General features: G+C 67.9%; 56 protein-coding genes, 1 tRNA gene and 1 riboswitch (1 of these 58 running past the window's edge). Of the genes, 19 read left to right on the top strand and 38 right to left on the bottom strand.

All coding sequences use genetic code 11. The features are described from left to right. Window position 1 precedes the first annotated feature (1 nt). From VG502_RS15285 to VG502_RS15310, 6 genes are all read right to left on the bottom strand, one after another. On the bottom strand, window positions 2-1474 hold the full coding sequence (locus tag VG502_RS15285) for an MFS transporter (protein ID WP_325550930.1): 1473 nt from the start codon (window positions 1472-1474) through the stop codon (window positions 2-4). Window positions 1475-1578: 104 nt separating this feature from the next. Next, window positions 1579-1887 carry an Ada metal-binding domain-containing protein gene (locus VG502_RS15290; RefSeq protein WP_325550931.1) on the bottom strand — a complete coding sequence of 103 codons (309 nt, stop codon included), beginning with the start codon at window positions 1885-1887 and terminating at the stop codon, window positions 1579-1581. Next, window positions 1884-2504 (bottom strand): methylated-DNA--[protein]-cysteine S-methyltransferase, encoded by a 621-nt coding sequence (locus tag VG502_RS15295; protein ID WP_325550932.1) that lies wholly within the window; start codon window positions 2502-2504, stop codon window positions 1884-1886. Before VG502_RS15295 ends, VG502_RS15290 begins: the two co-directional genes overlap by 4 nt. Further along, window positions 2501-2998: an RNA polymerase sigma factor gene (locus tag VG502_RS15300; RefSeq protein ID WP_325551001.1), complete on the bottom strand. Its 498-nt coding sequence runs from the start codon at window positions 2996-2998 to the stop codon at window positions 2501-2503. The genes VG502_RS15295 and VG502_RS15300 overlap by 4 nt, the downstream gene beginning before the upstream one ends. Window positions 2999-3135: 137 nt before the next feature. Beyond that, complete coding sequence (gene cspE, locus VG502_RS15305) at window positions 3136-3339, bottom strand: transcription antiterminator/RNA stability regulator CspE (protein WP_325550933.1); 204 nt, start codon at window positions 3337-3339, stop codon at window positions 3136-3138. A 260-nt stretch (window positions 3340-3599) separates the two neighbouring features. Further along, complete coding sequence (locus tag VG502_RS15310) at window positions 3600-5021, bottom strand: DHA2 family efflux MFS transporter permease subunit (protein WP_325550934.1); 1422 nt, start codon at window positions 5019-5021, stop codon at window positions 3600-3602. Window positions 5022-5095: 74 nt separating this feature from the next. Between VG502_RS15310 and VG502_RS15315 the strand changes: the two genes are divergently transcribed. Further along, window positions 5096-5968 carry a DMT family transporter gene (locus tag VG502_RS15315; RefSeq protein ID WP_325550935.1) on the top strand — a complete coding sequence of 291 codons (873 nt, stop codon included), beginning with the start codon at window positions 5096-5098 and terminating at the stop codon, window positions 5966-5968. 55 nt (window positions 5969-6023) lie between these two features. On the opposite strand, the gene VG502_RS15320 is transcribed toward VG502_RS15315, so the two are convergent. Beyond that, window positions 6024-6107: transfer RNA gene (locus VG502_RS15320), tRNA-Tyr, on the bottom strand. Between the two features lie 230 nt (window positions 6108-6337). On the opposite strand from VG502_RS15320, the gene VG502_RS15325 reads away from it, so the two are divergent. Further along, on the top strand, window positions 6338-6835 hold the full coding sequence (locus tag VG502_RS15325; RefSeq protein ID WP_325550936.1) for a YajQ family cyclic di-GMP-binding protein: 498 nt from the start codon (window positions 6338-6340) through the stop codon (window positions 6833-6835). Window positions 6836-6844: 9 nt separating this feature from the next. Here the strand turns inward: VG502_RS15325 and VG502_RS15330 are convergent, their stop codons facing one another. Continuing rightward, complete coding sequence (locus tag VG502_RS15330; RefSeq protein ID WP_325550937.1) at window positions 6845-7444, bottom strand: TetR/AcrR family transcriptional regulator; 600 nt, start codon at window positions 7442-7444, stop codon at window positions 6845-6847. Window positions 7445-7580: 136 nt separating this feature from the next. Between VG502_RS15330 and VG502_RS15335 the strand changes: the two genes are divergently transcribed. The 5 genes from VG502_RS15335 (at window position 7581) to VG502_RS15355 (ending at window position 13424) form a co-directional block, all read left to right on the top strand. After that, the gene (locus VG502_RS15335; protein ID WP_325550938.1) at window positions 7581-8381 is read left to right on the top strand and encodes an SDR family oxidoreductase; all 801 of its coding nucleotides are present in this window, start codon (window positions 7581-7583) and stop codon (window positions 8379-8381) included. Then, on the top strand, window positions 8381-9367 hold the full coding sequence (locus tag VG502_RS15340; protein WP_325551002.1) for an NADPH:quinone oxidoreductase family protein: 987 nt from the start codon (window positions 8381-8383) through the stop codon (window positions 9365-9367). Before VG502_RS15335 ends, VG502_RS15340 begins: the two co-directional genes overlap by 1 nt. Window positions 9368-9392: 25 nt before the next feature. Further along, window positions 9393-10148 carry a 3-oxoacyl-ACP reductase FabG gene (gene fabG / locus VG502_RS15345; protein WP_325550939.1) on the top strand — a complete coding sequence of 252 codons (756 nt, stop codon included), beginning with the start codon at window positions 9393-9395 and terminating at the stop codon, window positions 10146-10148. 136 nt (window positions 10149-10284) lie between these two features. Then, window positions 10285-10491: a hypothetical protein gene (locus VG502_RS15350; RefSeq protein ID WP_325550940.1), complete on the top strand. Its 207-nt coding sequence runs from the start codon at window positions 10285-10287 to the stop codon at window positions 10489-10491. Window positions 10492-10550: 59 nt separating this feature from the next. Then, the gene (locus VG502_RS15355) at window positions 10551-13424 is read left to right on the top strand and encodes a helix-turn-helix transcriptional regulator (RefSeq protein ID WP_325550941.1); all 2874 of its coding nucleotides are present in this window, start codon (window positions 10551-10553) and stop codon (window positions 13422-13424) included. Here VG502_RS15355 and VG502_RS15360 read toward each other — a convergent pair. The 20 genes from VG502_RS15360 to VG502_RS15455 form a co-directional block, all read right to left on the bottom strand. Then, the gene (locus VG502_RS15360) at window positions 13413-14228 is read right to left on the bottom strand and encodes a serine hydrolase (RefSeq protein WP_325550942.1); all 816 of its coding nucleotides are present in this window, start codon (window positions 14226-14228) and stop codon (window positions 13413-13415) included. The two genes, VG502_RS15355 and VG502_RS15360, sit on opposite strands and share 12 nt — an antisense overlap. Beyond that, window positions 14225-16714: an aminopeptidase N gene (gene pepN, locus VG502_RS15365; protein ID WP_325550943.1), complete on the bottom strand. Its 2490-nt coding sequence runs from the start codon at window positions 16712-16714 to the stop codon at window positions 14225-14227. Before pepN (VG502_RS15365) ends, VG502_RS15360 begins: the two co-directional genes overlap by 4 nt. Window positions 16715-16728: 14 nt before the next feature. Then, a complete protein-coding gene (gene pepN, locus VG502_RS15370; RefSeq protein ID WP_325550944.1) occupies window positions 16729-19263 on the bottom strand; it encodes an aminopeptidase N in 2535 nt (844 codons plus the stop codon). A gap of 18 nt (window positions 19264-19281) precedes the next feature. Beyond that, complete coding sequence (gene htpX / locus VG502_RS15375) at window positions 19282-20163, bottom strand: zinc metalloprotease HtpX (RefSeq protein ID WP_325550945.1); 882 nt, start codon at window positions 20161-20163, stop codon at window positions 19282-19284. Window positions 20164-20202: 39 nt separating this feature from the next. Then, window positions 20203-21651 carry an NADH-quinone oxidoreductase subunit N gene (locus VG502_RS15380; protein WP_325550946.1) on the bottom strand — a complete coding sequence of 483 codons (1449 nt, stop codon included), beginning with the start codon at window positions 21649-21651 and terminating at the stop codon, window positions 20203-20205. Further along, entirely contained in the window at window positions 21648-23141 is a 1494-nt protein-coding gene (locus tag VG502_RS15385; protein ID WP_325550947.1) for a complex I subunit 4 family protein, read from the bottom strand. The genes VG502_RS15380 and VG502_RS15385 overlap by 4 nt, the downstream gene beginning before the upstream one ends. 2 nt (window positions 23142-23143) lie before the next feature. Then, complete coding sequence (locus VG502_RS15390) at window positions 23144-25195, bottom strand: NADH-quinone oxidoreductase subunit 5 family protein (protein ID WP_325550948.1); 2052 nt, start codon at window positions 25193-25195, stop codon at window positions 23144-23146. Beyond that, window positions 25192-25497: an NADH-quinone oxidoreductase subunit NuoK gene (gene nuoK / locus VG502_RS15395; RefSeq protein WP_325550949.1), complete on the bottom strand. Its 306-nt coding sequence runs from the start codon at window positions 25495-25497 to the stop codon at window positions 25192-25194. Before nuoK ends, VG502_RS15390 begins: the two co-directional genes overlap by 4 nt. Further along, window positions 25494-26069, bottom strand: a complete 576-nt coding sequence (locus VG502_RS15400; protein ID WP_325550950.1) for an NADH-quinone oxidoreductase subunit J family protein — start codon at window positions 26067-26069, stop codon at window positions 25494-25496. The genes nuoK and VG502_RS15400 overlap by 4 nt, the downstream gene beginning before the upstream one ends. Next, a complete protein-coding gene (locus tag VG502_RS15405) occupies window positions 26066-26557 on the bottom strand; it encodes a NuoI/complex I 23 kDa subunit family protein (RefSeq protein ID WP_325550951.1) in 492 nt (163 codons plus the stop codon). Before VG502_RS15405 ends, VG502_RS15400 begins: the two co-directional genes overlap by 4 nt. Then, window positions 26554-27519, bottom strand: coding sequence for an NADH-quinone oxidoreductase subunit NuoH (nuoH, locus tag VG502_RS15410; RefSeq protein ID WP_325550952.1), 966 nt, complete (start codon window positions 27517-27519; stop codon window positions 26554-26556). Before nuoH ends, VG502_RS15405 begins: the two co-directional genes overlap by 4 nt. Then, window positions 27520-28059, bottom strand: coding sequence for an NADH-quinone oxidoreductase subunit C (locus tag VG502_RS15415; RefSeq protein ID WP_325550953.1), 540 nt, complete (start codon window positions 28057-28059; stop codon window positions 27520-27522). It abuts the gene before it with no gap. Continuing rightward, complete coding sequence (locus VG502_RS15420; protein ID WP_325550954.1) at window positions 28056-28649, bottom strand: NADH-quinone oxidoreductase subunit B; 594 nt, start codon at window positions 28647-28649, stop codon at window positions 28056-28058. The genes VG502_RS15415 and VG502_RS15420 overlap by 4 nt, the downstream gene beginning before the upstream one ends. Next, complete coding sequence (locus tag VG502_RS15425; protein ID WP_473964773.1) at window positions 28646-29014, bottom strand: NADH-quinone oxidoreductase subunit A; 369 nt, start codon at window positions 29012-29014, stop codon at window positions 28646-28648. The genes VG502_RS15420 and VG502_RS15425 overlap by 4 nt, the downstream gene beginning before the upstream one ends. 121 nt (window positions 29015-29135) lie before the next feature. Further along, window positions 29136-30008, bottom strand: a complete 873-nt coding sequence (locus VG502_RS15430; RefSeq protein ID WP_325550956.1) for an SGNH/GDSL hydrolase family protein — start codon at window positions 30006-30008, stop codon at window positions 29136-29138. A gap of 170 nt (window positions 30009-30178) precedes the next feature. Further along, window positions 30179-30583 carry an NUDIX hydrolase gene (locus tag VG502_RS15435; RefSeq protein WP_325550957.1) on the bottom strand — a complete coding sequence of 135 codons (405 nt, stop codon included), beginning with the start codon at window positions 30581-30583 and terminating at the stop codon, window positions 30179-30181. A 54-nt stretch (window positions 30584-30637) separates the two neighbouring features. Further along, window positions 30638-31423 carry an amino acid ABC transporter ATP-binding protein gene (locus VG502_RS15440; protein WP_325550958.1) on the bottom strand — a complete coding sequence of 262 codons (786 nt, stop codon included), beginning with the start codon at window positions 31421-31423 and terminating at the stop codon, window positions 30638-30640. Next, entirely contained in the window at window positions 31420-32358 is a 939-nt protein-coding gene (locus tag VG502_RS15445) for an amino acid ABC transporter permease (RefSeq protein WP_325550959.1), read from the bottom strand. The genes VG502_RS15440 and VG502_RS15445 overlap by 4 nt, the downstream gene beginning before the upstream one ends. Then, window positions 32355-33323, bottom strand: a complete 969-nt coding sequence (locus VG502_RS15450) for an ABC transporter substrate-binding protein (RefSeq protein ID WP_325550960.1) — start codon at window positions 33321-33323, stop codon at window positions 32355-32357. Before VG502_RS15450 ends, VG502_RS15445 begins: the two co-directional genes overlap by 4 nt. Before the next feature lie 25 nt (window positions 33324-33348). Further along, a complete protein-coding gene (locus tag VG502_RS15455) occupies window positions 33349-34923 on the bottom strand; it encodes an amidohydrolase (RefSeq protein WP_325550961.1) in 1575 nt (524 codons plus the stop codon). A 176-nt stretch (window positions 34924-35099) separates the two neighbouring features. Between VG502_RS15455 and VG502_RS15460 the strand changes: the two genes are divergently transcribed. The 5 genes from VG502_RS15460 (at window position 35100) to VG502_RS15480 (ending at window position 40161) form a co-directional block, all read left to right on the top strand. Beyond that, window positions 35100-36017 carry a LysR family transcriptional regulator gene (locus VG502_RS15460; RefSeq protein ID WP_325550962.1) on the top strand — a complete coding sequence of 306 codons (918 nt, stop codon included), beginning with the start codon at window positions 35100-35102 and terminating at the stop codon, window positions 36015-36017. A gap of 105 nt (window positions 36018-36122) precedes the next feature. Further along, a riboswitch (SAM riboswitch) is annotated at window positions 36123-36252 on the top strand. 89 nt (window positions 36253-36341) lie between these two features. After that, entirely contained in the window at window positions 36342-37310 is a 969-nt protein-coding gene (locus VG502_RS15465; RefSeq protein ID WP_325550963.1) for a MetQ/NlpA family ABC transporter substrate-binding protein, read from the top strand. Then, complete coding sequence (locus VG502_RS15470; RefSeq protein WP_325550964.1) at window positions 37307-38377, top strand: methionine ABC transporter ATP-binding protein; 1071 nt, start codon at window positions 37307-37309, stop codon at window positions 38375-38377. Before VG502_RS15465 ends, VG502_RS15470 begins: the two co-directional genes overlap by 4 nt. Next, window positions 38374-39039, top strand: coding sequence for a methionine ABC transporter permease (locus tag VG502_RS15475; protein WP_325550965.1), 666 nt, complete (start codon window positions 38374-38376; stop codon window positions 39037-39039). Before VG502_RS15470 ends, VG502_RS15475 begins: the two co-directional genes overlap by 4 nt. 168 nt (window positions 39040-39207) lie before the next feature. Further along, the gene (locus VG502_RS15480; protein WP_325550966.1) at window positions 39208-40161 is read left to right on the top strand and encodes a GNAT family N-acetyltransferase; all 954 of its coding nucleotides are present in this window, start codon (window positions 39208-39210) and stop codon (window positions 40159-40161) included. Window positions 40162-40187: 26 nt separating this feature from the next. On the opposite strand, the gene VG502_RS15485 is transcribed toward VG502_RS15480, so the two are convergent. Genes VG502_RS15485 through VG502_RS15495 form a run of 3 tightly spaced genes read right to left on the bottom strand, consistent with a single transcriptional unit; the run spans window position 40188 to window position 42623 of the window. Then, window positions 40188-40985: an isocitrate lyase/PEP mutase family protein gene (locus VG502_RS15485; protein ID WP_325550967.1), complete on the bottom strand. Its 798-nt coding sequence runs from the start codon at window positions 40983-40985 to the stop codon at window positions 40188-40190. A 58-nt stretch (window positions 40986-41043) separates the two neighbouring features. Then, window positions 41044-42120 carry a DNA polymerase IV gene (locus VG502_RS15490; protein WP_325550968.1) on the bottom strand — a complete coding sequence of 359 codons (1077 nt, stop codon included), beginning with the start codon at window positions 42118-42120 and terminating at the stop codon, window positions 41044-41046. Between the two features lie 59 nt (window positions 42121-42179). Then, window positions 42180-42623, bottom strand: a complete 444-nt coding sequence (locus tag VG502_RS15495) for a carboxymuconolactone decarboxylase family protein (RefSeq protein WP_325550969.1) — start codon at window positions 42621-42623, stop codon at window positions 42180-42182. A 100-nt stretch (window positions 42624-42723) separates the two neighbouring features. On the opposite strand from VG502_RS15495, the gene VG502_RS15500 reads away from it, so the two are divergent. Both VG502_RS15500 and VG502_RS15505 read left to right on the top strand, forming a co-directional pair. Then, the gene (locus VG502_RS15500) at window positions 42724-43614 is read left to right on the top strand and encodes a sigma-70 family RNA polymerase sigma factor (RefSeq protein ID WP_325550970.1); all 891 of its coding nucleotides are present in this window, start codon (window positions 42724-42726) and stop codon (window positions 43612-43614) included. Between the two features lie 39 nt (window positions 43615-43653). After that, window positions 43654-44058, top strand: coding sequence for an SdpI family protein (locus VG502_RS15505; protein WP_325550971.1), 405 nt, complete (start codon window positions 43654-43656; stop codon window positions 44056-44058). Window positions 44059-44114: 56 nt separating this feature from the next. Here the strand turns inward: VG502_RS15505 and VG502_RS15510 are convergent, their stop codons facing one another. Next, window positions 44115-45896 carry an HNH endonuclease signature motif containing protein gene (locus tag VG502_RS15510; RefSeq protein WP_325550972.1) on the bottom strand — a complete coding sequence of 594 codons (1782 nt, stop codon included), beginning with the start codon at window positions 45894-45896 and terminating at the stop codon, window positions 44115-44117. Between the two features lie 155 nt (window positions 45897-46051). Here VG502_RS15510 and VG502_RS15515 point away from each other — a divergent pair, with 155 nt between their 5' ends. After that, on the top strand, window positions 46052-46687 hold the full coding sequence (locus tag VG502_RS15515) for a GNAT family N-acetyltransferase (protein WP_325550973.1): 636 nt from the start codon (window positions 46052-46054) through the stop codon (window positions 46685-46687). Window positions 46688-46690: 3 nt separating this feature from the next. On the opposite strand, the gene VG502_RS15520 is transcribed toward VG502_RS15515, so the two are convergent. Then, window positions 46691-47311: a class I SAM-dependent methyltransferase gene (locus tag VG502_RS15520; protein WP_325550974.1), complete on the bottom strand. Its 621-nt coding sequence runs from the start codon at window positions 47309-47311 to the stop codon at window positions 46691-46693. Window positions 47312-47762: 451 nt separating this feature from the next. Here VG502_RS15520 and lon point away from each other — a divergent pair, with 451 nt between their 5' ends. Then, complete coding sequence (gene lon / locus VG502_RS15525; RefSeq protein WP_325550975.1) at window positions 47763-50129, top strand: endopeptidase La; 2367 nt, start codon at window positions 47763-47765, stop codon at window positions 50127-50129. A gap of 51 nt (window positions 50130-50180) precedes the next feature. Here lon and VG502_RS15530 read toward each other — a convergent pair whose 3' ends face one another. After that, a complete protein-coding gene (locus VG502_RS15530) occupies window positions 50181-51239 on the bottom strand; it encodes a glycoside hydrolase family protein (RefSeq protein ID WP_325550976.1) in 1059 nt (352 codons plus the stop codon). A 129-nt stretch (window positions 51240-51368) separates the two neighbouring features. Here VG502_RS15530 and VG502_RS15535 point away from each other — a divergent pair, with 129 nt between their 5' ends. After that, window positions 51369-51809, top strand: coding sequence for a CoA-binding protein (locus tag VG502_RS15535; protein WP_325550977.1), 441 nt, complete (start codon window positions 51369-51371; stop codon window positions 51807-51809). Here VG502_RS15535 and VG502_RS15540 read toward each other — a convergent pair. Genes VG502_RS15540 through VG502_RS15555 form a run of 4 tightly spaced genes read right to left on the bottom strand, consistent with a single transcriptional unit; the run spans window position 51769 to window position 55355 of the window. Continuing rightward, on the bottom strand, window positions 51769-52620 hold the full coding sequence (locus VG502_RS15540; protein ID WP_325550978.1) for a hypothetical protein: 852 nt from the start codon (window positions 52618-52620) through the stop codon (window positions 51769-51771). The two genes, VG502_RS15535 and VG502_RS15540, sit on opposite strands and share 41 nt — an antisense overlap. 50 nt (window positions 52621-52670) lie before the next feature. Then, the gene (locus VG502_RS15545; RefSeq protein WP_325550979.1) at window positions 52671-53270 is read right to left on the bottom strand and encodes an AAA family ATPase; all 600 of its coding nucleotides are present in this window, start codon (window positions 53268-53270) and stop codon (window positions 52671-52673) included. Window positions 53271-53274: 4 nt separating this feature from the next. After that, complete coding sequence (locus VG502_RS15550; protein ID WP_325550980.1) at window positions 53275-54588, bottom strand: cytochrome P450; 1314 nt, start codon at window positions 54586-54588, stop codon at window positions 53275-53277. A gap of 5 nt (window positions 54589-54593) precedes the next feature. After that, entirely contained in the window at window positions 54594-55355 is a 762-nt protein-coding gene (locus VG502_RS15555; RefSeq protein ID WP_325550981.1) for an alpha/beta fold hydrolase, read from the bottom strand. A 53-nt stretch (window positions 55356-55408) separates the two neighbouring features. Between VG502_RS15555 and VG502_RS15560 the strand changes: the two genes are divergently transcribed. Then, a complete protein-coding gene (locus tag VG502_RS15560) occupies window positions 55409-56311 on the top strand; it encodes a GNAT family N-acetyltransferase (protein ID WP_325550982.1) in 903 nt (300 codons plus the stop codon). A gap of 76 nt (window positions 56312-56387) precedes the next feature. Beyond that, window positions 56388-56776, top strand: the 5' portion of a protein-coding gene (locus VG502_RS15565) for a carboxymuconolactone decarboxylase family protein (RefSeq protein WP_325550983.1). It continues 52 nt past the right edge of the window; only the first 389 of its 441 coding nucleotides appear in the window; it begins with the start codon at window positions 56388-56390; its stop codon lies off the right edge, out of view.

Raw genomic sequence — 56776 nt, forward strand, 5'->3', positions numbered from 1 at the left:
CTCAGTGCTGCTCCTCGACCGAGTGGGAGTCGGTCAGGGTGAGGGCGCCGAGGGTGGCGATGGCTCCGACCACCGCTGCGAGCACCAGGTAGGTCACGCGCTCGCCGTGGAAGAACGACGCCACCAGGCTGCTGCTCCATGCACCGGCCGGCAAGGTCGCGGTGACCAGCGCGGCGATCAGCGTGCCGACGATCGCGGTGCCGACACTGGTGCCGACTTCCTGGGCAGTGTCGTTCAGCGCGGTGCCGATCGACGTGCGGTTGGCCGGCATCGCGTCCACGAGGGCGACCGCACAGATGGTCATCACGGTGCGCAGGCCGACCGTCATCACCACCATCGAAGCTGCGATGGCCAGGTAACCGTGCTCGACGCCCCACGCCATACCGAGGAGGGAGCCGCCGAGACAGGCCGCGCCGACGAGGCAGGCGATGCGGTGACCGAAACGCTTGCCGAGCCACTCCGACAGTGGAGTCGCCACCAGCATGGTCACGATCATCGGCAGGTTCGCCAGACCGGCGCGGACCGGGCTCCAGCCGTAGGCGTACTGGAAGTGCAGGATCAGGCCGAACATCACCGCTGCCATCGCGATCGCGGTGCCGATCTGCGCGAGGATCGCGCCACGCACCGTGCCGTTCGACAGAACCGACAGGTCGAGCATGGGTGCCTTGCTGGTGCGCTCGCGCCATACCCAGGCGATGCCGGCGACGAGGGCGCCGGCGATCGACGCGAGGGTCGCTGCCGACAGCCAGCCGTGCTGGACGCCACTGGTCAGTGAGTAGCAGGCGAGGCCGATCATCGTGATGCTGAGAGCCGCGCCGGGCAGGTCGAGCCGGTCACTGGTCAGTCCGTCGCGGTCGTCGGGGGCGACGCCGCGCCATACACCGACGGCGGCGATCAGCGCGATCGGCGCGTTGACGACCAGCAGCCACTCCCAGCGGATGTGCGCCAGCGCGGTGCCGCCGAGCAGCGGGCCGAGGATGAAACCGGACATGCCGACGACGATCATCACCGTCATCGCCCGCATCCGCAGCGCCTTGTCGTCGAAGAGGCGGAAGACCAGCGAGTTGGTGATCGGTGCCATCGCGGCGGCCGGTATGCCGAGCGCGGCGCGCAGTGCGATGAGCTGGCCGGTCGAGTCCACGAACACGACACCCAGGCTGAGCAGCCCGAAAAGGCCGAGTCCGATGAGCAGCACGCGACGGCGCCCGAAACGGTCGGCGATCGAGCCGGCCGTCAGCAGCAGGCCGCCGAAGGTCAGTGAGTAGGCGCCGGTCACCCATTGCAGCGCGGTCGTGCCACTGCCGAGGTCGCGACCGATGGTCGGCAGCGCGATCGACAGCAGGGTGTTGTCGACCATCTCGACGAAGAACGCCAGGCAGAGCGCAGCCAGCGGGATCCAGGCGGCGCGGATCGATGGATATGTGCGTGAACCGGGTGTTCTCGTCGGGGGTGGTGCGAGAGTGGCGTTGGTCATGGTGGCCTCCTGGGCGGGCTCGAGGGACTCGGTCTGCCCAAGAAGCTAGGGAGCGCCGCTTTCAGTGCGGTTTCGATGCGCCTTCACCGGTTTCCCGGCGGGTTTCAGGCGGGCGGCCCCTGCTGCTGGTTCTTCCAGACCCGGTACTTCTCGCGCAGGCAGGTTCCGCATGGCCGGAATCCTGCGGCGATCGCGGTGGATTCGTCCGCGAAGAAGACTCGATGCTCCACGTAGCCACCCTGACGAAGGGCTCGTAGCGCCGACGGGCAATCGAGCCGGCCGTAGATATGACCCAGGCGGTTGCCGCCGAGCACACCAGGAACGTCCGATCCGTAGGGGATGCCGTCTGGGCCGAGCAGGGTGAATCGTTTTGCGCCGGAATCGCTTTCGCTCCGGTCGATCGACGTGCTCATCGGACCGCACCTTCCATGGTGAGCAACGTCGTCTTGGCGTCGACGCCCCCGACATACTGTCCGTAGGAGCCGTCGCTGCGCACGACCCGGTGGCACGGCACGACGATCGGCAGTGGGTTCGTCGCGCAGGCGGTGCCGACCGCGCGCACCGCACGCGGTCGCCCGACCAGCTTCGCGATCTCGCTGTATGACGCGGTGCTGCCGTACGCGATCGTCGGCAGGCTGCGTTGCACCTCGTCGCGGAACCCTGAGGACAGTGAGTGGTCCAGTGCCAGGTCGAAAACGGTGCGGCGCCCGATGAAGTATTCGTCGAGCTCGCGTGCGGCGTCGTCCAGTCGGGCCGGGGTCCGCAGGATGCGCGAACTCACCCGCTGCGCGATCGTGTCGAGCACTCGCTCGAACTCCTCGCGCTCGTACGCCACCCGGAGCAGACCACGCTCGGTCGCGACCAGCAGCAACGTGCCCAGTGGTGTGTCGACCGTGCGGTAGGTGACGTCGAGCAGGTCGTCGTTCGCTGCTCTGCGCACCAATTCGCTGCGCAGAGAGTCCATTTCGTCCGCACCGACCGGGAACGCGGCGGCGACGTCGAAGGTCGGAGTGTTGTTGGTGTCCATCATCGTGATCCTTCCCCAGGTGCGCTAGCGCCGTACGTCATCCGCAATCTCTTGATGCCGTCGGCGGCCGATCTGCGGACCGCTTCCGCGGTGCCGCCGATGAGTTCGGCCGTCTCCTTGTGCGGCAGCCCGCCGACGTAGTGGTAGGCAACGGCGAGGCGCTGGCGCTCGGGCAGTGCCGCGACTGCGGACCACAGGTCCGTGTCCGACTCGTGCGGGATGCCGTCCGTACTCGGTGCCGACGTCGGTGGGTCATCGACCGGCACCGGTTGCCGCTTGCGCACCCGGGTCACGTCGATCGCCTTGCGATGGGCGACCCGCACCAGCCACGCCTCGACGTTGGTGTCGTCCGGCAGATCCGGCCATGCACGCAGCGCGGCCAGGAACGTCTCGGACCACGCGTCGTCCGCATCGGCCGTCGCACCGAGAACTGCGCGGCATACCCGCAGCACGGTCGGACCGTGCGCGTCGATCGCATTCTCGAAGGGTTGCTTCATCATCACCGGGTAGACGCTCGGGACTCGGCAAACGTGAGGTTCGGGCCGCAGAGCTGTGATCCAGGGGGAACGAAAGAGGCGGGCGCCTCCGGGAATTCCCGGAGACGCCCGCCTCGTTTCAGCGATTCAGGTGTGAATCAGAGAGCGCGAACGTTCTCGGCCTGCGGGCCCTTCTGGCCCTGGGCGGAGTCGAACTCCACACGCTGGTTCTCCTCGAGCGACTTGTAGCCGGAGCCGCTGATTGCGGAGAAGTGGACGAACACGTCCGGGCTTCCGTCCTCGGGGGCAATGAAGCCGAAGCCCTTTTCCGCGTTGAACCACTTGACGGTTCCTGTTGCCATATTGGCGATTCCCTTCGGTAACTTCCGGACCGTGCACCTTGCGCGGACCGGGGCCAAACGTTGACGTCAAATATGTCGGACATGGAGTCGTCAATACTTTTTCGTCGAGCGCTGCGTAGATCCAGCGCGCTCAAGACGTGAAGGAACAACTGCAAACAACTGCTGACCGCTGAACAGTCTACCTGCCATCGGGGACAGACGCGGCACTCCGGGCGGCCGGGTCTCACGCAACAGGACCCGTGGCGCGCGCACCGAGTGCTTCACGTCGTCCTCACCGGGGTCGCTGCAGCCCGGCGTAACCCGACAGCAGCAAGAACTCCCCCGGCCAGCACGAGAGCGGCGCACCACCACAACGATGCGCGATACGAGTGCCCGACCGCGACGGCGTCCCGATACGCCGTTCCGGACAAACCGGTGAGCAGGGGCAACACCGCGACCGCGATGAGGCCGGCCGTGCGCGACACCGCGTTGTTGATGCCGCTCGCCAGCCCCGATTGGGCGTCCGGCACAGCCGCCAGCACGGCGCCGGTGAGCGGGGCGACGAGCACTGACAGGCCGAGGCCCATCACCAGCACGCCGGGCAGGATCTGGCGCAGGTATGACGGGTCGTCCGGCGCGAGCGCCAGCCAGGCGAAGCCCACCGCGAGCACGGCGGACCCAGCGACCATCAGCGGACGAGCGCCGAATTTCGTTGCGAGCGAACCGAATCGAGACGCCAGGAAGAACATGAGCACTGAGACCGGGACGGTCGCCGCCCCGGCTTGCAGCGGTGTCCAGCCCGCACTGACCTGCAGGAAGATCGCCAGGAAGAGCATCGCGCCGGTGAGCGCCGCATAGACGAAGAGTGTGACGAGGTTGATCACCGAAAAATCGCGCGAGGCGAACAAGCGGGGCGGCACCATCGGGTGCGTCGTGCGCAACTCGACCAGGACGAACGCCATACCGGCGAGCACGCCGATCACGAGCGCGCCCAGAGTGGTCGCGGACGCTCCCGTGTCGGGCCAGGCGGTCAGTGCCCAGGTGATGCCGGCCAGTGCGACCGGTGCCAGCAGGACCGCCGACCAGTCGAGGCGGTGCGATGCCGCGGGGTCTCGTGTCTCCGGCGCGGCACGGAGCAACCAGAGCACGATGGCGGCGATCGGCGGGTTGATCCAGAACGCGATGCGCCAGTCGATGCCGACCAGCCAGCCCCCGACGACGGGGCCGCCCGCAGTCGCGATGCCGAGAGTGCCGGTCCACGCGCCGACCGCCCTCATCCGATCCTCCTTGCGGAAGGAAGCCTGGAGCATCGCCAGCGAGCCCGGGGTGAGCAGCGCCGCGGCCACGCCCTGCAGGACGCGGGCGGCCACGAGCAGCTCGATGGTCGGACTCAGCGCCACCAGTGCCGACGCGACCGCGAAACCCGCTACACCCCAGCCGTAAACGCGCTTGCGACCCAGTCGGTCGCCCAGCGAGCCGCCCACCAGGATCAGCGAGGCGAGCGCGAGCGTGTAACCGTTGACCACCCACTGCAACCCGGCGAGGTCGGCATCCAGGTCGTCGCCGATGTGCGGTAGGGCGACATTCGCGATGGTGCCGTCCAGGAAGCCGAGCCCGGACCCGAGCACCGTCGTCACGAGCAGGCGGCGTCCGGCCGGCTCGTTCATCGCGAGCAGCCGGGTCGGCTCGGTGTCGACGGTCACGTGCAGGTCAAGGCGGACGCGGCCGCAGGCATTCCCCGTCAAATGCCCGACCCGCGTTCGATAGCGTCGAGCCGGTGACGGCATCCGCTCTGACCATGGTCCTCAGCGCGGCGGTGTTGCACGCCATCTGGAACATCGCCGCGAAGCGCGTCGCCGACGGCGGATACCTCTTCGTCTTCTGTTACGCGGCGCTGTCGGCGGTGCTGTGGCTGCCGATCGGGATGGTGGTTCTCGCACGCAGCGACTCCGGACTCGGTGTGGCGTTGCTGGGTGCGTCGGCGCTCTCGGGTGTGCTGCACATCGCCTACGGCCTCGCGCTGCAAACCGGCTACCGCAAGGGTGATCTCAGCGTCGTCTACCCGGTCGCCCGCGGGACGGGTCCATTGCTCACCATGCTCTTCGCGATCCTGGTGCTGGCCGAACGACCGGGGACGATCGCAGTCGTCGGTGGATTCGTCATCGTCGCCGGCGTGGCCGTCGTCGCGTCGGCCCGTCCGCCCGGCGGATCCGGTCGCCATACGCGGTCGGCCCTGAAGGGAGTGCAGTGGGGCGCACTCACCGGTCTCGCCATCGCGTCATACACGCTCTGGGACGACCACTCGATGTCGGAGCTCGCACTCCTGCCGATCCCCTACTTCGCGCTCAGCACTGCGTGGCAGAGCCTGCTGATGGCGCCCGGGCTGGGTGGCCGGTGGGCCGGACTCGGACTTGTGGCCCGGCGGGACTGGCGCGAAATCGTATGTGTCGCAGTGCTTTCCCCACTCGCCTACATCCTCGTACTACAGGCGATGACCACGACATCGGTCGCGCTGGTCGCGCCCGTGCGCGAGTCGAGCATCGTGGTCGGGTCACTGCTGGCGTGGCGACTCTTCCATGAGCCGGCTCCGGCGCGGAAGTTCGCCGGCGCCGTCGTGGTGCTCGCCGGCATCACCCTCATCGCCGTATGACGGCCGGTCCGGCACAGCCGAAAGCCCCGGCGAGATCGCCGGGGCTTTCGGGCACTGGTGCCAGGTCTAGGATTCGAACCTAGGTAGCTTTCGCGACGGATTTACAGTCCGCTCCCATTGGCCGCTCGGGCAACCTGGCGTGGAGGCTTATTCTGCGTCCGCAAGAGCGTCAGCAAGCTGCCGCCATGCCGACGCAGCTCAAGCTCGCTGTGCTTGTTCAGAATAAACTTCTTTGGTGCGTGGACGAGGATAACAAGCATCGGGCGGCATGGGCCAATCGGCGTCCCCCACCCGTCATACCGGCTCCCGCGCGGCATACTCGGGGCGAGCGCAATGAACTTCAATGCACCCGCCCGAAGGAGCAGCACCATGGCCGACTCGTCGTTCGACATCGTCAGCAAGACCGACAAGCAGGAGGTCAGCAACGCACTGAACCAGGCGGCCAAGGAGATCTCCACCCGCTACGACTTCCGCAACGTCGGGGCATCGCTGGAGTGGTCCGGCGAGACCATCCTGATGAAGGCGAACTCCGAGGAGCGGACGCTCGCCGTGCTCGACGTGTTCCAGACCAAACTGGTCAAGCGTGGCGTCTCGCTGAAGTCGCTCGAACTGTCGCACGACGGTGAGCCGCAGCTGTCCGGCAAGGACTACCGCCTCGAGGCGACCCTGAAGGACGGCATCAGCCAGGAGAACGCCAAGAAGATCTCCAAGCTCATCCGCGACGAGGGCCCGAAGTCGGTCAAGTCGCGCATCGAGGGCGACGAGCTGCGCGTCACCAGCAAGTCCCGCGACGACCTGCAGGAGGTCCAGCGCCTGCTCAAGGGCGCCGACCTGGATGTCGCGCTGCAGTTCACGAACTACCGCTGACGCTCCGGGCTACTCAGCACGGGCTCCCGCCATGCGCAGCGCCATCTGCGCACTGTGCTCGGCGATGCGCTGCGGCGGCCAGGCCTTGCTCTCGTCATACCAGCGGGCGACGTCGATCGACATGCCCATGATCGCGTTCGTCGTCATACCGACGTCGGCGCAGTCGAATTCGCCGGTGGCGACCCCTGCCGTCACCACCCCGCGGATGAGCTCCTGTATGTCGTGGCGGAGTGCGTCGATCGCGGCGCGATGCTCGGGTGTGAGGGCGGCGAGCTCGTAGTTGACGACGCGTGCGAGCGTGTGGTCGGTCGTGTGTCCGTGGACGAAACGGCGGATCATCGCAGCCAGTTGCGCGGTCGGGTCCGCCGCGGTCGCCCCGGCGTCACGCAGAGCGGCCAGGGTGGCCTGGTGTCCCTCCAGCGAGATCGCGAAGAGCAGCGACTCCTTGGTGCGGTGGTGCACGTAGACAGCCGCAGGCGACATCCCGGCCGCCGCGGCGATGTCACGCGTCGTCGTGCCGTGAAAACCCTTGGCACCGAACGCATCCCGAGCGGCATCGAGCAATCTGCGCTGTGTGGCGCTCGGCGGGACCTCCACCGGCTCGGCCATCGCGTTCCCTCGTCGTCGACTCACGCCGGACTGTTGCCGGTGCGTTGACGAGCATGCCGCAGCGTGCGACGCTAAGCAAGCGCTTAGTAGCGTGCCATCGGCGCGCCGCCCATTGACCGAGTCCGAAGGAGCCATGGTGCCCAGACCACTCACGACCTGGCAGGACCAACGAGTGGTGGTCACCGGCGCTGCGCGAGGCATCGGTGCGGCGATCGCCGAACGGCTCGCCTCGCTCGGAGCACGCGTGCTGGTGACCGACTTGCTCGAGGACGAGCTCCAGCGAACTGCGGATCACATTGGCGCACAGTCGCTTTCGGCCGACATCTCGACCGAGGACGGTGTGCGCTCGGTCGTGGAGGGCGCGCGCGAGATCCTCACCGGCATCGACGTCTGGGTCGGCAATGCCGGCGTCGCACGGGGATCCGGCCTCGAGAGCCCCGACGCGGACTGGGAGATCTCCTGGTCGGTCAATGTCCTGGCCCACGTACGGGCGTCGCGGCTGCTCCTACCCGAGTGGCTGGAACGCGGGTCCGGGCGATTCGTCGTCACCGCATCCGCCGCCGGGCTGCTGACGGTGCTGGGCCAGCCGTCATACGCGGTGACCAAGCACGGTGCCGAGGCTTTCGCCGAGTGGCTGGCGGTCACCTACGGGCACCGCGGCATCGACGTGCACGCGATCTGCCCGCAGGGCGTGCGCACCGACATGTACCCCGGCCCGGGCAACGATCCGGTCGCCGCAGTCATCGGCCACGACGGTGCCCTCGAGCCGGCCGATGTGGCTGAGACTCTCGTGAATTCCCTCGCGAACGGCGAGTTCCTGGTCCTGCCACACCCGGAGGTGAAGGACTACTTCGCGATGCGCGCGGCCGACACGGACAAGTGGCTCAAGGGTATGCAGCGGCTGCAGGCTCGGGTCGACGAAGCAGGAGAAGCGTGATGCAGGCATGGCAGGTGCAGGAGCTGGCGAAGCCGGCGGAATCATTGGAGCCGACCGAGGTGGCTGCCCCGGAGCCGAAGGCCGGTCAGGTCCAGGTCAAGGTGCGCAGCGCCGCACTCAACTTCCCCGACGTCCTGATGTGTCAGGGGCTCTACCAGGTCCGTCCGGAGCTGCCCTTCACCCCCGGCGCCGAACTCTGCGGTGAGATCACCGCTCTCGGCGAAGGCGTCACCGATCGCAAGGTGGGCGACCGGATCATCGGGATGGCGGCCCTGCCACACGGCGGATTCGCCGAGATCGCCCTGATGCCAGCGGACAGCGCACTCGCACCGGAGGACCTCGACGACGACGCGGCGGCGGTGCTGACCATCGGCTACCAGACGGCGTGGGCGGCCCTGTTCCACCGCGCGCAGCTGAGCAAGGACGACATCGTGCTCGTCCAGGCAGCGGCCGGTGGGGTGGGTTCGGCCGCGGTGCAGCTGGCGAAAATCAACGGCAACCGAGTGATCGCCATCGCCGGCGGACCCGAAAAGACCGCAGCCGCAAAGGCATTGGGCGCCGATGTGGTGATCGACCGCAGAGTCGAGGATGTGGTCGCCCAGGTGAAGGCCGCAACCGACGGACGTGGCGCCGACGTGATCTTCGATCCGGTCGGGGGCGATGCCTACGACCTGCTCGCCAAGTGTGTGGCCTTCGAGGGACGGATCGTCGTCATCGGCTTCTCCGGCGGCCGGATCCAGGCGCCGCCGCTCAACCATGTGCTGCTGAAGAACTACTCGATCCTCGGATTGCACTGGGGTTATTACCAAACGATGCGCCCGTCGGTCATCGCCGAGGGTTACGCGGAGCTCTCCCGGCTGGCTGCTGCCGGCAAGATCCGGCCGCTGATCAGCAGGCGGCTCGGTTTCGACGAGCTGCCGCAGGGCTTGACCGAGCTGGCCGAGGGCAGGACCGTCGGCCGACTGGTCTGGCACCCGACACGCTGAACCCAACGAAACACTCAGGAGAGAAATGACGGAGAAACGAACCGCCATCGTCACGGGATCGGCGCGCGGCATCGGCGCCGAGATCGCCCAGCGGCTGGCCGCCGACGGCCTCGCGGTCGCCGTACTCGACCTCGACGAGGGCGCCTGCCAGGCCGTTGTCGACGAGATCGCCGCTGCCGGCGGCACGGCCCTCGCCGTGGGTTGTGACGTCAGCGACGAGGAGTCCGTGGCGGCCGCGGTCGAGCGGGTCGCGACCGAGCTCGGCGCACCGACCGTGCTGGTCAACAACGCCGGTGTGCTGCGCGACAACCTCATCTTCAAGATGTCCGCCGACGACTGGGACACCGTGATGAACGTCCACCTGCGCGGCAGCTTCCTGATGACCCGTGCCGCCCAGAAGTACATGACCGAGGCGAAGTTCGGCCGCATCGTCAACCTGTCGAGCACCTCGGCCCAGGGCAACCGCGGCCAGGTGAACTACTCCGCCGCGAAGGCCGGCCTGCAGGGCTTCACCAAGACGCTGGCCGTCGAGCTCGGCAAGTTCGGCGTCACCGCCAACGCGATCGCGCCCGGCTTCATCGTGACCGACATGACCAAGGCGACCGCCGACCGCGTCGGCATCGACTTCGAGGAGTTCCAGCAACTGGCGGCCAAGGACATCCCGGTCCAGCGCGTCGGCCGTCCGGCCGACATCGCCAACGCGGCGTCGTTCTTCTGCGGCGAGGACGCCGGCTTCGTCAGCGGTCAGGTCCTGTACGTCGCGGGCGGCCCCTACGACTGATCGGTACGTGCCCTCCGTGGTGGGCACCCTCTGAGGTAGTACCTCAGGCGGGAAATAGGGCATCCGCCCGACGCGGCGGAGTACCTCAGGCGACGACTGTCGATGTCACAAGCAGAAGACATCGAAAGGCACGCTGATGAAGTACTCGTATTCCACCTCACCCATCGTCGACGCGGAGATCGCGTTCCGGCAGCAGCAGATCGCGCACGACTTCGCCGTCGCGCACGGCTGGGAGCTGAGCGTCCGACGTCTCTTCGGGCGCCGCCGCCGGCCGGCCGAGAAGCAGCCGGCGCCTCGGCCCAACGCCCAGGTGCTCACGCCCGGACGCCTCGGATGGCGCTGAACCTCGGCGGGTCGGTCTTGGCTGATCCGCCGGAGCCGGGGACAGGCAACAATGGTGCCGTGATCTCCGACCCCGCCCCCGATGGACCGATCTTCGGTCGCGCCCAGGAGATCGACGACTTCGCACGGTTGCTACGCGACCGGACGAAGTCGTCGATCACCCTGCTCGGCGGGGACGCCGGTATGGGCAAGACCCGACTGGTCCGGGAGGTCACCGCTCACTGCCGGCGGGCCGGCGGCGTTGCGCTGGTGGGGCGTTGCCTGGACCTCGGCGACGACGCCGCGCCATACCTGCCCATCACCGACATCGTGCGTACGCTGCGTGACCTGCCGACGATCGACGGCATCGTGTCGATCGATCGGCTCGCGCCGGCCGCCAGCCCGCGACCGATCGAATTCTTCGAAGCCATCGCTACGATGCTCGACGAACTCGCCGGTCGCGCGCCCGCGCTGGTGGTCTTCGAGGACGTGCACTGGGCCGACCGGTCCACCCGGGAGCTGTTGACCTATCTCTTCACCCACGGGGTCCCTGCCGGAGTCCACCTGGTCGCCACCTACCGCACCGACGACCTGCACCGCCGCCACCCGCTGCGCCCGTCGCTGGCCGAGTGGTCCCGGCTCCCCCAGGTACGACGAGTCCTGCTGGAACCACTGGAGATTGAGCCCGCCCGTGACCTGGTGCGGCACCTGCAACCCGAACTCGCCGACGATGCCGCCCGCCAGATCATCCGCCGTGCCGGCGGAAACCCGTTCTTCACCGAAGAACTCGTCGCCACCTCGATGTGCTGCGACCCCGACGAACCCTTCCTGCCGGCGGACCTCGCCGACCTGCTGCTCGTGCGGACCGACGCCCTGAGCGACGATGCGCGGCTCACCCTGCGCGCTGCGTCGGTCGCAGGCTCCGACGCGTCGGAGGACACGCTGCAGGGCCTCACCGAGCTGCCCACCGATCGCCTGCACACCGCGCTCCGGGCCGCCGTCGACGCGCATCTGCTCGTCACGAGCCGCACCGGACTCTTCGACTTCCGCCATGCATTGCTGGCCGAGGCCATGTATGACGATCTCCTTCCCGGGGAGCGCGTGCGCCTGCACGATCGACTCACCGATCTGCTTCTCGCGCAACCGGGTCCGGGCACCGCAGCCGCCGTCGCCCTGCACGCCGAACGCGCCGGCCGCTTCGCTGACGCCCTGCAGGCACGGGTGCTGGCCGGCCAGGAAGCCCTCGACAAGGCGGCGCCGGCGAACGCCGCCCGGCACTTCGAGAGCGCGATCGAGCTCGCCACCGGTCACCCGGAGCTGACCGAGGTCCCCGGTGATCTCTCCGAGCGTGCCGCCGAGGCACTGCTCGCCGCCGGCGATCCACATCGGGCTGCGGGCCTGATCCGGCACGTCCTCAGTGACTTCACCGGGACCAGCCTGGAGCGTGCTCGCCTGCTGCGGCTCTACCTGTCCGCGGTGCTGTTGACCGACATGCCGACGATGGAGGTCAAGCTCCGTGTCCCGGACCTGCCCGGCGAGGCCGACAAACTGCTCGACATCGCTATCGGCTGGGCCAGGGACGCCGACGACAACGTGTTGCTCGGCCAACTACTGGCCCTCAAGGCGCACTACCTGCTGGTCTTCGAGCGGCACGAGGAGTCGGCGGTCGCGGCCAATGACGCATTGACGGTGGGCCGCATCGTCGATGAGCCGTCGATCATCAGCGACGCGACGACCACGCAGGCGAAGCTCGACGGGCTCGCCGGAGACATGACCTCGGCGCTGGCGACCCTGCGGCAGGTTCGGGAACGGGCAGCGGCCGAGGACGACATCCGGGCGGAATTGCGTGCACTGCATCAGATCGCCGGCTTGCAGACCCGCACCGACCAGATCGCCGAGGCCGCCGACACCTATGCCGAGGCGATCCGCCGGGCCACCGAGGCGCACGCCGGCACCGAGATCTACGCGATCGACTCGATCATCTTCGCCGCGACTCTCGCGTCGAAGACGGGCGACTGGGCATCGGTCGATCGGTTGCTCGCTCGAACCGAGGACCTCCCGCCCCTGGCGCGGGCCTCTGCCGGCGCCGTGCGGCTGACGGTCGATGTCGCACGTGGCCGGTTCGACCAGGCGTTGTCCGCGCACGAGAAACTCCACGAGCACTGGCCGCGGGAGATGTTCATCCTGGTCAGCGATGCGGCCGGGACCATCGACCTGCTCGGGTTGACCGGTGATCTCGACGGCGCCTTCGCACTCTTCGACGAAGCCGTCGCCATCGTGCACAAGGTATGGCGCCTGTCGGTCTTCGACGCCCAGATCCGGATGGCGGCGCTGCTGCTGACCCACCTCGCCGACTCCATCGACGAAAGGCCGCGCTCGGCATCCGAATGGGCCACGCGCATCGCGCAGTTGGACCAGATGCTCGAAGCCGTGCTGTCCGTGCGCGGCTGGCGCGAGTCGCTGGGCGTCGAGTCACGTGCGTGGTTCGCCCGCGCCCGCGCCGAGTTGGCGCGTCTTGACGGCGACCACGAGCTAGCTGTCACCGAATACCAAGAGTCGATAAGGCAGTTCGACGATGCCGGATTCGTCTACGAGCGAGCAGTCGTCGAGTTCCTCCTGTCCCGCGAGTTGCAGGCGCACGGTGAACGATCCGAAGCACGGTCGCTGTCCGAGCGCGCACTTGCGACCGCTCGGCAGCTCGGAGCGGCACACCTCGTCAGGCAACTCCGCGGTCGGTCACGTGCCGAGAATCCCCGCGACAGCGCCCTCACACCACGCGAGCAGGACGTGCTGCACCTGGTCGCGGAGGGTATGACGAACGGCCAGGTCGCCGCCCGGCTCTTCATCAGCACCAAGACTGCCAGCGTCCACGTCTCCAACATCCTGGCGAAGCTGGGTGCGGCGACCCGCACCGAGGCGGTCGACCTCGCGCGCCAGCGCGCGCTACTGGACTGACTGATCCGGCTCCTGGGCGAGCCGGTCGCGGATCTCCGCGCCGATACGTCGCATTCGCGCCATCACCGATGCGACGCCGGGTGCCGAGTCGTCCGTCGGCCAGTTGGCGATCGCTGCGTAACCCACGGCGCGGTCACCGTCGCGAACCAGCCCGACATCGGCTCGGATGCCGTCGTCGGTGCCGGTCTTGTTGATCAGTGTCGGATGCCCCGTCCCGCCGATCGTGTTGTGCGCCAGCGGATCCTCGCCGAATGCGGAGGCAACCATCGACAGGTCGGTGCTCAGCGACATCCACTCCTCCACTCGGGGCGAGACGGTGCCGTCATACAGCCGACGCAGGTAGTGCACGAGCGAAGCTGCGCTGGCGCGCGAGAGCGTCGGCGGGGTGCCGGGCACCGAGCGGTCCCGTGCTTCGCCGCTCACATAGTCGAGCATCTCCATCGGCTTGGCGGCGATCGCATCCCCGTATGCCGCAACGGCATCCAGGCCGACCAGGTCGATCAGCACATTCGTCGCCAGGTTGTCGCTGACTGCGCCCACCAGCCGACAGGCGTCGACGACGGTGAGTTCCTCCTGGTCGAGCGTGTGCCACAGCCCCGAGTCGCGCACGAAGCGGGCACCGACCCTGCTGACCCGATGGTCCGCCGCCAGCTCCCCGGCATCGATCCGCCGGGCGACGTCGCCGAGGACGAGCAGCTTGCCGACCGATGCCGTCTTCAGGACCAGATCGGGCGACTGCTGGATCCACGGTGCCGCGTCGGGCTGGTCCAACCGCACCACCTGAACACTCCAGTGAATGCTCACTGCTGCGCACCGAACTTCTCCTGCGAGCGCAACTGCTCCCGCAACCTGCTGGTGCCGTCGACGAACGAACGCCGCACACCGGCGGGCAATTCACCGGCCAGGGCGTTCTCGGCGAGGTCGAGGGTTCGCTGCTCCACGACCGTGATGGGGTAACCGTCCGCGGCCAGCAGATGCAGCACCATGTCTCCGAGCCTGCTGGAGAGTTTCGGCAGCTCGTCGAAGAAGCGCTCGACATACGGTCGCGTGATCTCCTGGTCCGTCGCGCCGAAGAATGCGCTTGCGACCGCACCGAGTTCGTGACTGCTCGGGTTGTCCGACTCGGTCAGCTGCGACCACGCCCAGGCCTTCGCCTCAGCGGTCGGGACCCGGGTGCGCGCCGACAACGAGCGCAGCACACCGCTCACCGACGGGTCCTTGGCCCGCCAGTCATCGATCTCCGCGGCGTCCATCGCGCCGAGGGAGGCCAGCCGCCCGATGACGGACCAACGGAACTGGTCATCGTTCGCCAGAAAGCCGGGCAGTCCACGACCGGCGAGCCACTCGCGCAGCAGATCGATGTCCGCGGTGGTCCCCGACACGAGACGAGCTGCGGTCAACCGCCGCGAGTCGCCGGCGCCGGTCGCGTCGAAGACTCGATTCCCCGTGGCAGCAAGGCGATCCAGCGCAGCCGGCGTGTGCGCCACGGTCAGGAACTTGCCCGGGAGCCGACCGGCTGTCATGGTCGCGACAGCCTCCAGCAGCGGATCGACGTCCTCCACGGGCCAGGCCGCCTCGAAGGTGTCCAGCAACAGCGCCGGGTCGACGGTGCCGAGGGAGAGTCCGTTGAGCAACGATGACCAGACCACCCCGCGGGCAGTCGCATCATCGATGTTCGGCAGTTCCTCCGGCAGCTTCGCCTGTGTCGCGCCGTCGAGAGCGACGATCGCCCAGGTCCGGTCGGTTGCGTTGGGCAACAACAGGTTCGGTGACTCGGAGGACCGCAGGCCAGGAACCTCGGTGCGGTCGGAGTCGATGCGCACGTCTGCTTTCGCCACCCGCACGCCGCGCCGGTAGGCGGCGATATCGGTCACGTGTGGCCGCTGGGCCGGGAACTGCTCCGGGGTCGACCTGTTGATCACAACGGTGCCGCCGTCGGTGGAAGCCTCCAGGACGTCGGTGCCGGGCGTCAGCAGCCACGCCTGCGCCCAGTCGTCGACGTCCTGGCCGCTCTCCTCACTCATGGCGCGCAGGAAGTCCTGCAGGCTGGCGTTGCCGAACTCGTGTGTTCGCAGGTATTTCCGCACACCGGACAGGAACGTCTCCTCCCCGAGGTATGCCGCGAGCTGACGCAGCGCCGAAGCGCCCTTGGGGTAGGTGATGCCGTCGAGATTCTCCAGCGCGGCGTTCGCGTCGGGCGCGGGCGTCCCGGCGATCGGGTGGGTGGATGGCGCGCGGTCGGCGGCATACCCCCAGTTCTTGCGTATGGCGGAGAAGTCGATCCACGCCTCGGAGAACTCGGTCGCCTCGGCGGTGCCCTGCTGGGCAAGGAACTCCGCGAAGGACTCGTTGAGCCAGAGGTCGTCCCACCACTGCATGGTGACCAGGTCGCCGAACCACATGTGCGCCATCTCGTGGATCACCACCACCGCGCGCAGCAGATGCTCGGCCCGTGAGGCGTGGCCCTGGAAGACGAACTCGTCGCGCAGGGTCACACAACCGGGGTTCTCCATTGCACCCATGTTGAATTCGGGTACGAAGACCTGGTCGTACTTCCCCCACGGATAGCGGATGCCGTAGACCCGGTGGTAGTAGTCGAAGCCCTGCGCCGTGATGGTGAAGATCTCATCGGCCTGCTCGGCCAGCCGGTCGGCGAGTGTCCGGCGAACATAGATGCCGAGTGGGATCCCGTCGTGCTCGCCGGCCTGCATCGCGAACGGCCCCGCGCACACCGTGAAGAAATAGGTCGCGATCGGCCGGGTGGTCTCGAAGGTGTGCCACCCATCGCCGGCCGCGTCGTTCGCAGCACTCTTCGCCGCACCGTTCGAGATGACCGCCCAGTCCCGCGGTGCCTTGACCCGCACGCTGTATGGCGCCTTCAGGTCCGGCTGCTCGAAGCAGGCGTAGATCTTCCCCGCCGTCGACGAGGCGGGGCTGCCGTAGAGATATGCCTTGCCGTCCTGCGGGTCGATGGCCCGGTGCATGCCCTCGCCGTCGCGCACGTAGGCCATCGTCGCGTCGACCACCAGCTCGTTGTCGGCGGCCAGATGGTCCAGCCACAAGCGCCCGTCCTTGACCTCGGATGCGTCGATCGGCTTGCCGTTCAACGTTATTGAGTGGACTTCGAGCGGGCTGAGCTCCACGAAGGTCGACGTGCTCGGTGCGGAGCACGCGAAGCGGATGGTGGTGGCGGAGCCGAAGAGCTCGTCACCCCTGGTGAAGTCCAGCGACACGTCGTAGGAGTGGACGTCGACGAGGGAAGCGCGTTCTTCGGCCTCAGTGCGCAACAAGGACGGCACAGTGATCAACCTTTCGTGGTCGGATGCAGTGGCGACTCGGCGAACCGCTCATGGGCGATCAGGGCTCGATCCAAGCGATCAAGCGAATCGGTCAGGGCGCGGCGTACTCCGGGTGAGTTGTCCGGGGAGGCGATCGCCCGGCGGGCTGCGTCCGCGACGGCGGGTTCGACAGCGCGGTGCGGGAAGGCCGAAACCACGAACTTCTCGGCTGCCATGTCGCCGAATTTCTTGGGGACAGTGGGCAGTTCGGCGAAGAACCGGTCGATGTAGGAATGCATGAGGTCGGTCGCGTCGTTCTCGCCATACCCCGCGAAGAAGCCCTGGGCGACCGCGAGCGCCTCGTAGTTGGACAGCGCCGACTCGCCGTAGAGCCGCTCCCACGCCGCGGCCTTGGCATCCTCCGACGGCAGCGCCGCGCGCGCCTCGAGCGTCGAGAGGTGGCCGCTCAGACTCTCGTCGCGGGCAGCAGCGGCGTCGATGGCGGGACCGTCGACCAATCCGAGTTCGGCCTGGCGTCCGAGGACCGACCAGCCGAAGTCGTCGTCGCCCGATGCGGCGGCCGGGCGGCCGTCATCCGCCGCCCATCGGGAAAGGAGCTCGGCGTCGGTGCTGGTCGCTGCCACCAGGCGTGCCGCGGTCAGGGCTTCCGGAGACGTCTCGTCGACAGCACCGAGACGACGACATCCGGCGTCCACCAGGAGCGTCCGTGCCCGGGCCGAATCCTGGTGTGGCACAAGGCGATAGGGGAAGAGCCTGCGCACGAGGCCGGCCAGTATGTCGCTCAGGGACGACACGTCCTCCAGCGGCCAGCAGGCGGCGAACACCTCGACGACGCGCCGTGGGTCGATGCGTCCGGTGTCGGCTCCACCCAACAGCGCGGTCCACACACCGAGCCGGATCAGCGGGTCGGTCGCTGCCGCGAGCTCGGTGTTGACCGACTCCAGGGACGCCTCGTCGAGGACGGTGGTCGCCCAGGTCAGGTCGGAGGAGTTCGGCAGCAGGAGGCCCGCGCGCGACCGGCCGGTCAGCTCGGGGACGGCCGTCCGAGCGGTGTCCGCGTGCACGCGCACCGCCTTGTCCACGCCGCCGTCGCGGACCGCGGCGATGTCCAGCACGTGCGACCGCGTCGTGGCGTCGTCCGTCGTCGGCGTGACGACGAGGTCGGCCCGGGTGATCGTCCCGTCCTGATCGTCGACGTCGAGGCTGATGTCGTCGACGCCGGAGCTGCGCAGCCAACCCTGCGTCCACTCGTCGATCGATCGGCCGCCGGCGTGCTCGACCGCACCGAGGAAGTCTGCCATCGTCGCGTTGCCGAAACTGTTGTCCGTCAGGTGCTTTCGGACCCCGGCGAGGAAGGCGTCGTCCCCGACATACGCGGCGAGCTGGCGTAGCGCCGACGCGCCCTTGGCGTAGGAGATGCCGTCGAAGTTGGTCAGCGCCGACTCGGCATCCGGTGCCGGGGCGCCGGCGACCGGGTGGGTCGACGGGCTGCGGTCGACGCCATATCCCCAGGTTTTGCGGGAGATGCCGAAGTCGACCCAGGCCTCGGTGTAGCGGGTCGCCTCGGCGGTCGTGCGGTGCGCCATGTATTCGGCGAACGATTCGTTGAGCCAGAGGTCGTCCCACCACTGCATGGTGACCAGGTCGCCGAACCACATGTGCGCCATCTCGTGGGCGATGGTGTTGGCGCGGGTCAGCAGTTGCGTGCGGGTGTGTGCGCCGCGGAAGACGTATTGGTCACGCAGCGTCACGCAGCCGGGGTTCTCCATGGCGCCGGCGTTGAACTCCGGGACGAAGAATTGGTCGTATTTGCCCCACGGATAACGGATTCCGAAGAGCCGGTGGTAGTAGTCGAACGACTGCTTGGTGACCTCGAAGATGTCGTCGCGCTGCGCGTGCAGTTGCTCTGCGAGCGATGCACGGACGTAGATGCCGAGCGGGATGCCGTCGTGCTCGTCGGTCTCGACGGCATACGGGCCGGCGCAGACCGTCACGAAGTATGTCGACAGCGGTGGCGTCGTCGCCAGGGTCCACTCGCCGGGCGCGGTCCGCTGCGCGGCACCGTTGCCGGCGACGATCCAGTCCTGCGGGGCGCGGACCCGCACGTCATACGGCGCCTTGAGGTCGGGTTGGTCGAAGCACGCGAAGATCGACGGTCCGGCGTCCAGGAACGACATGCCGTAGACGTAGTGCTGCCCGTCGGCGGGGTCGACCGCACGGTGCAGGCCCTCGCCGTCGTGCCGGTAGCGCATGGTCGACACCACGCGCACGACGTTCTCCGCACGCAGGTCAGCGAGCGGCACCCGTTCGCCGGCGACCGATGCCGGGTCGATCTCGTTGCCGTTCAGGGTGATCGACGCGACGGAGACGGCGTCCAGGTCGAGGAAGGTCGACGCGCCCGGCTCGCGGCAGGTGAAGCTGATCGTCGTCTCGGAACCGAACATCTCGTCACCCTGATCGAGATCGAGTGCCAGGTCGTAGGAGGTGACGGCGATCAGGTCGGCACGTGCCTGTGCCTCGGTGCGCAACAAGGAACCCATGATGGGCAGACTTTCACGTCAGCGAGAGATCTGCCGGCCGTATGCCTGATCCTCCAGTCGCTGAATGCGCTTCGCGGTGGGCGGGTGGGTCGACATCAGGCGCGAAACGTCCTGTGCCCGGAAGGGATTGGCGATCATCATGTGGCTCGCGTTGACGACCTTCGGCTCGGGTGCGAGCGGTGTCTGAGCCGTGCCGACCTCGAGCTTGCGCAGCGCGGAGGCGAGGGCCAGCGGGTCCCCGGTGAGCTGCGACCCGTCCTCGTCGGCGTCGTATTCGCGGGTCCGGCTGATCGCCAGTTGGATCATGCTCGCGGCCACGGGCGCCAGGAACGCCATCGCCAGCATCGCGAGCGGGTTCGGGCGGTCGTCGTCGTTGCCGCCGCCACCGCCGAACATGCCGAACCACATCATCATCTGGGCGATCGAGGTGATGATGCCGGCGAGCGCGGCAGCGATCGACGAGGTGAGGATGTCGCGGTTGTAGACGTGCATCAGCTCGTGGCCGAGCACCCCGCGCAGCTCTCGCTCGTCGAGCAGATCGAGGATGCCCTGGGTGCAGCACACTGCGGCGTGCTGTGGGCTGCGCCCGGTCGCGAACGCATTGGGCGCGTCGGTGGGTGAGATGAACAGGCGCGGCATCGGCTTCCCGGCCTTGGTCGACAGCTCCCGGACGATGCGGTACATGCCCGGTGCCTCGATCTCACTGACGGGGTAGGCACGCATCGCCTTGATCGCGAGCTTGTCGGAGTTCCAGTAGCTGTATGCCGTGGTCGCCACACCGATCAGCGCGAAGATCCAGATGTAGCGACCGCCGGCGACGAGCGCGCCGATCGCGAGCAGCACGACCCAGATGCCGCCGAAGAGCGCAGCGGTCTTCAGGCCGTTGAAGTGTCGGTGCATACCCGGGAAACGTGCGTGACCAGCAGGTTTGTTCCGGACCTATCGACCGACGAGCTGCAGCAGCGAGTGCGGGGCGATGCTGGTCAGGACCAGGGCCAGCGCGCCGACGATCACCAGGGCGTTGTGCACCGGGTGCAGCGCCTCGGGGTTGTCGGGATCCTTGCGCTTGCCGAAGAGGATCCGCAGCCAGCGCAGGTAGACCGCAACGCCGAGCATTGCGTTGATCGCGGCGATGATGGCCAGCACCCACAGCCGGCTACCGGCGACGGGACCGATCGCGGCGACCTTCGCGACGAGACCGATCACCGCGGGCGGCAGCCCCATCAGGGTCAGCAGCGCGAGGGCGAGAGTGACCGCGAGCAGCGGCCGGCGCTGCAGCAGTCCCCCGTATGACGCAAGGCGTCTCGCGTGCTCGCGTCCGTCCGCATGGGCGAGCGCGGTGACCACGATGAAGGCGACCAGTGTGGCGACGGCATACACGATCAGGTAGGCGGCAGCCGACCGGACCGCCCGCGAGGAGACGGTCGCCAAGGGCAGCACGACCCAGCCGGCCTGTGACACGGTCGACCAGGCGAGGAAGCGCAGGGTGCTCTTCTCGCGCAGTGCCATCAGGTTGCCGAGCGTCATGGACAGCGCGGACAGCACCCCGATCGCGGCCAGCGCCGACGTGCCGAGCACCGTCACGCCACGGAAGATCACCAGCAGGGCCGCCAACGCCGCGACCTTGGAGGTCACGGCCAGGAAGGCCCCGATCGGGACCGACGCGCCACCGAACGCCTCGGGCGTCCAGGCGTGAAACGGCACCAGCGACAGCTTGAACGCGAGCCCGGCGACGATGAAAACGACTGCGAGGACGAGGATCCGGCGCGAGTCCGGGTCCGCGGAGGCGTCCAGCACCGCGTTGCCAGAAAAGAGCGCGGACCCGGTCGCCGCGAACCACAGCGCGGCGCCCATGACGGTGATCGCGAAGCTCACCAGTGACGTCGTCAGCAATGCCAGCGAACCGTCGACCGCGGCACGGCGGGCGCGCAACGCCACCAGCGCGATGGCGGGCAGGGTCGCCAGCTCGAGCATCACCAGCCAGGAGCCGAGGTCACGAGCTGCCACCACACCCGTGGCGCCGGCGGTCGCCGTGAGTACGAGCGTCGCCTGCACCGCAGCGCGCTCGGCCGGGACACGAATCGGCAACGCCAGCAGGGCGACCACCGCGCCACTGACCAGTGCGGTCAGCTGCAGTCCGACGCCGACGTGGTCGACGGCATACAGGCAGGTGTTCTGGGGCAGGCAGAGGGTACGGCGCGGGTTGTCGGCCGAGGGCAGCGCGCCGGGCACCGCTGTCGCGGCGCCGATCAGCAGCAGCGCGGCAGCGATCGCCCAGTGCACCCGGCCGAGCCGGGGCACGATGGCGTCGATCACCAGCAGCAGGATGGCCCCGACGGCCGGGATCAGGACGGGGGCCAGCAGCCACCAGTCGTAGGTCAGCTTCATCGCCCGATCACCGCCATCAGTTGGTCGACCGCCCCGGACGTGGTGTTCAGCAGGGTGAGGGGTATGACGCCGAGCACGATCACGGCAGCGCTCAGAACACCGGTGACCAGCCACTCGTTGCCACGGGCGTCGGTGGCAGGTTCGGGCTCGGGCGGCGTGCCGCCGTGTGCCGAGCCCTGCCAGACGATCCGCAGCACACGCAGCGCGTAGGCCGCCGCGAGGACCGCGCCGATCGACGCGAACGCAGCGAGCACACGGAACCAGCCCATCGGCCGGTCGCCGCCGGGGGTCCAGGCTCCGAAGATCGCCAGCACCTCTCCCCAGAAACCGGCCAGCCCGGGCAGCCCCATCGACGCGGCGAAACCGATGACGAGGGCCAGGCTCAGCCGCGGCGAGACGTCCCGCAACGAGCGCGGAACGGCCTCCAAGTCGTCGTCACCCCAGCGGTGCTTGAGCCCGCCGACGACGGCGAAGAGCAACGCGGAGATCGCACCGTGCGCGATGTTGGCGAACAGCGCCGCCTGCAGACCGATCGTGGTGCCGCTCATCAGGCCGAGCAGCACGAAACCCATGTGCGCCACGGACGACCAGGCGACCAGCCGCTTGAGGTCGCGCTCGACCATGCAGACGAGCCCGCCCCAGACGATGCCGATGACGGCCAGTGTCCCGATGTATGGCGCCAGGCGCTGAACACCGTCCGGCAGTGGCGCCACGACCAGGCGGACCACGCCGTACGTGCCCATCTTCAGCAGCACCGCGGCGAGCAGCATCGACCCCGCGGTCGGCGCGATGGTGTGTGCGCGCGGCAGCCAGGAGTGCAGCGGCCACATCGGCACCTTGATGCCGAGTCCGATCAGCAGGATCGCGGCGACGGCGGTCTGCTTGCCGGGCGACAGCTGGTTCGCGGCGATACCGGCCAGGTCGGTGGTGCCGGCGGCGAAGGACATGGTCAGGATGCCGACCAGCATCAGCGTCGAGCCGAGCACCGTGTAGAGCACGAAAGTGTTTGCGGCACGGGAACGTTCGCGAGCATCGCGGCGGTCGCCGAAGCGCCCGATGAGGACCCACATCGGGACCAGCACGACCTCGAAGGCCAGGAAGAAGCTGATGGCGTCCTGCACCAGGAAGGTGGCGATGCCACCGCCGATCACGAGCAGGAGGCACCCGAAGAAGGTCGCCGGTGTGCCACCGGCGGGGAGTTCGTGCCGGGCGTGCAACACGACGAGCACGCCGACCGCGGCGGTCATCAACAGCAACGGGACGCTGATGCCGTCGACCGCCAGGTGCAGGCGCATCCCGATCTCGGGGACCCACTGCCGGTTGAGCACCGGGCGCTCTTTCGCGATCAGGATCGTGGCGAGCAGCGAGGCGATCGTCGCGACCAGCGACACGATGTATGCCGTGTGCCGCCCCACCGAGCGGAAGCTGCGGTCACCGACCACCAGCGCCAGACCGGCGACGACGGGTGCCAGCGGAGCGATGAAAAGCATTGCTACCACAGGATCACTCCCATCAGACCGACCACGACGAGTCCGAAGGACACCGCCACCAGGCCACTGGTGGGGCGGTGGTTGTGCACCCGCTCGGCGCGCTTGATCAGTGCCCCGGACAGTTCGGGGAGGCGTTGCACGCCGTCGTCGATCCGGTCGTCGGTGCGAGCGACCAGGTGCGCGAGGCCGAGGATCGGACGACCGAAGGCGACATACAGCCGATCGACGTCGAAGCCGCGGGACGCGGACGCGCGCACGAAGGTCGGGATACGGGCCGCGGCGTCACCGTAGACGGTGCCGACGGACATCAACCGGACGAGCAGCGCGGCGGCGCCCATCAGCAGCAGGGAGGCGCCGATCAACCAGACGTTGGGGTGCTTCCAGTCGACGTCGAGCATCGGTGAGAAGACCAGCAGTCCGCCGACCACGGACAGCAGGGCGAGCAGCTGCAGGCCGAAGCGCGCTCCCCCACCCGGCTGTTGCTCGGACAGCGGCGGCTCGTCCTCCAGCGGTTGCTCGAGGTCCGGGTGCTCGGTCTGCCGGCCGTGGATGTCGACCTGCGGCAGGTCGGTGAGCATCTCGACGATGCCGACGTCCTGCACGTCGTAGCTGTCCTCGACCCACTCGCGCACCTGCACCCGCTGGCTGCCGGTGCGGTGGATCAGGATCAGCCACATCCGCATCGTGTACGCCGCGGTGAGCAGCACGACACAGATCAGCGCGGCGAACGCGATGCGCGCGGGGAGGTCGCCGTCGATGCCGCGGCGGGCGGCCTCGTCGATGATGAGGTCCTTGGAGGCGAAGCCGGCCAGCGGCGGGACCGCAGCGAGCGCGAGCAGGCCGATGCCGACCATGCGCCGGGCTTCGGGATATTTGCTCAGCGCTCCGGACAGTCGCTCGACGGTCGTGCCGCTGACGAGGACCGACAGCCAGCCGATCATGAGGAACAGCAACGCCTTGAACATCGCGTGCGAGAGCAGGTGCGCGATGCCGAGATCCGCCGACCCGTCCGCCGCGACGACGGCGAGGCCGAGCAGCATCAGACCGACCTGGGACACCGTCGACCAGGCCAGCAGCCGCTTGAGGTCGTGCTGACAGAAGGCGAGGATGCCGGCGCCGACCATCGAGACCGACGCGACGAGCGCGAGGATGACACGGGCGGTGTCGGACAGCTCGAGCAGGGCGATCAGCTTGCCGAGCACGACAGTGCCGGCCGCGACCATCGTCGCCGCGTGGATCAGCGCGGAGGCGGGGGTCGGGCCCTCCATCGCGTCGGGCAGCCAGTCCTGGAACGGCACCTGCGCGGACTTGCCGGCCACCGCACAGATGAGGCAGAGCAGCGCCGCGGTCAGTGCCGTGCCGTGGGTGTCGGCCACGGCCGACCAGTGCCGCACGATGTCCTCGACGCCGGTGCTGTGCGCGCCCAGCGACAGGATGGCCAGCCCGATGACCAGCGGGGTGTCGGCGATGCGGGTCACCATGAATGCCTTGTATGACGCCCGCCGCGCCTTCTCCCGCTCGGACTCGTGACCGATGAGCAGGTAGGAGCACCAGCCCATCAGTTCCCAGCCGACCAGGATCAGCAGCACGTCGCCGGACAACACCACCAGTTGCATGGCGGCGGTGAACAGGCCCACGGCAGAGGCGAACTGGCGATAACGCGGGTCGCTGTAGAGGTACCACCGGGTGAAGAGCTGGACGACCCAGGAGACCAGGCCGACGGCGACAGCGACCAGCACCGACAGCCGGTCGACCTGCAGGTGGAGCGGCACGTCGAAGCCCGGTCCGAGCGGCAGCGACCCGATGCTGTCCGGGCCTGCGACGGCCCCACCGCGGGTCTCCTGCACGAGCAGGGCGATCGCCGCGACGAGGCCGAGGAAGCTGAACACGCTCGCGATCGCGAAGGCTCGGGAACTGCGCCGGGTGCCGAGAACGATCAGCACCGGGATCGCGACCTGCAGCAGCACGGCGAGATGGCTGGGCTGGATCGGGAAGTCGACCGCGAGGGTGCTGGCGTCGAACCGGCCGTCGGCCACGAGGTGGCTGAGCATCATTCGCGCTCACCCGCTTGTGCCATGTCGATGTTGCCGCGGGCGCGGAAGACGGCCAGGATCACGCCGAGCGCGACGGCGATCTCGGCAGCGGCGATGGTGATGACGAAGATCGTCATCACCTGACCGGCGCGCATCGTGTCGGGGGTCAGCGATCCGACCGCGACGAAGAGCAGCCCCGCCGCGGCGAGCATCAACTCGACACCGATCAGGACCAGCACGGCGTTGCGACGCGCGAGTACGCCATACAGCCCGATGCCGAAGAGCAGCCCGACGACGACCATCGGCAGCGCGGAGTGGATCACTTCGCGCCCTCCTTCACCGTGTCGTGCGCTGTCTCGTGCGTCGGGTCGGGCGCTGCATCCTGCCGTGGGCCGCGACCGATCGGCAGGCGCGCCAGGGCGAGTGCGGCGATCAGCGCGACCAGCAGCAATGCCGACAGGAGCTCGAACGGCCAGACCCAGCTGCCGAAGAGCCGTGTCGCGAGGAGGTGCGTGGTGCCGCCGTTGACCCGCGTCCGGTGATTGCCGAACGCACTGATCAGCACGGTCGCGAGCAACGCCGCGGTGGCCGCACCGACGACGAGCGCCGCCGCACGCTGCATCAGCGACGTGTCGTGCTCGTGGCTGCGACCGACCGGCGCACGCGTGAGCATCAGGGCGAAGAGTACGAGTATGACGACCGCGCCGACATAGACGAGAAGCTGCACCAGCGCTACGAATTCGGCGCCGAGCACCATGTAGCACCCCGCCAGTGCACCCAGGCTCACGATCAGCCAGAGCGCTGAGTGCACGAGGTGCTTGGTGCTGACGGCGAGCAGGCCGGAGGCCACGCTGATCGCCCCGGCAATGGTGAACAGCACGTCGTATGTCGTCACTCCGGCACCTCACCCGCGCCGGTGTCGATGCCCGTGTCGATGTGCGCCGGGGGCGGGACGGTCGGCATCCACTCGCCCAGCTTGTCCTTCTCGTGCAACAGGTTCCGGATGTCGCCGTCCGCGTATTCGAACTCGGGACTCCAGAAGAGCGCGTCGAACGGACAGACGTCGATGCAGATCCCGCAGTACATGCACAGGCTGAAGTCGATCGCGAACCGGTCGAGCACGTTGTGCTGTCGGGCGCGGCCGCCCTCGGTCTCCGCCGGCGTCGTCTCCTTGTGGGAGTCGATGTAGATGCACCAGTCCGGGCACTCGCGGGCACACAGCATGCAGGAGGTGCAGTTCTCCTCCAGCAGCGCGATCACGCCACGGCTGCGCTCCGGCAGGTCCGGGTGCACGTGCGGGTACTGCTGGGTGTGGGCGTGCGTGACCATCGTGCGACCCGTGGTCGCCATACCCTTTGCGAGGCCACTCAGAAACTTACTCATTGAGACGTCACCACCACTCCGACTGCCGTTATTGCGAGCTGCAGCAACGCGATCGGGACGAGACCGAGCCAGGCGACCCGCTGCAGCTGGTCCTCACGCAACCGGGGCCACGCGACACGGATCCAGATGATCAGGAACGAGAAGATGCCGCCCTTGATGAGCATCCACAGCCAGCCGACGTGGTGGTCGAAGGGTCCGGTCCAGCCGCCCAGCCAGAGCGTGGCCAGCAGGAACGACATCACGACGATGCCGGCGTATTCGGCGAGCAGGAAGAGCGCGAACCGCAGGCCGGTGTATTCGGTGTAGGGACCCATCACCAGCTCGGAGTCGGCGACCGGCATGTCGAAGGGCGGGCGTTGCAGCTCGGCGGTCGCCGCGACGAGGAAGACCAGTGCGCCCGGCAGCTGCCAGATGAGCCACCACGGGTTCCACGCGTGCGCGATGCCGACCAGCGACAGGGAGCCGGCGGCGATGGCGAACGACGCGCTGACCAGGATCAGCGGCAACTCGTAGGAGACCAGCTGCGCGGCGGTGCGCATGCCGCCGAGCAGGGAGTACTTGTTGCCGCTGGACCAGCCGGCCATCAGCGTGCCGACCGTGCCGACGCCGCTGACCGCGAGCACCCAGACCAGGCTGCCCGGGACGTCGGCACCGAAGAAGTCCGGGCCGAAGGGGATCACCGCGAGCGCGAGCAGGTAGGACACGATGCCCAGCGCGGGCGCCACCCGGAAGACGCTCTTGTCCGCGGCGAGCGGGACGATGTCCTCCTTCTGGGCGAACTTCACGCCGTCGGCGACCAACTGCGCCCAGCCGTGGAAGCCGCCGGCCTCCATCGGTCCGAGGCGGCCCTGCATGTGTGCCATGACCTTGTGTTCGGTCTGTCCGACCAGCAGCGGGAGCACGAGGAACGCCGCCAGGACACAGACGGAACGCAGGACGATGTCGAGGATGTCGCTGCCCATCTACCGCGGACCCCAGGATTCGTCGGGAACGCCGGGCGGCTGCATGCGGCGGCGCGGCGCACGGGCCGGCTTGCCGTCCGTGCCGCCACCGCCTGGCTCCTTGGCGCCGGGCCAAGGCTTGCTCGCACGAGCGACGAGAACGAACGACTTGCGCAGCGGGTGACCGTCGAAACCGTCCGGTAGCAACAGTTTTCGCAGCTTGGCATGGTTGGCGTCGGTGTAGTCGTCGAAGCCGATGCCGAACATCTCGTAGGTCTCGCGCTCGTGCCAGGCGGCGCCGGCCCACAGGCTGGTGCAGCTGGGGAGGGTGTCGCCGTCGGCGATGCGGGTGCTCACGAGAGTTTCGCGCAGGGCGCCGGGGGTGACGTCATACAGGTGCACGACGATGTCGAAGCCGGCCGTCTCGTCGGCGTCGGTCTGGTCGACGGCGGTGAGGAAGTCGAAGAAGCCGAAGCCCTCGCCGCGCAGGCGCTCCAGGGTGCTCAGCCAGTCCCCGGGCTCGCAGTTGACCGCGGGGACCTCGTAGGTCTGCTCGGTCACGCCTTCTTCTCCTCAGTGGGAGGAGCGACCAGCGGACGGCTCATCTCGGCGGCGGACGCCTTGCGCCCGGCATACCCGCCGAGCTTGGCGCGCAGCCCCTTGGTCTGCAGCCGCTCATCGGCGATCTGCTGCTGCAGCACCTGTATGCCGTGCAGCAGCGCCTCGGGACGCGGCGGGCAACCGGGCACGTAGACGTCGACCGGGATCAGCTGGTCGACGCCCTTGGTGACGCAGTAGGAGTCCCAGTAGGGTCCGCCGGAGTTGCTGCAGGCGCCGAAGCTGATGACGTACTTGGGCTCGGGCATCTGGTCGTAGAGCCGCCGGACGGCGGGCGCCATCTTGTCGGTGACCGTGCCGGAGACGACCATCAGGTCGGCCTGCCGCGGGCCAGGCGCGAAGGGGATCACGCCGAGCCGGATGAAGTCGTGTCGGGCCATCGACGCGGCGATGAATTCGATGGCGCAGCAGGCCAGTCCGAAGTTGAAGACCCACAGGGAGTAGCGACGTCCCCAGTTGAGGACGAGCCGCATCGGCTTCGGCGCGACGGCCTGGCCGACACCGACGCGGGGCATGGGCAGGTCAGTGGTCATTTCTTATCGTCCCAGGTGAGGAGGCCGCGACGGGCGGCGTGCAGTAGCCCGACCAGAACGACGGCGATGAAGATCGCCATCTCGACCAGGCTCGCAACGCCGAGGTCGTGGTCGCGCAGCACCAGCGCCCACGGGAAGAGGTAGACCGCGTCGACGGCGAAGACGACATACAGGAAGGCGTAGGTGATGTAGCGGAAGTGAGTCTGGGCCCAGCCACCGGTCGCCGGATCGACGCCCGACTCGTAGGTCGTCAGCTTCGCCAGGTCCGGCGCACTGGGCGCCAGCAGGCGCCTGGACAGCATCGCGGCAACGAAAAGCACCGCTCCGGCGACACCGACGCCGAGCAGCACCAAGTAACCGGTCACTCCCGAGGACACCCGGGCAGCCTAACCAGCGGGCGGGGTCCCGTGCATGAGGCTCTCCCGGAATGGACGGTGCAACCGGTCAACGGCGCTGCTTCGGGTGTCTCGGCGCCACTCCCCTCGCTCAGAGGCCGAGCCGGGAGATGTACTGGTCGGCGTAGGCCTGCTCGCCCGCGGCGTTCGGGTGCACCGGCACGTAGTTCTTGCCCCAGAAGGCGGGCTCGACCCAGCGGGTGCCGACGGGCTTGCAGGCGTCGTGCCCGACAGTGGGCGCGGACATGTCGACGTAGGTGACGCCCGTTGCGGCTGCGGCGCGCTGCACCGCGCTGTTGAGCGTCGCCTCGATCGAGTTCACATAGGCGACGTCCCCGGATGCGATGGGCATCACGGCGAAGCAACTCGAATTGTCGGCCGGCATCACGTGCGGGTAGCCGGCGATCGCGACCCGGGCGTTCGGCGCCTTCGCCCGCACGGACTTCAGCGCAGCGACGAGGTTCGGGTAGGTGGAGTTGTTGATGCTGTTGGCGAAGCTGTCGCCATACATCGTCTTGCAGGGGCTGCCGTAGCCGGCCGTCGCCATACCCGCGCTGCCGCAGGCGGCGATCATGTTGATGAACGTGTTGTTGTCGTTGCCGCCGATCGTCATGGTGACCAGATCGGTGGAGGTGCTCAGCGCGTCGAGTTGCGGCGCCACGACACCGAACTGCTTCGCCGTGAAGTCACCGGTCGTCGCGCCGCCGCACGACACATCGGTGAGCGCGAACCCCTTGGCAGCGGCGATGACGTGCGCGGAGTTCAGCGACGACTGGGTGCACTCGGGTGCAGCATCCGACAGCGGAAGGATGCCGGAACCGGCGCTGTAGCTGTCCCCCATGGCGACGTAGTTGAGCGGGGCGGGTGCGGCGGTGGCCGCCGGCGCGGCCAGGCCGGCAGATGCGACGACAGCTGCTGCGAGTGCGACAGCAGCCCGACGACGGTGGTGCTTCAAGGGATTCACGAGTCATCCGATCGTTCGAGAGCATGCAGGAGCAGGGACCGCAAGGGACCGTGTCGTCCCGATGGAGGCCACCAGACCTGTGACGCACATCACGTCCGGGTAACTGTGGAGCACAAGTTACCGACGGGTCAATACCTTGGGCGATCTCTCCGCGACCTCTGCGCGCCGGATCAGTGACCAGCACGCAGGGCTGGGAAGACCCTGAGTGCCAGCAATGGCGCAAGGTCGGCCGGTGCTTCGGAAGACAGGTCCGCCCAACGCAATTCGGCGATCTCGGCGGCAGGATCCCCCACAGGGACATAGGCGTGCTCATACACGGTCGCGGTGACCGTATGACCTGGTTCGTTGGCGGCATCCGAGGCGAACGTGCCGACCAGCCGCAGGTCTGCGGCATGCACCTGTATGTCGAGCTCCTCGCCGACTTCCCGCACGGCCGCGTCGATGGCACGCTCCCCCGGCTCGAGCTTGCCACCGGGGAACATGAACTTCGTCGTGCCGGATTTTCGGACCGTCAGCACGCGGCCCTCGGGGTCCCGGAACACGACAGCACTGACAACGATCTCCGAACCGGGCACGACCCGAGGTTATCGACGCCGCGACGGGAGCCGAGTAGCCCGTTGACCCTCGAGTCACCGCACGCTGGCCAGGAAGTTCCTGGTGCGCTCGTGCTGCGGGTCGTCGAGAACCTCGCGGGCTCGGCCGTGCTCGACGATCACACCGTCGGCGAACATCGACAACGTGTCACCCACTTCGCGGGCGAAGCCGATCTCGTGGGTGACGACGACCATCGTCATACCGTCCTCGGCGAGTGCCTTCATGACCACCAGGACCTCATCGACGAGCTCGGGGTCGAGCGCGGAGGTCGGCTCGTCGAAGAGCATCACCTTCGGGTGCATGGCGAGTGCCCGGGCGATGGCGACCCGCTGCTGCTGACCGCCGGACAGCTGATGCGGCTTCTTGTGCGCGTGCGCCGCCAGGCCGACCCGCTCGAGCTGGGCGACCGCTTCGTCGTGCGCGACCTTCTTGGACCGGCCGGCAACCTGCACCTGCGCGCACATGACGTTCTCGATCACGCTCTGGTGCGCGAAGAGGTTGAACCGCTGGAAGACCATGCCGATGTCGGTGCGGAACTTCGCGAAACGCTTGGCGTTCCACGGGTGGTACTTGTCCTGGGCACGGTCGAAGCCGACCTGCTGATCCAGCACGCGCAGGCTGCCGTGCTCGACTGCCTCCAGACCGTTGATGCAACGCAGGAACGTGGACTTGCCGGAGCCGGAGGGCCCGACGATGCAGGCCACTTCCCCGGCATCGACCTCGAGGTCGACGCCGCGCAGGACCTCGACGTCGCCGAAGCCCATCCGCACCTGCTCGGCAACGACGACCGGCGCGTTCTCGACGGGGCTCTTCTCACTCATGCCATGACTCCTGCCGAGGGTGCGTTCTGCTTGCGGAGCAGCCGGTCGGCCACACCGCCCGTGCGGACCATGCGGACCGCGTCGGAGCCGAAGCGCCGCTCCAGCCGCGACTGCAACACGGTCGCGATGGCGGTCAGCACCATGTACCAGACGCTCGCGACGATCAGCAGCTCGATGATCTGGTTGTTCTGCTTGTAGATCTGGCTGGCGTTGGTCATCAGGTCGTGGCCGGCGACGACATACACCAGCGATGTCGTCTTCAGCATCGAGATGAACTCGTTGCCGGTCGGCGGGATGATGATCCGCAGCGCCTGCGGGAGAACGATGACCCGCATCCGCTTCGCGGGCGTCATACCGAGTGCGTATGCCGCCTCCGTCTGACCCGAGTCCACGGCCTGTATGCCGGCCCGGACCGTCTCCGCGAAGTAGGCCGCCAGGTTGAGACCGAGGCCGAGCATGGCCGCGGTGAAGCCGGTCATCACCTCGTTGGTGTCCCAGTAGACGCCGGTCTCGGTGAACGGGATCTTGACGATGAGCAGCGGGAAGAGGAAGGCCAGGTTGTACCAGAAGATCAGCTGCACCAGCAGCGGTGTCCCACGGAAGAACCCGATGTAACCCGTTGCGGTCCAACGCAATACCGGGTTGTGGGCCAGTTTCATGACCGCCAGCACGACGCCGAGGACGAGACCGAGGACCGTGGCGAGGATCGAGATCTCGATGGTCACCCAGATGCCGTCGATGATCCGCTTGTCGAACAGGTAGTCACCGACGACCGACCACTCCAGTCGCGGGTTGGCGACGATCTCCCAGACCAGCCACGCCACGATCGCGAGTACGACGATGCCGGCGATCCAGCGCTGCACGTGTTTGGGCCGGGCGACCGGGATCTCGCGCCCGTCGGACGGGTCGACGATCGGTGCTGTCCGCGCGCTCATTGCGTGCCCCCGTTGATGGTTGCCTTCTGCACGGCGAGCCCCTTCATGTTGTATGCCGCGAGGATCCGCTGGTACTGCCCACCGGCGATCAGCTTGTCCAACGCGCTCTGAACGGCCGAGATCAGTTTCTTCCCAGTGGGATTCATCGCGATGCCCCATGGACTCTCGGTGCCCTTGAGAGCGACGACGTCGAGCTGCTGCTTCGGATCGGCAGCATGGCTCGCAGCGACCACGTAGTCGGTGATGTTGGTGTCGGCCCGGCCGCTCTTGAGCGCGAGCAGTGCGTCCTGGTCACCGGTGAAGCGCAGGATCTTGATCTTCTTCTTGCCCGCCTTGGTGCAGGCCTTGCTGTATTTCTCGGTGACCGCGAGCGAGGACCCGTTGTCGACCACGGACACCGTCCGCCCGCAGAGGTCGCCCGGGCCGGTGAGGTTGTCCGGGTTGCCTTTTCGGACCTGCATCGCGGCGCCCGCCAGAACGTAGTCGACGAATGCGACCTTCTGCTGGCGCTCCTTCGTGTCCGACATCGAGGACATGACGATGTCGTAGCGCTTGGTCAGCAGGCCCGGGATCTGCGCGTTGAAGTCGGCGTCGTTGATGGTGATCCGTAGGCCGAGCACGCGTGCGATGGCGCGGCCGAGCGCGGGGTCGACACCGATGATGGTCGAGCCGTCGGACGCGAAGAGTTCCATCGGCGGGTAGCCCTGGGACGTGCTGAACTGCAGGCCGTTCTTGCGCACCGCGGTCGGCACCAGCTTCGCCAGCTTCGGGTCCGGAGAGATCGAGTTGATCGTCTTCGCAGCGGGTTCCAGCTTCGGAGCGTCCTCGGAGGTCAGCGCTGTCGCAGCGGCCGCTTCGGACGCATGCAGGTCGCTGAGCGGCCGGGCGCCGCAGCCGGCGACCAGGACCGCGCCGGCGAGCGCTGCGGCCGAGCAGGCGACGAGATGTCGGGAACGGGCGATCATCGAGACTCCTTCGGGAGGTGCTGGTTCATCGTTGCCACCGGACGACCCCACCCACCACGGTGGTGAGCACGGCGGTGTCGCGCAGTTGTGCCGGCGTGGCTTCCAGCGGGTCGGTGTCGACCACGATGAAGTCGGCCAGCCGCCCCGGCGTGAGCAACCCCTTGTGCTGCTCTTCGCCTGCGGCATACGCGGATCCGAGCGTGTATGCCGTGATCGCCTCACCCACGCCCAGTCGTTGCTCGGGCTGCCAGCCCCCGGCGGGCGAGCCGTCGGCGCGAGCACGGGTGGCGGCGGCATACAGGCCGTGGAAGGGGTTCGGTTCCTCGACGGGGGCGTCGGAGCCGAAGGCGAGCGGCACCCCGGCATTGAGCACGTCCCGCCAGGCGTATGACGCAACGTCGCGATCACCGAGCAGCGTGTCGACCAGCTCGATATCGCTCGTGCAGTGCGTCGGCTGCATCGACGCCACCACGCCGAGGGCGGCCATCCGGCGGATGTCGACGGGTCGCAGGTGCTGAGCATGCTCAATGCGGTGTCGCAGGCCGCTGCCTCGCGTTGCGACGTGTTCGTAGGCGTCGAGCACCGACTGTGCGGCGCGGTCGCCGATCGCGTGCGTGGCGACGGCGATCCCGGCCGCGTCCGCGAGCGACACCAGGCGCAGCAGCTCCTGCTCGGAAGTGACTGCCATGCCATGGTTTTCGGTGCCGGTGAACGGCTCGGTCAGATGACAGCTGTGCGACCCGAGCGCCCCGTCACCGAAGAGCTTCACCGGACCGGTCGTGACCCAGTCGTCGCCGTCACCGGTCTTGCGGCCCTCGTCGATCGCGACCTCCAGCGCACCGACCGGGATGGCCTTGTGCACCCGGAGCCCGAGATGTCCCTGGTCGCGCAGTCCGAGGTATGCCGCGCGCACCACTTCACCGTCGATGTCGTGGATGCTCGTCAGGCCGACGCTGTGCAGCAGCTCCTGGACGCCGAGCAGTTGCTCGGGCAGGTCCGCACGCGACGCCTCGCGAGCGAGTTCACGGAACTGGGCGATCGCCGACTCGCGCACGATGCCGGTGAATTCGCCGTTCTCGTCGCGGTCATAGGCCCCGCCGACCGGGTCCGGAGTGCCCGTGTCGATGCCTGCGATGCGGAGGGCAGCGGAATTCACCCACGCGCTGTGGCCGTCGATGCTGTCCAGCACCGCCGGGCGATCGCCGAGCAGCGAGTCCAGCGCCAGCCGGCTCGGTCTGCCACGGCCCGCCCAGCGGTTCGCATCCCATCGTCCGCCGGAAATCCATTGCCCCGCGGTCGTTTCCGCGGCGAAGGTTCCGACCCTGCGCAGTGCATCATCCAGGTCGAGGGCGCCACGAAGGTCGACCGCGGTGAGGCTCTCGGCGAGGTTCTCGGTGTGGATGTGCGCGTCATACATGCCCGGCAGCACGCAGGCGCCGTCGAGGTCGACCAGCTCAGCACCGGCACCAACTTCAGCGTGCACATCCGCCTCGTCACCGACCGCGACGATGCGTCCGGCCTCGGTCGCGATCGCGGTCGCCACGGGGTCGCCGGGCACTCCGGTCCGGATCCGGGCGTGACGGAAGACCTGCACGGGCATCAGTAATCCTCTTGCTCGTCGAGAAGCCCATTGCGGGCTGGGCCGGCACCATCACCGGGAATCCTCGGTGAATCAGCGCGTGGTTGCTTTACGTTGGCTAGACCGTATGAGCCAGGTCACTTCTTGAGAAGACCCCTGGACACGACGATGCGCCCAGCTGAGAGTAAGGAGAACTGATGCTTCGACCGGAGCACCTGGTGACGTTGCGCGAAGTGCTGCGCCTCGGGTCATTCGCGCAGGCGGCGAACCGGCTCGGCTACACGTCATCGGCGGTCTCTCAGCAGATGTCCGCACTCGAGCGAGAGATCGGAGTGACGCTCTTCCACCGCTCGGCACGCTCGATCGTGCCGACCGAGGCGGCACATACGCTCGCCAGGCACTCGACCGTCGTCCTCACGGAGATCGACCGTCTCGTGGCGGCGGCCGAGCAGGCCCGCAACCAGTCCGCCGAGGTCATCCGGCTCGGTCTCTTCCCGAGCTTCGCGACGTGGGCATTGCCTCCCCTGCTGCAGCGCATGGACCCCGCCGCGCGAGACGGCTTACGCCTGACGGTCGGCGAACCGTCCTCTCTACTGGGCCAATTGGGGGCGACGGGTGACCTGGACGCGATGATCGTCTACCAGGTCGGGCAGAGCGGCCTGTCGTGGCCGTCGTCGCTGCGCCGGCACTGGCTCGCAGAGGACCCGTTTGTCGTCGCCTACCCCGAGCAGTGGCCGGCGCCACCGTCGCCATACACGATCGAGCAGTTCCTCGACCTGCCCTGGATCCTCAATGTGCCGGGCACCGGCGATGCCGCGATGACGGACGCGGTGTTCTCCCGGATGGGCATGCGACCGCGCGTTGCCGCCTACTGCGACGACCTGCAGGCGACCCTCGGGATGGTGGCCATCGGACTCGGCGCAGCGCCGGTCCCACGACTCGGTGTCAGCGCGGGCATCCCGGACGGAGTGATCACCCTGCAGGCACCATGGCTCAACCTGAGCCGCAGCATCTTCGCCCTCGTCCCCGCGGAGCGGGAGACGCCCGCCGTCACCGGGTTGCTGCAGGCGATCGAAGAAGTCATGAAGGACGCGCCGGTGCGACACAGCGCCTGATGGACCCTCCTCAGGCACTCGACCCGCTTGCGTGAGCCAGGTCACAACAAAGTAGCGATGCTACTGATTTTGACTTATCTGGTAACTACTCCTTATGTTTGAACCAGTCACGAGTTCCAGCGACAAGCCCTGGCTTGCTGGACGGCAACCCTCACGCACGTGGCGGGGTGCCCCAGGTGAATGACTAGGCCGCAGTGCCCGATTCATGCGATCGACAGTGCGGCAAGCACGGCAGTCACCCATTGCCCGCCGGCACGCCGATCGCGTGCGGCGGGTTTGAGCACGGCCGGGCGCATCCGTCATACCAGCGACCCTGAGGACACCATGCCTGACATCCCCGACCCGTCGAACGTCCCCGCACTGCCGGACCGGCCGACCCTGCCGCCGCGCCGCACGCACACCCGCCGCAGCTGGATCGGTGCCGCCGTGCTCGGCCTCGTGGTCGGTGGCGGCGGCGGGTTCGCCGCCGGTCGCGCGTCGTCCGACGACGCGGCGTCCGGCAAGAAACTCACCACCGTCAAGATCGGTGTCACCGACGCCGACCAGGACTACTGGACGGTCTTCAAGAAGCTCGCCCGCGAGCGCGGCATCAAGATCCAGACGGTCAACTTCTCCGACTACACCCAGGCGAATCCCGCTCTGGCGCAAGGACAACTGGACCTCAACCTCTTCCAGCACCTGGTGTTCCTCGCGACCTACAACCAGCAGTCGCACCAGACGTTGACCCCGGTCGGCTCGACGTATGTCGTGCCGCTCAGCCTCTACTCGCGCAAGCACAAGTCGGTCCGGTCGATCCCGGCAGGCGCCAAGATCGCCATCCCGAACGATGCGACCAACCAGGCGCGTGCGCTGCTGGTGCTGCAGCAGGCCGGCCTGCTGAAGCTGAAGGGCGGCGGCAACATCCTGTCCACGCCCGCGGACGTCGACAAGCGCGCGTCCAAGGTGCAGGTGACGCCGGTCGACGCGTCGCAGACCGTCACCTCGCTGTCGTCGGTCGACGGCGCCGTCATCAACAACGACTTCGCGCTGGACGGGAAGCTCAACCCGAAGTCGGCGCTCTACTCGGACGACCCGAAGTCCGCAACGGCACAGCCCTACATCAACGTGATCGTGGCTCGCGAGCAGGACAAGGACAACCCGACGTATGCCGAGGTGGTCAAGCTCTACCAGGACCCGCGCGTCTCGAAGCTCGTCGTCGCCGAGTCCAAGAACACCAGTGTGCTGGTCCGCAAGCCGGCCGCCGCGCTGCGCAAGCTGCTGGCCGGCCTTGAGAAGACGGTGGCGTCCAAGTGACCGCCACACTCGGCAAAAGCACTGAGCCTGCTGCAGATTCGACGGACCCCCTGGTCCGGCTCGAGTCCGTGAGCAAGGTCTTCGGCAAGGGTGACGACCGGCACCATGCGCTGTCGGACGTCGACCTCGAGATCCACCGCGGCGAGATCTTCGCCGTGATCGGGTACTCCGGCGCGGGCAAGAGCACGCTGGTCCGGTTGATCAACGGGCTGGAACGGGTCACCTCCGGGTCGGTCACCGTGGACGGGGTCGACATCACCAAACTGCGCGGCAAACCGTTGCGCGCCATACGTCGTCGCATCGGGATGATCTTCCAGCAGTTCAACCTGATGCGATCCCGGACGGTCTTCGGCAACGTCGCCTACCCGCTGCAGCTCGCCGGTCTCAGCCGCGTGGAGCAGGAGGACAGGGTCGCCGAGCTGCTGTCGTTCGTCGGGCTGCTGGACAAGGCGTGGGCCTACCCGGAGGAGTTGTCCGGCGGTCAGAAGCAGCGAGTGGGCATCGCGCGGGCGCTGGCCAGCGAGCCGGACCTGTTGCTGGCCGACGAATCGACGTCGGCTCTGGATCCGGAGACCACTCAGGACGTGCTCGCCCTGTTGCGCCGGGTCAATGAGCAGTTCGGGATCACCATCGTCGTGATCACGCACGAGATGGATGTCGTGCGCACGATTGCAGACCGCGTCGCCGTGCTCGATTCCGGGCGCGTCGTCGAGACGGGTGCCGTGCGCGACATACTCGGCGCGCCGCAGGCGGAGACCACGCAGCGTTTCCTCGCGGCGACCGTGGGCAACCGCCCGGATGCCCAACGTTTGCAAGAGCTTCGCGACTCATCCGACGACACGCTCGTCACGGTGACGGTCAGCGACGACCGTGGGCTGGGTTCGCTGCTCAGCGCCGCAGCCAGGGAACACGGCATCGACTTCGAGATCGTGTATGGCGGGATCACCGAGCTCAAGCACGAGTCGCTCGGATCGTTCACGCTCGCGCTGCGCGGGCCCGCTGCCGGAGTGGACGCGACGATCGAGGCGCTGCGCACCGCCGGCACCGTGGAAGGGAGCCGGCGATGACTTCGACCGACTGGTCCACGCTGTGGCCGACGTTCCAGACGGCGATCGGGCAGACGCTGCTGATGGCGGTCGTGACGATCCTGATCGGCGGGATTCTCGGCCTGGTGCTCGGGGTCGCCCTCTTCACCACGCGTGGCGGCGGACTGATGGAGAACCGCTCGGTCAACGCGGTGCTGAACGTGCTGGTGAACATCGTGCGGCCGATCCCGTTCATCATCTTCGTGACTGCGATCGCCCCCCTGACCCTGCACGCGATGGGTTCGACGATCGGCACCAAAGCGGTGCTCTTCCCGCTCGTCATCGCCGCGACATTCGGGGTGTCCCGCATCGTCGAACAGTCATTGGTGTCAGTCGATCCCGGCGTGATCGAAGCTGCGGAGGCGATGGGCGCCGGACCGTGGCAGATCGTCCGAACCGTGCTGGTGCCCGAGGCGTTGGGCCCGTTGATCCTCGGGTACACCTTCATCTTCGTCGCGGTCGTCGACATGACGGCGATCGCCGGAGCGGTCGGAGGCGGCGGACTCGGTGACTTCGCGATCACCTACGGCTACCACCGCTTCGACTGGACCGTGACCTGGGTGGCTGTCGCTGCGATCATCGTGCTCGTGCAGCTGGCGCAGTTCGGCGGGAATGCCCTGGCCCGCAAGGCGCTGCGCCGGTAGCCGCGGGTCGAGTAGGGCGAGGAACGAGCCCGTATCGAGACCAACCTTATTGCGGTGCCGGCACACGGCTGCTTAGGGTGATCACTTCCGACGAGCGAGAGGAGGCCGCGATGTCCACTCCACCTGCCGGCCTCCAGAAGCAGGCCGGTTCCTGACGCAAGGAACCTCATGACTCTGCATTTCCACTCACCGTCCACCGACGCCGAGGCGATCGACCTCCTGACGTCGTCACCGGCGCCGCTGGACTCTCCGACGCAACACCGCTTCCGCACCGAGCTGCACCTGCTCGATGCCTTCGACACCGGGCGCCGCCGCCCCGAATGGGTGTGGGAGGTCCGGGACGAGGCCAACGCCTCCCTCGGGGTCATCGCCGCCCTGGGGGCCGACAAGCCGTCCGAACACGCCTACGTGCTGGACTTCTTCGGGCTTCCCGAAGATCCGCACGCGGCTCGGGCACTCGTCGAGCACGCCACGAACGCTGCCGTCGAGAGCGGCGCCGAGGAGGTGTGCCTCTACGCGCCGCCCGGGACGACGTATGACGCGCCCGTGCTCCGGCCCCTCGCGGGTGCTCTCAGTGCTGCCGGCTGGCAGCTGTTCGTCGAGCGGCGCCACTACGAGTTCGAACCGACTGTCCGGCTCGGGGACGGCCGGTCGGCCGAGTTCTCGTTCGCGCGGGTGAATGATCCCGGTGACCCGGCACTTGCCGCATGTCATCGCGAGGTGATGCGCGAGACACTGGACGCCCACGACGCCGATGCCATTGCACGGCTGGGTTTCGATGCGGCCTGTGAGGAGTCACTCGCGTATCTGCTTGACGCGGATCCCGTCGACTGTATTCACCTGGCACGTAACGCATCCGGAGCAGTGGTCGGGATGGTGTCGGGGCGGACGATGCCGACCGGACGCGCCTTCGTCCTGTTCGTCGGTGTGGCGCTGGAGCACCGCGGACATGGCTACGGACGCGAGTTGCTCGCCTGGCAGACGCGGCAGTTGATCGCCGACGGCGCCACGGTGCTCATCGCCGACACCGACAATGCGAACGTGCCGATGGCTCGCGCGTTCGCCGATGTCGGCTGGCCGCAGACCGAGACCCGGATCGACCTCCGAATGCGGGTCGTGTAGGGCGAGGAACGAGCCCGTATCGAGACCTAGCCGAACAGCGCGTTCAGTTCGCCGTGACTACGTGCGCCGGCCAGTTCGTCATACGTGCCGGCGTCCAGGAGTTCGCGGGCGGCTCGTTCGAGATGCCCGAATATCGCTCCTGCCAATGACGATCCGGCTGACACCCGACGTGCTCCGGCCTCCTTCAAACGAGGGATGGCCGGGGCGCTCGGGCCGGTCAGGATGTTGACCGGCGCGTCGATCGCCGCCGTCAGCCGCGAGACGACCTCTAGGTCGGTCACGCCGGGCACGAAGATCCCGCTCGCGCCGGCGTCGAGGTAGGCCGTCGCGCGCGCAATGGTGTCGTCGAAGTCTGCGGCGCCGAGCAGGTAGCTGTCGGTCCGTCCGTTGATGTAGAGGTCGATGCCGGCGTCCGCGGCTGCCTCCCGCACGACACGGACTCGATCAGCCGCCTCATCGATCGGTCGCAACGCTCCGGCGAACGCATCCTCGATGTTGACGCCGACGGCGCCTGCTTCGATGACGAGGCGGGTCGTTTCGGCGAGATCCGCTGTGCTGTCGCCGAATCCGCCTTCGATGTCGCAGGACACCGGCACGGTAGCGACGGCACAGATGCGGCGCAGGTGCGCGAGCATCAGCTCGCGATCGAGCACGTTTCCGTCCTGGGTGCCGAGCGACCAGGCGACCGCCGCGCTCGAGGTTGCCAGGGCCTGCGCGCCGGCGTGCTCGATCACCGTCGCCGACGCGGCATCCCAGCAGTTGGGCAGCACGAGCAGGTCGTCGTGGAGGGCGTGGAAGGTGGCGGCGAGTTCGGTTTGTGTCATGGGACCACGCTAGGCGGGATTCGGGCTTCGCACCGGCAGGTTTTCGACGTGGCAGATCTCACGGGCCGCCGCGGCGGCCGTGGGTGCGCGGGGCGTCATACCCACCGTCGGGCGGGACCATCTCACCGCGCACGCCGAGCAATCGAACCGGTCGCTCGTCGGAAAGCCGTGTGTAGAGGGCGAATGCAGTGTCGGCGATGACGGTGGCGTCGTAGGTCGGTTCGGGCAGTTTCCGGACCCGGGTGACGGTGAAGAACGGCGCGAAGCGGATCTTGAGGTGCACCCGGGTGCAGGCCCGGTCCTCGCGGCGCAGGTCCTTCTCCACCAGTGCCGCGAGTTCGCCCAGCGCGGCGCGGATCTCGTCGGGGGTCCGGAGATCCTGCTGGTAGGTGGTCTCGTGCCCGTGCGCTCGTGCTATCCACGGCGTGTCGTCGACGATGGCGCTGCCCGCACCGCGGCCGAGGCGTCCGATGTGCGGTCCGGTGTTGGGCCCGAACTCGGCCGCCAGCAACTCGTCGGAGGCAGCGGCAAGGTCGTTGACCGTGCGGATCTCGTGTGTTTCCAGCCGTTTCGAGGTCTGGCTGCCGATGCCCCACAGCGCCTTGACCGGTTTGTCGCCCATCACCTCGAGCCAGTTGTCGCGGGTGAGCTGGAAGACGCCCCGTGGCTTACCGAGGTCGGTCGCGACCTTGGCACGGATCTTGGTGTCACCGATGCCCACGCTGCAGTGCAGGCCGGTCGCGTCGAGGACGGCGCCGCGCACGGCCTGCGCCGTCCCCCACGGATCATCGGTGTCGATGCCGATGAAAGCCTCATCCCAACCGAGCACCTCGACCACTGCGCCGGGGAAATCCCGGAGGGTTTGCATCACCCTCTCTGAAACCGCTTCGTAGACAGGGAAATCCACGGGTAGGAAGACTGCGTCCGGGCATCGACGGACGGCGATCTTGAGCGCCATACCTGAGCGGATGCCGAATTCGCGCGCCTCGTAGGACGCGGTCGAGACCACTGCCCGCTCGGTCGGGTCACCGCGACCGCCGACGACGACCGGCTTGCCCTCGAGCTCGGGATGACGCTGGATCTCGATGGCAGCGAGGAACTGGTCCATGTCGACGTGCAGGACCCAGTGCGTCATACGGCTCACCTCGCTTGCAGCTCACTGCGTCAGCTCAGCTTGCCGTATGACGCACGGGTTCAGCGAGTGCCGGCGACCTGACGTGTCGTGACGTTGATCCGGTTGAAGAGGTTGGTCGTGGCGATCCAGGTGACGAGCGCGGCCAGCGCCTTCTCGTCATACCGGTCGGCCACCTCGTCCCAGACGGCGTCGGGGACGGGATCGAGGCTGTCGGCGATCCGCGTCATGTGCTCGGCGAGGAGCAGCGCGGCGCGTTCATCGTCGTTGTAGTACGGCGCGTCGCGCCAGCCGGCGAGGGAGATCAACCGCTCGTCGCTCTCGCCTGCCTTCTTCGCGTTCTCCAGGCCGTACTGCAGGCACCACGAGCAGCCGTTGATCTGGCTGACCCGCAGGTGCACGAGCTCGAGGGTCGCATCCGGGACTCCTTGCCCCTTGGTGGCCGCGACCAGCGCGTAAATGCCTTTGACGCCGGACTGGTCGAGCAGGTAGGCCGGGTTCGTCATACGGGGTTCCATGGTGGATGGGCTCCTTCTGTTGGTTGGATCTGTCTAGGTTCGGATTCGTTCACAGCGGGTGACGCATGACGCAGGGAGAATGTGACAGGTGAGTGACGAAGAATTTCTGGCGAAGGAGTTCGACACCCATCGGACGCGGTTGCGGGCGGTGGCCTACCGCGTGCTCGGCACGTACGGCGACGCGGATGACGCCGTACAGGAGGCGTGGCTGCGGTTGGCCGGCACCGACCGCAGTTCAATCGACAACCTGAGCGGCTGGCTCACGACGGTCGTCTCGCGGATCTGCCTGGACATGCTGCGGTCACGTCGCACCCGCGGCGAGCAGGAACTGGACGACGAGGCCGACCTGGAGGAACCGACCACAGAGGGCCCGGAATATGTTGCTGTGCAATCAGATTCGGTGGGGGCGGCGCTGCTCGTCGTTCTCGACTCGCTGACTCCGGCGGAGCGACTGGCGTTCGTACTGCACGACCTCTTCGGAGCGCCGTTCGAGCAGATCGCGCCGGTGGTGGAGAAGTCGTCCGACGCGACGCGCCAGCTGGCCTCCCGGGCACGGCGCAAGGTGCGCAGCGCCGCTCTGCCGGAGGCACGGGACCGCCAACGCACGGCGGTTTCGGCGTTCCTGCGGGCCTCACGCAGCGGCGACCTGGCCGGACTGCTCCGGGTGCTCGATCCGGACATCGAGTTGCGCGCCGACCGGGTCGCGGTGGCGGCCGCTGCGGCCGCGCCCGGTGGCGCACCGGATATCGATCATCGGCTCCGTGGCGCGCAAGCCGTCGCCGCGGCGTTCCAGGGCCGTGCGAAGGGTGCGCAGCTGGCGCTCATCGACGGTCTCATCGGCGGGGTCTACGCGCCGGGAGGGAAGGTGCTCTCCACGATCGCGGCTCGCATCCGCGACGGTCGCATCGTGCGGATCGACATGTGCGCCGATCAGGACACCATCGCGGGCATGGAGATCGAGCTGCTGGAGGTGCCCTGAGCCGGCTGCCCGCGTCGTAACTTCCGTACAGTCATGTGCATGGCGATGGGTCTGATCGGCGGGATCGGTCTTCTCGCCTGTGCGGCGGCGATCTTCTTCACCACTCGGGCTGCCGCACGCGGCACATTGCCACGAGGCATGCGCATGGGGATCAGGACTGCGATCACGCAAGCATCCGATGAGGCGTGGGTGGCGGCACACGGTGCAGCGATGCCGTGTGCTCGCCTGCTCTCGATCGTGGCCACGATCTTCGGGGTCGCGCTGATCGTCGCCGGTGCGATGGCTTCGGCCGCGGACACGAGTCCTGCCGTAGTCGTGCTCTTCATTCTCGGCTACGGATCCGTTCTGATCGGAGCGTGGCCGCTGGTGCGTATCGCGAACAACGGTGCGTCCCGTCGGCAACAACCCGGGGCGCAGGGTGACGGCTCCGACCGACTCGAGTAACCAGCCAACCGTGCGCTTCCGGACCGCGGTCGGTATGCATGCGCCGTCGTATGCCGTCAGTCGCCCGGGCGGGTCAGGTAGTGACGGCCGGACGGACTGGTCCAGGTGCAGACTCCGTCGGCGGTCATCGACACGCGCCACCCGCCTTCATGTTTGGCGCGGTGATGGTGCCGGCACAGGCATTGCAGGTTGCTCGCGCTCGTGTCGCCGTCGGGCCACGGGTTGACGTGGTCGACGTCGTCGAGCCGCGCCGGACGCGTGCACCCGGGGAATCGGCAGTGTTGATCTCGGGTCACGACGAATCGTCGTAATCGCGCACCCGGACGGTAGGTGATGTCGGAGGTCTCCACTGTCGCACCGGTTTCGGCGTCGACTAGGGCACGGGTCAGTTCGGTGCCAAGTTTCTGACACAGCTCCGTCAGCACGGCGGCGGGTATGACGCCAAGCCCTTCGATGACGACGTCGCCGATGCGATAGCGGGCCAGTGGATCGAGGCGACACCCGTCCGGGTACGAGCTTGCCGGATTCTTGTCCTGTCGATGCCTCGAAGGACGCGCGGCGTGGGGATCCAGATGTTGCGAGCTGTCGGATTGCGTTGCGCCGAGGTCGATTTCGACCCTTGTCACGATCCGGCGGCCCTGAGCCGGATCCCCCATGCCCGGATCGCTCACAGTCGGATCGCTCCCGGCGCGCACCGTGCACGGCCGCCGTTCGACGAGGTTCATCGTCGGTGTGTCCAGCCGGGTCAGCTCATCGAAACCCTGGCGAGTGCTCTGCCGCAGCAGCTCCTCCAGCTGCGGCTCGACGAAGGAGTACAGCGGACGAACAGTGGGCTCGTTCTCCTTGTCGTGGTCGTTGTTGCTGTCTTTGTCGCTGTCTTCGTCTTTGTCGTGATCGCCGACAGAACCGGCCGGCTCGGCCTTGACCGGCCGAAGCGGGATCTGCACGACGCAGGTAGCGCTGATCGAGACGTTCCCGAGCAATAGGTCGATGAAGGCGTCGACCCGGCACTCGTCGAGGCTCTTGCCAGTGGTGTTGTCCCGGTGCAGTTGTCGGGCCAATTCGTTGACACCGGCCATTGCCCGCATCGCGTCCTCTGTCGGGAGGATCGCCTGAAATGCGCTCAGCCCCGGCTCGTGATGTGGGAACACCCGGACTCCCTTCGCCTGGGCCCGCCGCTTGCCGGCCGATTTCTCGGCGTCCGCGGGAGCCACGTCGGCGAGCAGCCGCCGTGCGCGTCGCACGAGCTTGGTCGAGGTCAGCGGAACCGGCTCGCACGCACCGTCCTCTGCCTCCTCCGCAACGTGTGCGTCATCGATCGCAGCGAGTAGCTGCGACTCCACCTCCCGGGCGACCTTGGGTGACGAGTCGCGAAGGGTCTCGGCGACGACGCTGAGCTTGCGCGGGTCGAGCGCCCCGGCGGAGACGAGGCCGAACAGCCTTGGCGTGCAACGAATCGCGTCCACAGCGTCGCCGAGCCTGTTGGTGGTTTGTCGGTCTGACCAGCCGAGACGCACGCCCACCTCCTGCGGCAACCACTCGTCGGCGTAGGCGCCAATCGGGTGCCGGACCTCGCGCGGCCCCGCGCCCGTGGGCGACAGAACCTCCTCGATCGCGGCGACCTGCGCGAGACGAACCGACTGGGCCGCCCAGGCGGTGTTCTGCACCTGCTGACACGTGACGACCTGGTCGAGCAACTGGTCACGTGACACATCGGAAGTCCCCGCGCGGACTCGGTCCGACGCTTCCCGCAGCAGTGTCTGTGCGGTCGTCAACAACACGTCGACGGATGCCCCGGTGATGGCTTCACCAGGGATCAACGGCGGCTGTTTCGACATACTCAAATGATAACTGTGTTCGAATTCGATTTCAAGCGCTAGGGCCATCAATCTTGTTGATTCAGAACACGTTTGATGCTGCCGCTCTGATCACACAGAGCCACCGAAAGCCTATACGAGATGCCCGACACCCGCCCTTCTGCGAAGGTGGGGACATGACACCACGATGGCCGTTCGACGGCCTCGCGATCGCCGGGTCGGGGCTCGTCCTGCGACCCGTGCGCGATGCGGACATCGAGCGCCTCGTGGCGATCTTCCCCGACGATTTCGACCTCGATCCGACGTACCCTCCGCTCCACGGAGTGCCGCCGGCCATCGACCACGAACGCCGGCTCGTCCAGAGCATCTGGCGCCATCGCGGCTGCTGGTCCGTCGACGACTGGGCACTCGATTTCGGTGTATGGCGCAACGGCGCGCCCCTCGGCATACAAACCCTCGAGGGCACGGAGTTCGCCCAGGAGCACACCGTGGACAGCGCATCCTGGATCGCAAAACCTTTCCGTGGCAAGGGTTTCGGCATACAGGCTCGGGAGCTCGCGCTGGCCTTTGCTTTCGAAACGCTTGGGGCTGAGAAGGCCATCACGTCCGCGGTCGTCACCAACCATGCCTCGCTCGGCGTCAGCCGGCACCTCGGCTACCGCGACGATGGCGTCAAGCCGCACGACACCGGCACCGAGATCGTCCAGCTGCGGCACCTCGTCCTGGACCACTCCGACTGGGCAGCACAACACCGAACCAGCCCGACTGTCACCGGTTTTGAGCCGTGCCGGCCGTTCTTCGGGCCGGCCTGAGAGTCATTTCTCCGCAGGACGGCCGAACTCGCCGACCCAGCGATCGCCGCCGCGCATCGGGATCCGTCGCAGCCGGGTGAGTCGAACTCCTTCGGTTGCAACGCGTTCCACCTCATCACGCGCCAACAGGAAGGGCGGACCGGGTGGGTCGCCCTCACCGGGGCACCTCGCAACGACCAGAATCTCGCCTCCCGACGCGCACAACGACGCAACACCGGCCGCCGCTGCCGCGTGGAGTTCCGGCGGCAGCGCCTGCAGGGTCGTGCACTCGATCACCAGGTCGAACGCGGCGAGCCACCGTGCCGGCAGGTCCAACAGATCGCCGCGCCGATAGTCCACCACCGACTCCGGATGCCGCTCCCGCGCTACCTCTACCGCGGTGGCCGAGATGTCGAAAGCCGTCACGTCGAAGCCATAGGACGCGACGAGCTCGGCATCGTCGCCATACGCACAACCGATGACGGCCGCCCGCCCTCGTCCGCGACCACCTGCGAAGCGCTCCGCCATCCACTCGACGAGGTATGGCGTGGGCTCGCCGTGATCCCACGCGACCGGTGAGGCGCCGGCTCGCGCTTCGGCATACACCGTCTCGTACCAGTTCTCGGATCCACGATCGGCAGCCATCCGGCCATCGTCCACTACGAGCGCGACTCCCGCCCGACCATTCGCGCACCTCCTGCAGGGCCGAATCCGCCTCGGCGCCGACGCCCAATGTGGGGCCAGTAGAACGTGCGCTCGCGCGCACCAGCTGCTGGTCCCAACCCCGCACCGGGGCCGCAGACCCACCCCGGCCTGCAGATGGTGCGCACGACGGGCCGCACCATTCGCAGGACAGGCAGGACAGCGTCCAGACCCCTCGGGAACAAAACTCCCAACGGGAGCCTTGAGCCCATAAGACTCAACTTTTCGCAGCGACACGACTCGTCCACCGGCACCGGCCGACGAACCCGTTCGTGTCGCCAATACGCCTCACGAGTGTGGTGCGCGCAAAGCTGCCGGACAGTCGCTCCGCGCCTGACCGGCAACTTTGACCGCATCCGCCCGCTCCATTCCTATTAACTACCCAAGGAGAGCGATGACCCGAACAACCGAGCTGCCGGTGCTCTTTCTGCACGACCAGGTGGCACTGCCCGGCATGACCCTGCCCATCGAGCTCGACGACGAGGCGCGTGCCGCCGTCGATGCAGCCCGTGCTGCGGGGCTGGAGCAACTGCTGCTCGCGCCGCGCATCGAGGACAAGTACCCGACGGTCGGCGCCGTCGCCACCATCGAGCAGGTCGGCCGGATGCCGCACGGCGGCCCCGCCGCGGTGCTCCGCGCCACCGATCGTGCCCGCATCGGTCGCGGCGTCGCCGGACCCGGTGCCGCGCTCTGGGTGGAGGTCGACGTCGTCGAACCCGGCGAACCCACCGAGCGCACCGCCGAACTCGCCACCGACTACAAGCGCCTGGTGGTCGCGACCCTGAAGCGCCGCAACGCGTGGCAGGTCATCGATCACGTCGAGTCGACCGATGACCCGCACGCCCTGGCCGACCTGGCCGGGTGGGCGTCCTACCTCTCGTCGCAGCAGCGCATCCAGCTGCTCGAGGAGACCGACGTCGACAAGCGGCTCGAGACCCTGATCAAGTGGACCGGCGATCACCTTGCCGAGCAGGAGGTCTCCGACAAGATCGCAACAGACGTTCGCGAGGGCATGGACAAGAGCCAGCGCGAGTTCCTGCTGCGCCAGCAGTTGGACGCCATCCGCAAGGAGCTCGGCGAGAACGAACCCGAGGGCGCCGACGACTACCGCACCCGGGTCGAGGCAGCCGATCTGCCCGACGCCGTGCGGGAGGCCGCGCTGCGCGAGGTCGGCAAGCTCGAACGCTCCAGCGAGCAGAGCCCCGAGGGCGGCTGGATCCGCACCTGGCTGGACACCGTCCTCGAACTCCCTTGGAACAACAAGACTTCCGACCGCACCGACATCAACGCGGCGCGCGAGGTGCTAGACGCCGACCACCACGGCCTGGAGGACGTGAAGGACCGCATCGTCGAATACCTCGCCGTGCGTGGTCGCCGCGCCGAGCGCGGCCTGGAGGTCGTCGGCGGGCGAGGGTCGGGTGCCGTGCTGGCGCTCGTCGGCCCGCCCGGGGTCGGCAAGACGTCTCTCGGTGAGAGCGTCGCGCGGGCGCTCGATCGGTCGTTCGTGCGGGTCGCCCTCGGCGGCGTGCGGGACGAGGCCGAGATCCGCGGCCACCGGCGCACGTATGTCGGCGCCCTGCCCGGCCGCATCGTGCGTGCCATCAAGGAAGCCGGCTCGATGAATCCGGTCGTGCTGCTCGACGAGATCGACAAGGTCGGCTCCGACTTCCGCGGCGACCCGGCGGCGGCGTTGCTCGAGGTGCTCGACCCGGCGCAGAACCACACGTTCCGCGACCACTACCTCGAGCTCGACCTCGACCTGTCCGACGTGGTCTTCATCGCGACCGCCAACACGCTCGAGACGATCCCGAGCGCGCTGCTGGACCGGATGGAGCTGGTCGCCCTCGACGGTTACACCGAGGACGACAAGGTCGCCATCGCGTCGACGCACCTGCTGCCCCGGCAGCTGGAACGCGCTGCGCTCACGGCCGACGACGTCACCGTCGACGATGCCGCATTGCGTGAGATGGCAGGCAATTACACCCGCGAGGCCGGCGTGCGACAGATGGAGCGGATGCTCGGCAAGATCCTGCGGAAGGTCGCCACCAACCTCGCGACCGACAAGGCCGAGGCACCCGTGCAGGTGACCGTCGACGACCTCAAGGACTACCTGGGTCGCCCGCGCTTCACCCCCGAGTCGGCGGAACGTACCGCAGTGCCGGGCGTCGCCACCGGGCTGGCAGTGACCGGCATGGGTGGTGACGTGCTCTTCATCGAAGCGGCCAAGCCGGCGACGGCGAAGCTCGAGTCCGCCTCTGCGGGCAGCGATTCCGCGCCGCGCCTGACCCTCACCGGCCAGCTCGGCGACGTGATGAAGGAGTCCGCGCAGATCGCGCTGTCCTACCTGCGCGCACACGGCTCCGAGCACGGCGTCGACACCGCCTCGCTCACCGGGCCGATCCACCTGCACGTCCCTGCCGGCGCGACGCCCAAGGACGGCCCGTCCGCCGGCGTCACGATGGTGACGGCGCTGGCGTCGCTGGCCACGGGCCGCCCGGTCCGCAGCGACGTCGGTATGACGGGAGAGGTGACCCTGAACGGTCGTGTCCTGCCGATCGGTGGCGTGAAGCAGAAGCTGCTCGCCGCTCAAAGGGCAGGGCTGACAACGGTGTTCATCCCGCAGCGGAACGAGCCGGACCTGGACGACGTGCCGGACGAGGTGAAGGCCGCTCTCGACATACGGCCGGTGAGCGACGTGGCGCAGATCCTCGAGCTCGCGTTCGAGACCGCGTCGAGCGGCGGTGCGCACAGCGCCGCCTGACACTCGGCGGAACGGCCGGGCGGAAGACTGCTTCCGCCCGGCCGTTCTGTGTCACGACTTGCGCGCGTCGACGCCGGTGACCTTCGGGACGCCACTGAAGAACCCGAGTTCGCCGCTGTAGAGGTAGAACGGGTTGGTCTTCCCCGCCCCACCGGGCCGGCCGGACCAGAAGATCCGGTACGCCTTCGCCTGCGGTGAGTAGTAGACGTCGGCGTCGCCGGTGCCGCAGGTGTTGGTGTTGGACGGGAAGCTCAACCGGTGGGAGGTGGTCGGCCAGCTCCACGGGTGCGTCGAGTTCCGGTACTCCGTGTGATACGTGCACAGGGTGTACCCGCCGAGCGAGGTGAAGAGCGTGAAGGTGTTGCCGCGCTGCACCATCACCGGGTTCTCCTCGATGTTGTCGGGACGGGTCGTGAGGATGTGACTCGAGCCCCAGATCTTCACCGACGACGCGGTGCTGGCGGTCTGCACCCGGACCATCCGGATCGTCGAGTAGTAGTGGAACCCGGGCTGTCCCTTCGTGCCGACGCTGTGCTGCGTCTTGTAGGTCACGTACAGGCCTCGCGACCCGTTGACCGTGAGGAAGCGCGGGGTGGCGTCGATCACCGAGTCGTTCGACGCAGCGCCGGACATGACGTCGGGGGCGCCATACCGACCGTTGATGCAGGACAGCGGTGTGGTGGCGGGCGTGTAGGGCCCGAGCGGCTTACTGGCGAACGCGACGCCGATGCAGCGCAGGTAGCTGGAGTCCTTGCGTTGCGCGGCATACGTGAGCATGTACTTGCCGGTCGCGACCTTGATCGCCGACGGCGCCCAAACCGCGGGATGCGAGGTCGAGGTCGACTGCTTCGACCACACCGGATCGGCGTTCATCGCGTGGCTCACCTGCTTCCACGGGCCGTTCGCGTAGGGCGCGGTCGCCACCTTCGCGCGCCAGCCGGTGTAGAAATTCACGAACTGGCCGCTGTCCCACATGATCCCCGGGTCGCCGACCGGGAAGGTCGAGACCGGTGGTCGGTATGACGCGGCGTGTGCCGGCGTCGCGACCGCCACACCGGTGGCGGCTGCGGCGCCGAGCGCGAGGGCGGCGGCGGTTCGACGTAGCTTCATGACGTTTCTCCTGACGGCAGTGTTCGGCAACGGTCCGGACACTAGGGAGACCCACTGCGAATCGACTGCGGTCCGGGGCCCGCCTTCGCAGCGGGATCGCAGCAGATGCCCGTGGCCTAGCCTGGTGCCATGAGCGATGCGCCGTCCTGGACCTCTCCGACAGCCGCCGAGCGCACGAAGATCCTCCAGGCCACCCGGACCGTCGCGGTGGTCGGCGTCTCGGACAATCCGATGCGGCCGAGCCACGGCGTTGCGTCATACCTGATCGACCACACCGACTACGAGGTCTGGCTGGTCAACCCAAACCTCACCACGCTCTTCGACCGGCCGGTGTATGCCAGCCTGGCTGACCTGCCGGCCGCACCGGACATGGTCGACGTGTTCCGCCGCCATACCGAACTCGCGGGCGTCACCGACGAGGCGATCGCGGCACGAGCAACGACGCTGTGGTTCCAGCTCGGCCTGTATGACGAAAAGGCAGCATTCACAGCGACTTCGGCCGGACTGACGGTCGTCATGGACCGGTGCCTCAAGGTAGAACACTCGGCGCTGATCGGAGCGACGCACTGACCGCGGCGTCCCGTCGCGGATCCATCAGGTCGATCGTCTGCAGGATCCAGAACCCTGCGAAGAGACCCAGAATCCCGACCTCGAGGCCGAGCAGCGCGTAAGCCCAGGACTGCAGGGCACCGAAAAGTATGACGACCAGGCCCATGCCGATGAGGACGGCCCAATAGGCCCGGTCGAAACGAGTCCGGCTCCTAGTCTCCTGCCGGGCGATCACGCGCACACCCCAGTCGGTGTTGAGGGCGACGACGCCGGCGAACGGCAGGAACGTGAAGGTTGCCGCCAGAGCATGCGCATGCCCGGCGAACGACTGGCGATCGACCGCCAACCACACGACCCCGACCAGCCACGCCAAAGCGACGGATGCCAAGCCGATGTAGCTCCAGGTGGAGACCGGCTCGTGCCGCCGGACCCTGCGCACCGCGAAACCGAGGACCACGAGATAGCCGATCCCCAGCACGGTCAGGAACGTCGCCGCGTTGTTGGTGATCGCAACCACGTCCGGTTGGTGGCCGCGTTCCGGCGTGGGCACGAACGCCACCATCGGCGCGCTGATCCCCGCGAGATTCAGGCAGACGTTCTCCGCATCGGTGAAGCCGCGCAGCGCGACCAGACAGGCCCCGACACTCGCCAGCACCGCGATGAAGATGGGCCCGGCGGGCGTGTAGTAGTACGAACTGAGCGACGTCTGCCATCCACCGCGCACCGTCTCGATGCCGATCGAGACCGTCAGTCCCAGGAGCAGCGCCAGCAGGCAGAACCGGAGGTAGCGGTAGGTCGTGACCTCGGCGTTCATCTCCAGATTGTCTTCCATGTCTTCAAGGAGTGGGTGACACGAGGCGTTGATGCATCGTCGGGCGACCTTCAGAGCCGGATGTGTCGTATGCCGACCGCGAGGCGACGCAATTGGTAACGGGCCGGACGCATCCGGGGCTGCACCAGCGGAAGCTGCGCGTCTTCCGCGATCCACTCCACCACCTCGTCGATCGACAGCTCATCGGTGGGGACCTGTGTGGCGTAGCGGTCGTTGCTCAGTGCCGCGACGCAGCGATCGATATTGCTCAACGCCCACGTGTCCTCGAAACCAACGATTGTCGAAAGTCGTGATCTCAAGCGCGTTTTCAAGGTCTGCGGAGTTGCCGACAACGCGTAGTGGCGCACATCGACGCCGCGATCTCGTAGGCCGCCGACGATCTCGTCGAAGTAGTCGTCCCGCACGATCGTCATCGGCACGATGACCGGGCGGTCCGCGGCGCGCTCGGCCTGTTGCAGCGTCTCGAGGACGCCGGACCGCCACTGCGGGATGTCCTGGAAGTCGCCCCGCTCGTGCGCCGGAAGCATCTTGTGCAGCGCGTAACCCAGCAGCTCGGGGTCCGCGACATGCGCGTTCGCCAGCCGTCGTTGCAACTCGTGAGCGGTCTGCGTCTTGCCCGCCCCGAAGGCCCCGTTGATCCAGATCAGCACGCAGTCACTCCCACCGGATCGGCAGTCGCTTCACACCGCGCTGGAAGTTCGAGCGCAGCAGCACCGGCTCGCCGGCGAGGTGTATGGCGCGCGTGCGGCCCAGCACTTCCTGGAAGAGATGCGTCATCTGCACGCGAGCGAAGTGCGCACCGACGCAAACGTGTGGTCCGTGCCCGAAAACGCGGTGGTTGTTGGGTTTCCGGCCGATGATCAGCTCGTCCGGCCGGTCGAACACCGCCGGGTCCCGGTTGGCGCCGAGGTAGGACACGACCACCTTGTCGCCGGCCCGGATCTGCGTGCCGCCGAGTGACGTGTCGCGCGTCGCGGTGCGCCGGAAGGTCATCACCGGTGTCCACCAGCGCAGCAGCTCGTCGACCGCTCCGGGGATCAGCGACGGATCCTCGCGCAGGGCAGCCATCGCCGCCGGGTTCGACAGCAAGGCGATCATCGCACCGGGCAGGCCATTGCGCAGCGTCTCGTTGCCCGCGACGGCGAAGAGCCAGAACATGTTCTCGAACTTCTCGACGGACAGCTGACCGCCGTCCTCCTCACGCTGCGCCAGGAGGATCGACATCACGTCGTCACCGGGATCGGCACGCTTCGCATCGCCGAGCAGATGCGCGTAGCGGTAGAGGTCCGGCATACCGTCACGTCCACGTGGGTCGGGCATGTGTCCGTTCGAGTCCGGCGAAGGACGCAGCGCCACCGCCTCGCGTGCCAGCGAAGTCCCTTGTCCCGCATCGAAACTCGCCGAGCTGGCGTAGTCGGCGTCCAAGAATCCGATCACCCGGTTGGACCAGTCGAACATCAGCCCCCGGTCCTCGGCAGGCACCCCCAGCACATCGGCCAGCGTGAGCAGCGGCAGGTCGGCCGCGACGTCCTTGGCGAAGTCGCACTCATGCGGCCCATCCAGCATCCGGTCGACGATTCCCTTGGCATGCCCGGCAATTCGCTCCTCCAGCGCACGCACGGCACGTGGTGTGAAGGACGCGGCGATCATCCTGCGCAACCGCGTGTGCTCCGGCGGGTCCATGTTGAGCATCATCCGCTGCACGTAGTGCAGATCGCGCTCCGTCGCCGGGTCGCGGATCTGGGTGCCACCGAGCGCCGAGGAGTAGGTCGCCGGGTCGCGCACCACCTCCGTGACGGGGCCGTGATCGATGATCAGGTGATAGCCGGAACCTGCCGGAAGCCCTGGTAATTCGGGCTCATCCACCCAGTGCACCGGCCCGATCGCGCGCAGCTGCTCGATCAGCTCGAACGGCACGCCGGTCGTGTAGGTGTCCGGATCGTGCAGAGCGGCGGTCGGATTCGCCATACAGCTCAGGCCAGTGCGTCGAGCGTGCGGTTCAGGTCGTCCATGAACTCGCCCGGCGACTCGTACATCGGGTAATGACCGGCATCCTCGATGACGTCCAGCTGCGCGTCGGGGAACAGCTCCAGCCAGGTCGCTTCGCAGGTCTGCGGCCCGAGCGCAGGATCCCTGGCACCGGCGATGAGCCGCAACGGGACGTCGACCGTCGGCACCTCGTCGTGGAAATCTGTCGTGCCCCACGACGACAGGTAGGCACCGAACGCCTCGCGCCGGGAGTTGGCGACCGAGAAGCGCACCATCTCCTGGACCCATTCAGTCGGATGTGCGTTGCCGGTCGTGAAGGCGATGATCGCGGCGCGGTTGTCGTCGCTGGCGGCAGCGCCGTCGAACAGCGCCCACGACTCCTCGTCGAAAGGTATGCCGGTCGGCGGCACCGGCGAGACGCCCACCATCGCCGTCACACGCTCGGGCGCGTCAGCGAAGGTGCGCATCATCGCAGTGCCGCCCATCGAGTGACCGAGCAATGCGTAACGATCCCAACCGAGTTCGTCGGCGAGCGCCCGCGCATCGGCGCTGATCTCGGCGAGCGTGTAGTCGCCGGTCTCGTCCTGTCGGCTGCCGTAACCGCGGTAGTCCAGGAAGGCGAACGTGTAGCGGTCCTGGTCGATCAGCAGCGGCAGATCGCCCCATCCCTTCGCCGAGCCGAACCAGCCGTGCAGCGCGAGCACATGAACGGGGCCGGAGCCCACCACTACGTGTCCAACGGTCATCTCCGCACCATAATGCGTGGCGGGCCCTCGCAACCCTGACTAGCTTCGAATGTATGACGACCGGCTTTGCCATCCGACCGGCTCGACCCGAGGACGCCGCCGCCGTGGCAGCCGTCCGGCGGCTGGTGTTCCCCTACAAGGTGATGCCCGCCGACATGGTTCGCCGTGCGATCACCACGCACCGCCCCCGCGAGCAGTCCGTGGCGCTGGTCGCCGAACGCGACGGCGCCGTGGTCGGCTGGGGGAACGCCGGACTGAACATCTGGACCAGCACCCCCGGTCAGGGCAAGGCAACCATCTTCGTGCACCCGGACCACCGGAGGGCGGGCATCGGCAGCGAGCTGTCCGAACGTCTCCACCGACACCTCGCCGACGCCGGAGCCGAACGCACCCAGTCGTTCATCCAGCCGGACAGCATGGGCTTCGCCGCCGAGCGCGGGTATGCCGAGATCCGCCGGATGCACTTCTCCGGCGTCCAACTGGCCGAGCTACCGGACCGGCCGGCAACGCCGGACGGCGTCACCCTGCGCTCGTATGACGAACTCGACCCGCGCGCCGCGTACACCGCCGAGATGCTCGCGTCGGTCGACGAACCGACAGACACCCCAACGGATTCGATCTCCTACGACGAATGGATCAAGGACTTCTGGAACGACCCGGCCATCGACAAGCACCTCAGCTTCGCGGCCCTGGTCGGCGACGAAGTCGCGTCCTTCACCATCTCCGAGACCGACGGCGATCGGATGTGGTCGGCATTCAGCGGCACCGTTCCGGCATACCGCGGGCGGAGATTGTCCAAGCTGGTGAAGGCGGCGGCGCTCCATCGGGCCACGGCCGCCGGCGTGGCTGCGGCCTACACCTCCAACGACGACCGCAACGGCCCGATGCTCGCCGTCAACGACTGGCTCGGCTACCGCCGCACGGCCACCGAGATCGGCGCCGCGCGCACCATGTGAGATTCCCGACTGTCACGTTTCGACCGCCGCCGTTCGTCATACCTTGGACAGAGCAACACGCTGTGAAGGAGCACCCATGGAACCGCGGATGAAGATCGGCAACGTCGTACCCGAGGCCTACGAGAAGGTCATGGCGCTGGAGAAGTACGCAGCCGCCAATGTCGATCCGAAGCTCTACGAGCTGGTGAAGCTGCGCGCGTCGATGATCAACGGCTGTGGCTTCTGCATCGACATGCACAGCCACGACGCGCTGAAGGCCGGCGAAACACCGCAGCGGCTCTTCGAGTTGATGGCGTGGCGCGAGGTCGGCTGCTACACCGACAAGGAGCGCGCGGCACTCGCACTCGTGGACCAGGTCACCCGGCTCGGTGAGGAGGGCGTGACCGACGAGGTGTGGGACAACGTCAGCGACGAATTCAGCGAGGCCGAAGTCGCCAACCTCCTGGTTGCGATTGCGACCATCAA

This window comes from Flexivirga sp., assembly GCF_035551235.1.
Lineage (GTDB): Bacteria > Actinomycetota > Actinomycetes > Actinomycetales > Dermatophilaceae > Flexivirga.

Coding starts and splice junctions, on each gene's coding strand:
- cspE (WP_325550933.1), bottom strand. CDS start 3,339: ATGGCAACAGGAACCGTCAAGTGGTTCAACGCGGAAAAGGGCTTCGGC.
- fabG (WP_325550939.1), top strand. CDS start 9,393: ATGACGGAGAAACGAACCGCCATCGTCACGGGATCGGCGCGCGGCATC.
- VG502_RS15385 (WP_325550947.1), bottom strand. CDS start 23,141: ATGCTTTTCATCGCTCCGCTGGCACCCGTCGTCGCCGGTCTGGCGCTG.
- VG502_RS15510 (WP_325550972.1), bottom strand. CDS start 45,896: ATGTCGAAACAGCCGCCGTTGATCCCTGGTGAAGCCATCACCGGGGCA.
- VG502_RS15285 (WP_325550930.1), bottom strand. CDS start 1,474: ATGACCAACGCCACTCTCGCACCACCCCCGACGAGAACACCCGGTTCA.
- VG502_RS15460 (WP_325550962.1), top strand. CDS start 35,100: ATGCTTCGACCGGAGCACCTGGTGACGTTGCGCGAAGTGCTGCGCCTC.
- VG502_RS15535 (WP_325550977.1), top strand. CDS start 51,369: ATGAGCGATGCGCCGTCCTGGACCTCTCCGACAGCCGCCGAGCGCACG.
- VG502_RS15515 (WP_325550973.1), top strand. CDS start 46,052: ATGACACCACGATGGCCGTTCGACGGCCTCGCGATCGCCGGGTCGGGG.
- VG502_RS15490 (WP_325550968.1), bottom strand. CDS start 42,120: ATGACGCACTGGGTCCTGCACGTCGACATGGACCAGTTCCTCGCTGCC.
- VG502_RS15495 (WP_325550969.1), bottom strand. CDS start 42,623: ATGACGAACCCGGCCTACCTGCTCGACCAGTCCGGCGTCAAAGGCATT.
- VG502_RS15520 (WP_325550974.1), bottom strand. CDS start 47,311: ATGGCTGCCGATCGTGGATCCGAGAACTGGTACGAGACGGTGTATGCC.
- pepN (WP_325550944.1), bottom strand. CDS start 19,263: ATGGGTTCCTTGTTGCGCACCGAGGCACAGGCACGTGCCGACCTGATC.
- lon (WP_325550975.1), top strand. CDS start 47,763: ATGACCCGAACAACCGAGCTGCCGGTGCTCTTTCTGCACGACCAGGTG.
- VG502_RS15450 (WP_325550960.1), bottom strand. CDS start 33,323: ATGATCGCCCGTTCCCGACATCTCGTCGCCTGCTCGGCCGCAGCGCTC.
- VG502_RS15340 (WP_325551002.1), top strand. CDS start 8,381: ATGCAGGCATGGCAGGTGCAGGAGCTGGCGAAGCCGGCGGAATCATTG.
- VG502_RS15405 (WP_325550951.1), bottom strand. CDS start 26,557: ATGAGTAAGTTTCTGAGTGGCCTCGCAAAGGGTATGGCGACCACGGGT.
- VG502_RS15455 (WP_325550961.1), bottom strand. CDS start 34,923: ATGCCCGTGCAGGTCTTCCGTCACGCCCGGATCCGGACCGGAGTGCCC.
- VG502_RS15445 (WP_325550959.1), bottom strand. CDS start 32,358: ATGAGCGCGCGGACAGCACCGATCGTCGACCCGTCCGACGGGCGCGAG.
- VG502_RS15440 (WP_325550958.1), bottom strand. CDS start 31,423: ATGAGTGAGAAGAGCCCCGTCGAGAACGCGCCGGTCGTCGTTGCCGAG.
- VG502_RS15390 (WP_325550948.1), bottom strand. CDS start 25,195: ATGATGCTCAGCCACCTCGTGGCCGACGGCCGGTTCGACGCCAGCACC.
- VG502_RS15420 (WP_325550954.1), bottom strand. CDS start 28,649: ATGACCACTGACCTGCCCATGCCCCGCGTCGGTGTCGGCCAGGCCGTC.
- VG502_RS15555 (WP_325550981.1), bottom strand. CDS start 55,355: ATGACCGTTGGACACGTAGTGGTGGGCTCCGGCCCCGTTCATGTGCTC.
- VG502_RS15530 (WP_325550976.1), bottom strand. CDS start 51,239: ATGAAGCTACGTCGAACCGCCGCCGCCCTCGCGCTCGGCGCCGCAGCC.
- VG502_RS15540 (WP_325550978.1), bottom strand. CDS start 52,620: ATGGAAGACAATCTGGAGATGAACGCCGAGGTCACGACCTACCGCTAC.
- VG502_RS15290 (WP_325550931.1), bottom strand. CDS start 1,887: ATGAGCACGTCGATCGACCGGAGCGAAAGCGATTCCGGCGCAAAACGA.
- VG502_RS15295 (WP_325550932.1), bottom strand. CDS start 2,504: ATGATGGACACCAACAACACTCCGACCTTCGACGTCGCCGCCGCGTTC.
- VG502_RS15330 (WP_325550937.1), bottom strand. CDS start 7,444: ATGGCCGAGCCGGTGGAGGTCCCGCCGAGCGCCACACAGCGCAGATTG.
- VG502_RS15560 (WP_325550982.1), top strand. CDS start 55,409: ATGACGACCGGCTTTGCCATCCGACCGGCTCGACCCGAGGACGCCGCC.
- VG502_RS15475 (WP_325550965.1), top strand. CDS start 38,374: ATGACTTCGACCGACTGGTCCACGCTGTGGCCGACGTTCCAGACGGCG.
- nuoH (WP_325550952.1), bottom strand. CDS start 27,519: ATGGGCAGCGACATCCTCGACATCGTCCTGCGTTCCGTCTGTGTCCTG.
- VG502_RS15480 (WP_325550966.1), top strand. CDS start 39,208: ATGACTCTGCATTTCCACTCACCGTCCACCGACGCCGAGGCGATCGAC.
- VG502_RS15380 (WP_325550946.1), bottom strand. CDS start 21,651: ATGAAGCTGACCTACGACTGGTGGCTGCTGGCCCCCGTCCTGATCCCG.
- VG502_RS15485 (WP_325550967.1), bottom strand. CDS start 40,985: ATGACACAAACCGAACTCGCCGCCACCTTCCACGCCCTCCACGACGAC.
- VG502_RS15325 (WP_325550936.1), top strand. CDS start 6,338: ATGGCCGACTCGTCGTTCGACATCGTCAGCAAGACCGACAAGCAGGAG.
- VG502_RS15300 (WP_325551001.1), bottom strand. CDS start 2,998: ATGAAGCAACCCTTCGAGAATGCGATCGACGCGCACGGTCCGACCGTG.
- VG502_RS15350 (WP_325550940.1), top strand. CDS start 10,285: ATGAAGTACTCGTATTCCACCTCACCCATCGTCGACGCGGAGATCGCG.
- htpX (WP_325550945.1), bottom strand. CDS start 20,163: ATGCACCGACACTTCAACGGCCTGAAGACCGCTGCGCTCTTCGGCGGC.
- VG502_RS15505 (WP_325550971.1), top strand. CDS start 43,654: ATGGCGATGGGTCTGATCGGCGGGATCGGTCTTCTCGCCTGTGCGGCG.
- VG502_RS15465 (WP_325550963.1), top strand. CDS start 36,342: ATGCCTGACATCCCCGACCCGTCGAACGTCCCCGCACTGCCGGACCGG.
- VG502_RS15550 (WP_325550980.1), bottom strand. CDS start 54,588: ATGGCGAATCCGACCGCCGCTCTGCACGATCCGGACACCTACACGACC.